Raw genomic sequence first — 42,053 nt, 5'->3', positions numbered from 1 at the left:
ATCCCGATGCAGTTGATGCTGACGCTACCGATGCAGTTGATGCTGACGCTACCGATGCAGTTGATGCTGACGCTACCGATGCAGTTGATGCTGACGCTTCCGATGCTGATGCCGTTGATGCTGACGCTACCGATGCTGATGCCGTTGATGCTGACGCTACCGATGCTGATGCCGTTGATGCTGACGCTACCGATCCGATGCTGATGCCGTTGATGCTGACGCTACCGATGCTGATGCCGTTGATGCTGACGCTACCGATGCTGATGCCGTTGATGCTGACGCTACCGATGCTGATGCCGTTGATGCTGACGCTACCGATGCCGTTGATGCTGACGCTACCGATGCAGTTGATGCTGACGCTACCGATGCTGATGCCGTTGATGCTGACGCTACCGATGCAGTTGATGCTGACGCTACCGATGCAGTTGATGCTGACGCTACCGATGCTGATGCCGTTGATGCTGACGCTACCGATGCAGATGGCACGGATGTGGACGGCGACGAAGACGGTGAATACCTGCCAGTGGACATCGTTACTCCACTCGAAGGCTCGACTGTTGAAGGACCTAACGTGCTCGTGAAGGGCACCTCGGATCCAAATGCTGTGGTAACTGTCAAGGCTACCGAAGTCGCTGATTCCGCTATTGCAAAGGTGTTCGCATTCTTCCAGAACGCCATCGCAGCTCCAGAGCTCGTGGTTACGGCAGATGATGAAGGCAACTGGGAAGTAATCTTCGAAGAAGTTGAAGTTGGCCAATACTCGGTCTTCGCCGATGACGGTCGCACCAACGACACCACCACCTTCCAGGTAGTTGAAGCTGCAGTAGATGCTGACGCTACCGATGCTGACGCTACCGATGCTGACGCTACCGATGCTGACGCTACCGATGCTGACGCTACCGATGCTGACGCTACCGATGCGATGCTGACGCTACCGATGCTGACGCTACCGATGCTGACGCTACCGATGCTGACGCTACCGATGCTGACGCTACCGATGCTGACGCTACCGATGCTGACGCTACCGATGCTGGCGATAACGACAGCAACGATTCGGGCAAGAACGATTCTAAGAACGATTCCAAGAAGGACAAGTTGGCCGACACCGGCGCAAACGCTCCACTGGTAATCGGCGGAATCGCCTTGCTGCTGGTCCTCGCAGGTGGAGCCGTAACCGTGCTCCGTCGTAAGAAGGCCTAAGCTATCGTAAAGTAGCACCATAAATCTTGAGCTGGGCAGCTGATATTAGCTGCCCAGCTCAAGACTTTTTATTTGGCACATGACTTAGATGTGGCTGCGCATCTGAACCTTGTTCTGTTGGAATATAGTTCTCTTAAATAGGCGAGTAATCGATACAGAAGATTTCAGTAGCTGGCTGAATGCCCGGCAAAGTGTTCAGCAGAGACCGATGTCGATAGAAAATTTGGGCAATGACGGCAAGCGGAATGACGCCCTGACATTCGAGAGGTAAGGATGACCAAAAAAGGTCACACGCGAAGGCTGATAGCCGTAATTGTTGCGTTGGTAATGGTCCTTGGTTATAGCGCAGTAGCAGTATCCATGGCAGTGGAAGCATCTAATCCAGTGAAGCGCGAATTATCGCCGTTCTTCAGTCAGAAATGGAATGTTTTTGCTCCCAATATTCAGAAGCGCGACTCCTACTTGGAGGTTCGCTCCCGGGCATATGACGACGACGGGAAAATCACAGAATCGGAATGGATTCCCGTTACCGAAGTAGAGCGACTACTGAATAAAGGCAGCTTGGCCCCCTCCCGGATTCAAAAACTTTCTCAAAACACCACCAGTGTTTACCTCTCACGATTCAACAAGCTGAAGTCCGATCAGCGGGAAACTGCACGGAAGAACTTTGTCTCTGTTGACGGTAAGAAACGCGATGTCATGACCGACAGTGAAGTCGTCAAAGCCATCCAGGGTGAAGAAAAAAACTCATCACGTGTAGTGAGCTTTGTACGTATGGATTACATGCTTGTTCGCTACGCCACGGTTTACTCTGAAGCCTATACCGGGAAGAAAGCACGTGATGTGCAATGGCGCATCGTCGGAGATCGAAATAACGACTTCAACCACCGCTTCATGGACGACGCGCAATTCGAAACGAGCGTGCGAACCTTCGGATGGCGTGCGGCTGATGCCAGCCCGTACGAACATGCCGTGGAGCATTTGGAGAACATGATTGACCGCCAGGAAGGCCGATAGGAAATGACATCTCTTATTGATAAATTCGGTAACTGGCTTCTCGAATCTAAACACTCTCTGATCAGCTTCTCGTTGCTGCGTATTATTTACGGCATCGGTATGCTCACCGTCTTGCTGCCAAGCATGGAAGACCGTTCCATACTTTGGGGGCCAGCCTCCTGGTGGGTTGATCCGGAAGCCAAACGGCGCGGCTACTGGACCTTTGACACGATTCTTACCAAGAGCGACGAATTGCTCTTCAGCCTTGGGTACATGGCTTTCATAGCCATCGTGCTGATCTTCATCGCTGGCTGGAAGACTAAGTACATCACGCCGTTGTTCCTGCTGTTCCTCGTTGCGTTGCAGTCCAACAACCCATATCTCACCAACGGCGGGGATACGCTAACGCGAATTACCTTGCTCTTCCTTGTTTTCGCCAACCTCAACGAGCATTTCTCAGTGGATTCTTGGTTGCGGCGACGTAAGGGAAAGACCGTCAATCGCAAGAACAAGCCAGCATGGAACGCGGTCCACAATATCGTGCTTCTGCTGTGCATGGCGCAGATCGTCATTGTCTACGTTATCTCCAGCTATCTGAAAGTCATCGGGGATAACTGGCTTGATGGAACGGGCTTCTACTATGCCTTGAATTTGGAGTCTTATCAGATCTACCCAGGACTCAACGAGCTGATTTGGCAGTCCAGTTTGTTCATCAAAATATCATCGTGGATGACTCTGATTGCCCAGGGCGGTTTCATCATTTTCATTCTGTGGCGCAAGCTGCGTCCATGGGCTGTGGCGGTCCTATTCACTATGCACATGGGCATCGCGCTTCTACTGGCAGGTCTCTGGCAGTTCTCGTTGGTCATGATCGCTTTGGACTTGCTCTTCATTTCCAATAAGGAATGGGCGGCGATCGCTGGATTCGTGAACAGAAAGATTCTTCGAAGGCGCTCGATCGAAGACGAACTTTTCGAAGAAAAGGAACTGGTTGCAGCTGGACGATAGCTAAACACAAAAATATGGGGTAGCTGAACTTTTGGTTCAGCTACCCCATATCGTTTAAAGAATTATTCGCCTACGTAGAACAGGCGCTTGTTCACGAATTCGTCCATGCCCAGCGGGCCAAGCTCGCGGCCGAAGCCCGAACGCTTCACGCCGCCAAACGGCATTTCTGCACCCTCTGCGCTGGCTGCATTCACGTTGGTCATGCCGGACTGCAGCTTCTGAGCCACCCTGGAGGCACGCTCGACGTCGGTGGAGTGCACCGAACCGCCCAAGCCGTAAATGGTGTCGTTGGCCAGCTCAGTGGCTTCCTCGTCGCTGGATACCTTGTAGACCACTGCTACCGGGCCGAAGAGCTCCTCGTAGTAGGCACGCATCTCCTTGGTGATGCCGGTGAGCACCGCAGGGGAGTAGTAGGCCGAAGGGCCGTCGTGCAGCACGCCGCCGGCGTGCAGGGTAGCGCCCTTGGCCACGGCGTCCTGGACCTGCTCGTGCAGGGACTCTGCCGCCTTGCGGGAGGACAGCGGAGCGAAGGTGCCTTCGGCTTCCGCCATCGGGTCGCCAGGCTGCAGGCCTTCGGCACGCTTGGTCAGTTCGGAAACGAACTCGTCATAGATGTCTTCCATGACGATCATGCGCTTGTTCGAGTTGCAGGCCTGGCCGGTGTTGTCGATGCGGTAGCCCCAAGCGGTATCCACGATGCCCGGTACGTCATCGGAGTCCAGGACAACAAATGGATCCGAGCCGCCCAGCTCCAGTACGGCCTTCTTCAGGTTGCGGCCGGCCTGCTCGCCGATAATGGCGCCAGCGCGCTCCGAGCCGGTCAAGGAAACACCCTGGATCCTGGAATCGGCGATGATGGTGGAGATCTGGTCGTGGGTGGCGAAGAGGTTGTTGTAGACGCCGGCCGGTACTCCAGCCTCATCCATGATTTCCTGGATGGCCAGTGCTGAACGCGGGCAGGACTCGGCATGCTTCAAGATGATGGTGTTGCCCAGCATCAGGTTAGGTGCCGCGAAGCGCGCTACCTGGTACAGCGGGAAGTTCCACGGCATGATGCCCAGCAGCGGGCCAACCGGGCGCTTCTGAACGACGGCCTTGCCGCCGGAGAAGGACTTGATCTCCTGGTCCGCTGCCAAGGCTGGTCCCTCGGTGGCGAAGTACTCGAAGATCTCCTGGCAGAATTCAGCTTCGCCCACGGCCTCGGACAATGGCTTGCCCATTTCGGTGGTCATGATCCTGCCGAGTTCTGCTGCGCGCTCGGCGAAGAGCGTGCCTACCTTGGAAACAATCTTGGCGCGTTCGTTGATGTCAACGTCCTGCCATGATTCGTAGGCGCTCTGCGCGGCAGCCAGCGCCTGTTCGACTTGCTCATCGGTGGCCGCGGCGAATTCCTCGACGACTTCACCGGTTGCCGGGTTCAAGACCTTGTAGGTTGGGGCGCTCATCAATGCTCCTGTCGTATGCACAAAAGTGGTCAGCGTAAGCCGTGTGGATCTAACGCTAGCGGACTCCACGCAATAAATGAATGTAATTCACTTCATATTGCGTCTACTCCGAGCTTATCCGCAGAAACAACATTCAGCCACCAAGGAACAGCAGGTATTTGGCTTGAGTGGAAGTTGCAGACGGAAGCGAATGAAAAAGCCGCGGTTTCCAAGACTTGTCTCGGAAACCGCGGCTCAAGAACACAGGTATTACCTGTGTGATCAGTGGATTACTAGCCGATAGCGGAAGAACGCCACCAGTCGATTCCGGCATCGCCCTGGGCGATCTTGGCAATCTGGGCCAATTCCGCGTCGGAGAACTCAAGGTTGTCCAGCGCGCCCAAGTTCTCGTCGAGCTGCTTGGTGGACGAGGCGCCGATCAATACCGAGGTTGCCGCGCCATCGCGCAGCAACCAGGCCAGGGCCATCTGCGCCAGCGACTGCCCGCGCGTCTGCGCAACCTCGTTCATGCTGCGGACCTTGGCCAGGTTCTGATCGGTCAGCTGGGCTTCGAGCGAACGGCGTCCGCCTTGGCGGACCACATCAGTGGTTTCCAGGTACTTATCGGTGAGCAGGCCCTGGGCCAGCGGGGTGAAAGCAATGGTGCCCATGCGTTCCTTTTCCAGGGTTTGCAGCAGGCCGTGCTCTACCCACGGGTTCAGGATGTTGTAGGAAGGCTGATGGATTACCAGCGGGGTTCCCAGGTCCTTGGCGATAGCGGCAGCCTCGGCGGTGCGTTCTGCCGAGTACGAGGAGATGCCCACGTAGGTGGCCTTGCCCTGGCGAACCAGGGTATCCAAAGCGCCGATGGTTTCTTCCAGAGGAGTCTTCGGATCGAAACGGTGCGAATAGAAGATGTCCACGTAGTCCAGATTCATCTTCTTCAGCGAGGCTTCGCAGGAGGCCAGCAGGTACTTGCGCGAGCCGAAGGTGCCGTGCGGGCCTGGCCACATGTCGTAGCCGGCCTTGGAGGAGATGACCAGCTCGTTGCGGTAGGGCTTGAAGTCCTTTTCCATCATGCGGCCGAAGTTCTCTTCGGCTGAACCTGCCGGAGGACCATAGTTGTTGGCCAGATCGAAGTGGTTGATGCCGTTATCGAAAGCGTGGCGCAGGATCTCGCGCTGGGAATCGAATGGACGGTTATCGCCGAAATTCCACCACAGTCCCAGGGACAGCGGGGGCAGGCGCAGGCCGGAGTCGCCAACGCGGCGGTAGCCGAAGTGCGCATAGCGGTCTGCGGCAGCAGTGTAGGGACGGTGCAGTTCCGGGATGGACGGGAGGCGTTCGTATTCCACGAGGCACCTTTCTGCCAGGTCAAGCGCTGGCGAGCGGAAATCGATTTGACGTCAGTTTCCACAATAGGCCAGAGCCTGAACTAAATAAATAGCGCAAAGGTGGATCCGCTGTGTGCGTAATGGTTTCGTGGATTGGGATTAAATGAAGAACCGACCCGCCAGGCCAAGGAGGTAACGCCTGTGCGGATCGGTTCATCTAGATCACTCGCACCTTGAGAAGGTAATAACCACACTAGGAGCTGAAACTTGAAAGTAGCTGAATGCGAGGTGTGCGGTCTCTTGGGAAAAGGCTTTTGCTAATAATTCGAAGGCGGATCCGAAGCCGGGAATGACTCGTCTTCCCACTCTTCGACGAGAGCTTCATCGTGCTCGTCATGGCGCTTCTTTTCTTCTGCGGCCAGCCGCAGCTTTTCCTCTTCAGCGCCACCGGGCTGCCCAGCAGCTGATTGTTCAGGCATGATCTTCCTCCCAACTTCCGTGGGCCACCCCCTGCGGATGGCTGGACCCTGTGTCTTCAGTGTTCACCTATTAGCCGCGGATGTCGAGGGCGGCGGCAAACACTGATTTCGCCTTCAACGTCAATACAGGATTTAATCGAAGGCATGCCGATGATCAATAATCCCGCAGATGGTTCCGAAATCTTCTTTGACGATGACGGGGCTGCCGGGGAGCCGATTCTCTTCCTCCATGGCTCCGCCCTGTCCCGGTCCATCTGGAGAGGACTCGGCTACACCAAGGCGTTGGGCCAGGGGCACCGCACCATCCGCATGGACCTGCGCGGGCATGGCAAGTCAGCCAAATCCCATGACGTAGCCGACTACACCATGGACAAGGTGGCCGGCGATATCCGCGCGGTGATGGATCACCTGGGCATCGGACGTATTCACATTGTCGGCTACTCTTTTGGCGCACGCACCGGGCTGCACATGGCCATGCACCACCCAGAGCAGGTGATCTCGTTGATCATGCTCGGCGGCACCTACGAAATTACCCCCGGCGAAATCGGGAAGCTCTTCTTCCCCGGCTACCTCGAGGTCCTGCGCAATGGCGACATCGAAGGATTCGTCACCGGGCAAGAAAAGAATGGACGCCTGGATCCAGCAACCCGCATGGCCTTCAAGTCCAACGACCCGCTGGCCCTGGCTGCCTACTACGAGGCCGCCGAGACCCTGCAGAACATCAACCTGTCCGAGCTGGCGAAGATCAGAATCCCGACCTTGCTGCTGATCGGCACCCGGGACCAGCCGCGCTTCGACCAGAACAAGATCATGGTCCGCACTTTGCCCAATGCGCGCATGGTGGCCTTGCCGGGGCGAACCCACGGCAGCACCCTGTTCCCGATTGAACCTGTGGTCGAGGCCATCGAGTCCTTCTGGGATGGACGCCAAGCATGAGTTCGGCCCGCTTCGACCTGAACAGGATTGCTTCAGGGCTGGCTTTCGGTCCCAGCAGGGAGGAACTCCATGAATCCTTGGCGGCTAATCCTGCCCAGCCGTTGGTGATCCAGGCGCCACCGGGATCCGGCAAGACGACGATAGTTCCACCCACGGTAGCCAACGCCCTGGACCAGGCAGGACTGGCTGGCAAGATCATCGTGACCCAGCCACGCCGTGTCGCAGCCCGGGCCGCTGCCCGTCGCCTCGCCCAGCTTGATGGATCGGTTCTGGGCCAGCGCGTTGGCTTCGCCGTGCGCGGGGAACGGCAAGCTTCGGCGCAGACCCGCGTGGAATTCGTGACCGCAGGCCTGATGCTGCGCAGGTTGCTGGCCGATCCGGATCTTGCCGGTGTGAGCGCGGTGATCATTGATGAGGTCCACGAGCGGTCAATCGATACGGATTTGTTGCTGGCGATGGCCAACCAGGTCAGCGAATTGCGTGATGACCTGTCGCTGATCCTGATGAGTGCCACCTTGCACGCCGGGGAACTCTCGGCGCTGCTGGCCCGTGGCCAGGCCGCTCCAGTGCTCAGCGCCCACACCGCGCAGTTTGCCGTGCAAGAAGCTTTCGACAGCTTCGCCGGAATCCGGAACACCGAACGCGGGCTGAACGATGACTACCTGCGCCACGTTGCCGCCGTCGCGGTACGCCACAGCGCGGCAGCCAACGCAGCAAGCGCAACCCCGGTGGACACCTTGGTGTTCGTCCCCGGGGTACGGGAAGTCGACCGCGTCTGCTCGCAGATTTCTGCCTCCGGAGTGCAAGTCCTGGCCTTGCACTCGCAGATCTCTTCCAAGGAACAAGACCGGATCCTCAGTGAGCCGGAGGCTGGCAGCGCCCCGCGGATCATCGTCTCCACCTCCATTGCCGAATCGTCGGTGACCGTGCCGCGCGTTCATCTGGTGGTGGACGCCGGCTACGCCCGCGAGCCGCGCCGAGACAGCTCGCGTGGTTTCTCGGGGTTGATGACCGTGGTGGCCAGCCGTTCCGCGGCCACCCAGCGGGCGGGCCGGGCAGGACGACTCGGGCCGGGCAAGGTGGTGCGGACCCTGGACCCCAAGTCCTTTGCCGCCGCCCCGGCGCACTCCACACCGGAAATCCGCACCGGCGACCTGGTCGCCGCCGGCTTGTCGCTCGCGGCATGGGGGACCCCGCGTGGCGAGGGGCTGGCCATGTGGGAAGCGCCGCCGGCTAGCGCCATGGCCAGCGATGAGCAGATCCTGCGCAGCCTGGACGCGGTTGACGGCACCGGGCAGATCACCGCCCTGGGCGAGCAGATGATGAAGGTTCCAGCAGACCCGCGTGCCGCCCGCGCGTTGCTCGAAGGCAGCCGGATTTTCGGCACCCGGGCTGCCTCGGATGCTGTCGCATTGATGGCCAGCTCGGAACGCATTGCCAGTGCGGACCTGAATGAATTGCTTGCCGCGGTGCGCCGGAGTTCGCATCCGGCGCACCGTGCCTGGAAGCATGAAGCGCAGCGCCTGGAAAAGCTCCTGGGCACTGCGGAAAACCGCACCGGGCGGCAGCCTGCACCGGCAGCTGCGGCCCTGGCAGGCGTGTGCGCTTTGGCGTACCCGCAATGGATTGCGCGCAAGGTCGGCCAGGAGGAATACCTGTTGGCTTCGGGGACCCGGGCAACCTTGCCACGCGGCAGCCAGCTGATGCATGAGGAATTTCTTGCGGTCGCCGAAGTCTCCCGTGCCGGATCCAAGGCGGTGATCCGACGGGCCGTTGGCATCGAACTTGGCACTGCCGTCGACCTGTTGCCGCAGATGCACCAGAAGCGCGAAGTGGCGGAGCTGGTTGACGGCAGGATCACCGCTCGCCAGATCGAGAGCTTCGGCGAGATCGAGCTGGCGGCCCATCCGGTCAAGGCCACCGCAGAGCTGGGCATGCAGGCTGTTGCCAGCGCCATAGCTACGCAGGGGATAGCCTTCTTCGGCACCCATGAAAAGTTTGATGCCTTGCGCCGGCGAATGGCCGTGGCCCATCGCCTGCTGGGCGAACCCTTTGCCGCGGTGGATGACCAGGCCCTGATTGCCTCGGCGGGCAACTGGCTGCAGCCGGTCTTGCGGCAGGTAGCCGCCGGCAAGAACGCGGCCAAGGTTGACCTGTATTCGGCATTGCGGACCTTGCTGCCGTGGGAGCATGCCCATGATTTTGATTCGCTGGTGCCCGAACGGCTCCAGGTGCCTTCGGGATCAAGGATTTCCGTGGCCTATCCCGAGGTCGGTGAAACCGGTCCAGCGGTCGTCGCCGTGAAATTGCAAGAATGCTTCGGGCTCGATGAGTCGCCGCGGCTGGTCAAGGGCAAGCTTGCCGTCCAGTTCCACTTGCTTTCGCCCGGTGGCCGGCCGCTGGCGGTGACCGATGACCTGGTTAGCTTCTTCAATGGGCCCTACGCCCAGGTGCGTTCTGAAATGCGCGGGCGCTACCCGAAGCATCCTTGGCCGGAGAATCCATGGGACCACGTGGCAACGGCAAAGACCAAGAACCGATTGGGCCGGCAGTAGGCAAAAGCACGCCGGGGCCGGGGCCCGGAAGAACGAGCCAGGTCCCGGCGTGCTTTCCGGCGCCCAGGTTCTAGGCGAACGCTGAGAAGCCGGTGATGTCGCGGCCCATGATCAATGCCTGCACGGTTTCGGTGCCTTCATAGGTGTGGATTGCTTCCACATCGGCGAAATGGCGGGCCACGCGGTTGCTGGTCAGGATGCCGTTGCCGCCGAGCAGGTCGCGGGCGTTCGCTGCGATGGCGCGTGCGGTGCGGGTAGCGGTGTACTTGGCCAGCGACGCCTGCGGGCCGGTCAGCTCACCGGAAGTTTCGCGCTTGGTCGCCTGCATGACCAGAACCTGGATAGTAGCCAGTTCGGACTGCATGCGGGCCAGGCGCTCCTGGACGATCTGGCTGGCGGCCAGCGGACGGCCGAACTGCACGCGCTGCTTGGCGTAGCTCACGGCCGACTCGTAGCAAGCGGTCGCGTGGCCCACGGCAGACCAGGCGACACCCAGCCGGGTGGCGAACAGGACCCGTGAGGTGTCCTTGAAGCTCTTGGCTTCGGGCATCACATCGTGGTCCGGAACGAAGACGTTCTCCATGCGGATATGCGCCTGCCAGATAGCGCGCAAGGAGAGCTTGTTTTCGATGGTGGTGGCCTTGTAGCCTTCGGCATCCTGGTGCACGATGAATCCGCGGACCTTGCCCTCGTCGTCGCGGGCCCAAACGATGCTCACGCCACCGACCGAGCCGTTGCCGATCCATTTCTTTTCACCGCTCAGGCGGTATCCGCCCTCGACCTTGGCGGCACGGGTTTCCAGCGAAACCGAGTCGGAACCATGAGTTGGTTCAGTCAGCGCGAAGGCGCCTGGAAGTTCGCCGCGCAGCATGGGGATGGCGTACTTCTTGATCTGCTGGGCATTGCCGCAGTACAGCACGGAGCGCAGAGCCAGACCGCCCTGGACGCCAACAATGGTGGAGACCGAACCGTCGCCACGGGCCATTTCCATGTTGACCAAGCCGGCAGCCAGCGGGCTCATTTCCTCGTAGCCTTCCAGGTTCAGGCCATCGCGCAGCAGATCCGCATCGCCGAGCTTCTTGAGCAGATGCAGCGGGTAGTCGGCCTTGTCCCAGTACTCGTGGATGTCGTCCTTGACCTCGTCGAGGATGAATGCGCGGGCCTTGGCTCGCCACGCGTTGTCCGCTTCGCCTACTTCGGCGAAGATTCCGGTCGGATCGATATTGACGTCTCCGGACCACAGGTCGTATTCGGGTTCGACAACGCCGGCGGGAAATTCAAAACCGGTCTCCAGCTGGGACATTTCAGATGCTCCTAATAGCTACGGTGAAAAAAGCTTCACTCCTAGACTAGTGGAACGCAGTGCCATGTCAAGAAACTTGGTTTCAGAAGTTGGGTGGAATCGATTATTTTCCGTGCTCTTTGAGCGCGCGGGAGACGGCCTGGAGAATCGCCTGCTCATCGGCGCCGGCATCCAAGACGGAAACCACCACGCTGGGGGCCGCCGGCTTGGTGGCAGTCGCTGCCTGTTCGGGGTCGAGCAGATCTGCGAAGCGGTTCAGGAACTGGCGCACATCGTTCGCCAGCTTGGTGCGGTCCGTGCTATGCGCGTCTTTCAGCCAGCTGCGCAAATGATCGTTGTGGATCGCAACCAGGCCAGCGCTAACGCCCAGGCACAGCGATTTCTCCGTGGCGCTCTTTGCCAAATCGCGACGGTTCAGGAACCCGTAAAACGCCCGTTCGTAACGGTGAGTGGAGACCAGCTCGCGCTCTCGCAGCGACGGCACCGAGGAGAGCAGCTTGTGGCGCAGCTGGGCGCCTTCTGGGTTGACCGTGTACTGGTCGAAAACCACATGCGCGGCATCGATGAGCGTAGTGATTGCATCAACCGACGAGGCGGCCAGCGTGGTCTCGACGTGTGTAATGATCATTTTCTGGTCGGCGAAGACCATATTCTCTTTCGACCCGAAACGGCGGAAGAAAGTGGAACGGGAAATGCCAGCGGCAGCTGCCAGCTCGTCGACGCTGGTGGCATCGAAGCCCTGGGTAATGAGTAGATCAAGGGCTGCTGGGGGTACTGCGGAAGAAGCGATCATGATTCACGAATTTAGCACGATTCAAGCTGGGAAATTCTTGGGTTCAGCTATGCGCGCCGCGCAAATGATTGTGAACTACTGCGCCCATGACTACGCTGAACATCAGGGCGTTCCATGCTGGAACGCCATTCTTGGACGAAATGAAAGAGAAGTGAGGGCCCATGGGAATCTCGATTGCAAACGCCGCGCTACGTTTGGTCAGTGGTGCGTTCATTCTCAACAGCGGCATCAACAAGTTGCGCATCGATGAAGCCAGCGCCGCAGGCCTGCAGCAGATGGCAGCCAACGGCGTGCCTCAGCTGGCCGAGCTGGAACCGGCAGTTTTCGGCAAGGCCGTATCCATCGGCGAGATCTCGCTGGGTAGCGCCTTGCTGCTGCCGCTGATCCCATCGCGGCTGGCCGGCTTGGGCCTGGGCGCATTCTCCGGTGTGCTGCTGGCTTCCTACCTGCGCACTCCGGGCATGACAGAATCCGACGGCATCCGCCCAACCGCGGATGGCACCGCCCTGGCCAAGGACGTATGGCTGGCAGGTATCGCTGTGGCATTGATTCTTGGCCGCAAGGGCGCCAAGAAGATCAAGAAAGGAAAATAAGCGGACGGAATCGCTTGAGCAAAACGCTCGGCAAGCCGTAAGTTGATCTTGGAGACTGCGGTTTTCAGCGGCCACATTTGAACTACAAGCTAAGAGGAGAACCAATGGGTTTCTTAGATGATGCAAAGAAGAAGCTGGGCGAGGCAGTCGAAAACGCGAAGGATTTCGCAGGCGACGCTACCGAGAACGTGAAGAACTTCGCAGCGGACGCCCAAGAAAAAATCGGCGAGAAGGTCGATGAATTCAAGAACGGCGATAGCAACGAAGAACCTGAAGACAAGGTCTAGCGACCACGAAGCCAGCGCCTGATCCAGCGACTTTCGAGTCCCGGACCAGGCGCTGGCTCCGTTAAGAGCTGCCTCTGGCTAGTGGCGCTGCGCCTTCTTGCCATCGCTGAGGAACGCTACAACGAGCACAGCAGCCACGCCGATGAAGCCCGGCAGCATCAGTGCCTGTCCCAGGCCAACAGACGTGGCTTCCATGATCACCGCAGGATCCTTGGAATCTGCCTGCGCGATCTGTGCCGAAATGCGGGCATCCATCATCACCGCGATCAGCGCAGAACCAAGCACTGAACCGATTTGCCGGGTGGTGTTGTAAATCCCTGAACCGGCACCCGCATCACGCGCGGTCAAGTCCTTGGTGGCTGCCAGCGACAGCGATGGCCAGATCATGGCTGAACCGATGCCTTGAACCGCTGAAGGAATCAGCAGCATCCACAGCGGGATATCGGCGTGCATCATGAAGGCGTAGACCACCGTGGCACCGCCAAACAGGAAGAACCCGGGCACGGCCAAGATCCGCGGGCTGAGCTGATTGACCTTCTTTCCCAGCTGCGGCGCGAGGAAGATCGCCACGAAAGCCATCGGAGAAATCATCAACGCGGATTCGGTGGGAGTCAGGCCTCGGACATTCTGCAAGAAGAACACCATCGGCAAGGCGATGGTCGCGATGGTCAGGCCCATGAAGGTGATCGCGACATTGGCCAAGGAGAAATTGCGGACCTTGAACAATCGCAGCGGAACCAGCGGTTCAGACGTGGTCTTGGACTGCCACCAGATGAAGGCTCCCATCAGCACCGCGCCGATGATAATCAGATGCCACGAATTCAGCGGGCCAATGAATGGTTCCCAATTGGTGGCATCGCCTTCCTGGATGCCGAAGACCAAGCAGAACATGGCCAACGCCGAAAGGATGACGCCGAACCAGTCGAAGGAATGCGCTTGGGATTCAAGGGCTGGCACGAATTTGAAGACCATGGTCAAGCTGACTACCGCGATGGGCAAGTTGATGAAGAAGATCCATTCCCAGCCGATGGAGTCCACCAGCAGACCGCCGGCAATCGGACCGATCAGCGAAGCGATGCCCGCCACTGCACCCCATAGGCCCATGGCTGCACCGCGGTGCTGATAAGGGAAGAGGCGGGTAATGAGCGTCATCGCCTGAGGGGAAATCATCGAAGCGCCAAGGCCCTGGACGGCGCGCGCCGCCACCAGCGAGCCGAGGGAATCGGACAAGCCGCACCACAGCGAGGCCAGCGAGAAGACCACCATGCCGATGAGGTAGATATTGCGCGGACCGAAGCGGTCACCGAGGCGCCCGGTGACCAGCAGCGGCACCGCGAAGGTGAGCAGGTACGCGCTGTTGACCCACAAGATGCTGGAGATATCGGCGTCCAGCGACGTCATGATGGAGGGCATTGCGGTGGACACGATCGTGGTGTCCAGCAGGATCATGAAGAAGCCGATGACCAGTGCCCAGAGGGCACGCCAGGCGGCTTTCTTGTCGAAGTGTGTTTCGGGATTCGCAGTTTCAGGCACTGGTCAAGGCTAGTCCCTATCAGCCCTGTGCGGAACGGATAGCGAAACTATGCATAGGAAATCAGTCGAAACTCACATCGCCCGAGATGCGGGTGGCGACATCGCCACTGACCCAGACGCCTTTTTCGGTAGCTTCAATATGCAAGATCGCTTCGCGGCCCAAACGCGTGCCCTGGCGCACGGTATAGCGCTGGGGTGCATAACCGGTCTGCGTCAGCCAGATGCCGAACGCAGCATTCAGCGAACCGGTGGCAGGGTCTTCCGGAACAGCCTCGCCGGGAATGAAGGCACGGACCTCATAGTCCGCCGGAGGCTGCAGCACCACATTGCGGAAGCGCTCTTCGGAACGCTCAAAATCAGAGAAGTCCAGCGGACGCAGCTCTTCGCGGGTACCGGAAACGCGCGGCATGACCGATCCGCGCGGTTGCCACACGCTCTGCGAAACGCTGGCTGCGGTGTAGGGGCCGATGACGCCTACTTCCAATCCCTGCAGCGCCTCATAGTCAGGTTCGATGCCCAGCACGATATCGGCGTCACGCAGCACCAGGCCCGCAGGATGCGGACCGTTGACCAGCCACTGGTGGTCCACCACGTCTTCTTCGCGAATGCCCAGCCCGGCAATCGCCCATTGCAGGACATCTGGTTCCAAAGGGCCCGACCTGGTCAGCGGGGGTGCGAGGAAGGCCAAGCGCCGCGAGTGGCGGTCGCTGCTTTCCCGTTCCACACGCACCGGAATCAGTCCGGCACCGCATTGCTGGATCAGATGGCCTGCGGGACCAGCCTCGCCACCGGACTCCAGCCAAGCATGAGCCGCGCCCAGCGTCGGATGGCCAGCAAAGGGCAGCTCGGTGCTCGGGGTGAAAATGCGAATGGCGTAGTCCGCTTCCTCATCAGTGGGCTCGACGAAGAATACAGTTTCCGCAAGATTCATCCACTGCGCAAAGTGCTGCATCTGGTCATCGCTCAGGCTGTCGGCATTGAACACGACTCCCAGGCCATTGCCGTTGAAAGCAGTGGGTGCAAAGACATCAACCTGCTGATAAGAGAATGTGCGCGACATACTTAGCATGGTGGCACATTAATCAGCAGGTTGACCCGGTGTTACGTGGTACGTCACGCAAAAAGTTGCGAACGCATCAAGGAAATGAACCTTCTTTACCAATGGTGCGCAACATCGATGACCAAGCGTGAACCGTCGCCAGGTCCAGGCAGTGCGAACACGCGCATGGGCAGCCGTGCCCTGGTCGAGAGCCCCACTTTGGTTTGGCCTTCAAAGCTGCCCAGCCACACCAATTGGCGGAACGTCGTGTAGCCCAGATTCTTCACTTCGGCGCCCGGGTTGAAATCCTCGGTTGCCGGGGCCTGCACCAGGATTTCCAGGTTGGCACCGCCAGTGGTGTCCACCTGCAGGCCGGAACCGATTCCGGTCAGTTCGCTGACATACCTGGCTGAATGGCTGGCAGCTGGTCCTGCGAGATCGATGACCAGCCGGTCAAAGCACAGGTGCCGTCCGGTCCGAAGATTTTCCACTGCGGAATGCGTGGACAAGGAGCTGGTTTTGGCCAAGGATCCCCAATAAACCGTTGGGCAGGAAGCAGACGCGAGGGCGGCCGGAGCGGGGGCCGCCGCGGAAGCGGGCGTCACCACGAGCAAGGCTGCCGCCACCGTGCCTAGAACGATTCCAATTTTTCCGTTGCGCATATGGATCACCGTCTCTCTTGGTTTGCGCCCGCAGGCAGAGCGGACTGCCAGTGAATCAACTAAAGGCCTGGAATGCGGCAAGCGCAAGGGCAGAAAAGAATTGGAACCACTCTGAGACGCTTCTGCAATGGAGCCGGAGAACTCCCGGGCCGTAGGGCGGAAGGCAGGTTCCACACAGCATTTATTTAGCGCCATATGACATGCTTTAAACATGTCACCTACCCCCGTTGAACCCATCGGCGAAACCGTCGAGGAAGTCATTACAGCCTCAAGCTTCCTCCCCGAATCGTTGCAATTTTGGGTTGTCCTGCTCATCGGTGCGCTCGTAGCCGCAATCCTGGCGTTTGTTTTCAGCGGCGTTGCCCGCCGCGTGCTGCGCCGGATCGGCGTGGACGAAGCCGACGTGAAAGCCACCAGATTCCCGTTCTTCGGCCTGGTTACCTCGATTATTGCCAAGTCGGCCTTCGCAGTCTTCTATCGAGAACGCACTTGGTACAACCCCTGGCAGTTCGCCATCCTGATCATTCTGGTCTTCTTCCTCACCTGGTTCATCATCAAGCTGGTGCGCGTGATTGAGACCGGCATGATGGCACGCTTCGAGGCGAGATTCGGTCCAGGGCGCAGGCTGGCCAAGGTCCAGACGCAGGTCGGCCTGATGCGACGGGTACTGGTTGCGGTGCTCTGCATCATTGCAATCGCCGCGGTGCTGCTGACGATCGAGCAAGTCAGGGCGCTGGGCGCCGGCCTGTTGGCCTCGGCTGGCCTGGCTTCGGTGGTCGTTGGCCTGGCCGTGCAGTCAACGTTGGCGAACGTATTTGCCGGTTTGCAAGTGGCCTTTACCGACTCGATTCGCGTGGACGACACAGTGGTAGTCGAGGGGGAACGCGGCACGGTAGAGGAGATCACCCTCTCCTACGTCGTGGTGCACCTGATCGACGGGCGCCGGATGATCCTGCCATCGACCTACTTCACCACGACGCCATTTGAGAACTGGTCGCGGCGCAGCACGGAGATCTCCGGAAACGTAGCACTGCAGCTGAAGCTCAATGCGCCGATTTCCTACCTGCGCCAGCGTAGCAGCGAACTGCTTGAAGCCTCCGACTGGTGGGATGGCCGGGACAATGAGCTGCTCGTGACCGACGCGCAAAACGGCTTGCAAACAGTGACCATTTATTTATCCGCGCGCAACGCCGGGGACCTGTGGAACCTGCGCAATATGCTTCGGGAGAAGCTGCTGGCCGAGCTGGTGGAAAACTACCCTGATTGCCTGCCGGATCCCCGGATGATTCCAAGCAACCCGGTCTAGCGGCATAACGGAAGCCGCTGATCCCAGTACTGTGAACTGGGATCAGCGGCTTTTGCCGTTTCCGGGGACCTAGAGCCGCAACGCAGCGGGTCCGTAGTCGTTGTAGCGCTCCTGGCGGGCCGTCGCTTCGCGCAATGCCGAGATGAGCGACTCGGCCTTGCCGATGAGATCCTGGATCAAGTCATCGTCACGTTCCACCCAAAGGTATTCGGGAACCGCGCGCACCGGCACGAAATTATCGTGCTCTTCCCAAACGAACAACGTGCGTTCGGCCCCGATCACATGCTGCTGCCAGAGCACCTGGCGCAGGTAGCTCTTGGGGATCTTCTTGAAGGGCTTGTTGGTGGTCTTGATTTCAGCCAAAACCGGAACTCCCGATGCATCGAAACCCAAGCCATCGGGAGTCGCCAGATGGAGTCTCGAATGCTGCGAGTGGAAGAGCTGGGAGGAGGGGAAAATATTGAAATTCTCTTGGACCCAGGCAGCGATGACCGGTTCGCGCTTGCGCCCGTGATCGGTGTAGGGATTGCCGGAGAAGCCATTGCCGTAGAGCTTGTCCCATGCGGCGTTCTTGATGGACTTCTCGGTGGACAACTTGGCCACGTCCGTTGCGGTGATGCCCTGGGCCCGTGCGCGGAGCCACTCAATGCGGTTGGAAGAGTCGGCTAGAACACGTTCGAAGCATTCATGTTGGACGCCGGGCACAGTAATCACTTGACCTATTCTTCCCCATGAATGGGCAAGAACCGTGCACCTTGGGCTTCGAGCTGGCGTGAGACTAGTCGCTGGCTTCAGCGATAGCGGTCAACAGCTGATTGATAGTCGGTGTCTGGCTGGCACGGAATTTCTCCGTGCCTTCCTGCAATAGCCGAATGACCGGGGTGCTGGTGATTCCCATTTCCTCGCCGCGCTCAACCTGCTCCACGACATTGATCTCTTCGACCTCCAACGCGGGCAGCAGTTCCTGCACGCGGGCGACAGCCAGCCGCGTGCGCACGCACGGTGCGCAGAATGGTTGCGTATACAGTTCCAGCTTCATCTGTTGCCTACTGCTCCTGCTGTCGTCGTGAACCAGCTGCCGGCTGCTCCTACCGGGGGATGAGCCTGGCCGGAGGCTACTTGGAACCCTGCGCTGATGTGCGCGGGTGCCATTTGTTGAAAACATTGGGTCATGCTTGAAAATTCCCTTGGCCATCCTCCCGTACTCGCCGCTCACGGACTCTACCGCAGCTTCGGTTCCACCACTGCACTGAACGGCGTCGATCTGCAGATTTCACTGGGCCAGTCCCTTGCCATCATGGGCCCCTCGGGTTCCGGAAAATCCACGCTGCTGCACGCCTTGGCCGGTATTGAACTTCCCGACGCCGGCAGCATCATGCTGAACTTCCCGGGCCGTGCACCGGTGGATATCCAGGGGCTCAAGGATAAGGCGCGCACCAGGCTGCGCCGTGAATCCTTCGGCTTCGTCTTCCAATCCGGACTGCTGATTCCCGAGCTCACTGCCGAAGAGAACGTGGCCATGGCCTTGATGATCAACGGCGTGCCACGCAACACCGCCATTTCCAGTGCCGGGGCGGCCCTGGCGGAACTGGGCCTGGCAGGAATGGAGCAACGCCGCATCGGCCAGCTCTCCGGCGGGCAGCAGCAACGAGTAGCCATTGCCCGCGCGCAGGTCACCGGGGCGATGGTGGTCTTTGCCGATGAACCTACCGGCGCGCTGGATTCAACCACGGGCTTCGAAGTGCTGGAGATCTTGCTGCAATGCACCGTCGGTGCCGGAAAATCCCTGGTGATGGTGACCCATGATCCCAATGTCGCCGCGCGCTGCGACCGTGTAGTGCAGCTGCAGGACGGCCAGCTGATCAGCGACAGTCTGCACCCATCGGCCACCGTGGATGGCGGTGCCCAGAAGTGAATATCCTGCACCTGTCATGGATGCTTGGCCGGCCGGCGAAGTCCCGGCTGGCACCACTGATCCTGACCGCCAGCGCCTACGCCATGGTCAGCGCGATCCTGCTGATCGTGCTGGGAGGCGCCTACTCCTTTACCAGTTTCGAATCCGCGGCCCAGGGGATGTACCTGCCATTGGCAGCCTTCGCCGTGGTGCTTCTGGTAGTCCCATTGCTGGTGCTGGGATCGGCCGCTGCCCGGCTCTCCGCGCGGTCCAATGACCGCGCCCTGTCGTCCTTGCGCTTGCTCGGCGCGACCGGGGCGCAGATCGGCCTCGTGGCCGTGCTGCAAGCCGCCGGCACGGCGTTGGCCGGCGCACTCGCCGGAATCGTGCTCTACCTCCTGGCCGCACCATTGGCTTCGCTGATTCCGTTCCAAGGTGCGCCGATCGGTTCGGCCATCTATTTGCCGCTGTGGGTGCTGGCGATAGCAGTAGTCGCTGTCGTGCTCCTCTCGGCAGGCAGTGCAGCTGCCGGCTTGCGCAAATTGGTGATCACCCCGTTGGCGGTGGCAACCCGCAGCACGGTGCCCACCCCCAGCTGGCTGCGCGCGGTGATCACCCTTGCCGGCATTCTGGTGCTGTACATGGTGTTCTCCAACATGGGCCAGTTCGTGCAGTCCATCGCCGCGATCATCGCAGTGGTGGTTGGCGGTTTCGGCTTCGGCCTGCTGGTGATGAACCTGGTCGGTCCGTATCTGGTGGCGAAGGTGGGCAAGGCCAAGCTGCGCAAGGCCAGAACTCCGCAAGAGCTGCTGGCAGCCCGCATGATCCTGGAAAGCCCTGCCGAATCCTGGCGCCAGGTATCCGGGGTTGCCATGGCTTCGTTCGTCGCGGTGGTGGGCGGCAGCGGGGCCGCCTTGATGGAGCTGACCGGAAGCGAACTCGATCAGGGCACCTGGCTGGAGCATGTGCCGGCCGATGTCACCACCGGCGTGCTGGTGACCTTGGCGATCAGCTTCATCTGCGTGGCCGCTTCGGCGGCGATCTCCCAAAGCGCCAGTACCCTGGATCGCGCTGAGCTGTATCGCGGGCTGAACCGGTTGGGCATGCCCTACGAAACGATGAACGCCGCGCGCACCAAGTCGATCATGATCCCGGCGCTGGCTGCCTCGATCGGTTTCGCCATCGCCTCCACGGTGCTCGTGCTGCCCCTGGCCGGGGCCGCCATCCTGCTCAAGCCGCTGACGGTCATCACGGTAATTGTCTCCGTGTTACTCGGCTTGCTGCTGGTGCGGGGAGCAATTTTGGTGGCTGATCCGCGGAAGCTGCTAGCAACTAGAGAATAAAGTCTCTGGTCAGCCCACCGAAAAAACCGCCCGATTTGGTTAGGGTCACTTCAGGGTCGGTGATTAGGGACGTTTCGTGTTGCGTAATGCGCAGAGAAACGCGTATCGTGGCATACGGCCCGGATAGGCTTGCCTAACCTAGCTAAACAAAACGTTGACAGAACCTCGCATAGTCTGGAATCACCGACCCATGAAAAATTCACGTCGCGCCGGAATTTTCGCCGCTTCAACTGCCATCCTCGCCTTGGGCCTAACCGCCTGCGGCGCGTCGAGCAACTCAGCGGATCCGTCGGCTGACACTTCAGCCAAGGCCGCAGAAGACTTCACTCCGGTCACCATCGAGAACATCTATGGTGAAACCACGATCGAAAAAGTCCCGGAACGCATCGCGACCATCTCGTGGGTCAACGCAGATACCCTGCTGGCTCTGGATACCGTGCCGGTCGGCATGGACACCGACACCTACGGCATGAACGAGAACAACTCCACCGCATGGAAGGACGCCGCTCTGGAAGAGCAGGGCGCTTCCATCGGCTCCGAGAAGGCGCCCGTGCAGTACAAGGTGGGCGATGACATCGACTACACCGGCATCGCCGCCAGCAAGCCCCAGGTCATCTTCGCTCCATACTCGGGGTTGAAGAAGGAGCAGTACGAGAAGCTGCAGGAAATCGCTCCGGTCGTTGGCCCCATCGAGCCTAACTACCTGACCAGCTGGGAACAGGTCACCGAAGTTGCCGGCCAGATGCTGGGCAAGGAAGAAGAAGCCGACGCCCTGATCGAAGAGATCGAAGGCAAGCTGGCCAAGGTCGGCGAAGACAACCCAGCGCTGAAGGACACCACCTTCATCGCCGCTGACCTCTCGGCGCCGGATACCGCCTACATCTACTCCGAAGGCGACACCCGCCCGCGCTTCCTGAGCGCACTGGGCATGACCCAGGCCGAGTACGTGCAGAAGAACGCCGCCAAGGACACCTTCTTCTTCACCGTGTCGCCGGAAAAGGTCAACGAGTGGGATTCGGACATCGTCTTCGCTTCGGCTGTTGCGGGCAACACCATGGAAGATGTCGTCAAGGGCCAGCCGCTCTACGGCCAGATCCCTGCCGCGAAGAACGATGCCGTGGCACTGCCAGGCACCGATGAAGCAACCCTGGCGATCTCCGCGGCTTCGCCGCTGTCCATCGAATGGGCACTGGATAACGTAGTTCCAGGCATCGTCAAGGCTGCTGACAACGCAGCTGCCGCGAAGTAGCTCCGGCTAGGGATTCACTGACAGATAGTGCAATTGGGCTTCCAGGGAATGGGTAGCTGCGCCCACCAAGCGCGCATCGAGGTCGGGGTAGACATGCTCCAGCAATTCAGCTGGCTGCGTGTGGACCCCGGCCTTGCCGAGTTTCTGCAAAGCCGCACGCACCTGGTCCAGCCGCGCATGCCGATGCTTGATGTACATCTGCAGCAGCGGATGCGAGGAATCATGCTGCTCGCCGTGCGCCGGATGCAAAGCCATATCGGGCAGCGCGAGCAACCGATGCAAGGAATCCAGGTAGTCGGCCAGTGTGCCGTCCGGGTGTTCCAAGATGGTGGTGCCCCGGCCCAGCACGGTATCCCCAGTGAACAAGTGGGCACCCCCGCCCTGGCGGATGAAGCACACCGAGTCCGAGGTGTGGCCAGGGGTGAAGACCACCTGGATGATGGCGCCGGCGGCGCTGATCGTTTCGCCATCGGCGAGCACCGGGGCATCCCGGCAGTACTGCTCCAGCATGGCACGCACCGGCGCACTGGTCATCCGGTAGAGCGCATCGATGCCTCCCGTGTGATCGGCATGCCGATGGGTAATGAGCACCAGTTGGATGTCGAAGGCCGCCAGCGCCTGCAGATGGTCCTCGAGCTCAGGGCCCGGATCAATCAGGACGACCGGAGTTCCAGGAAGAAGTTCATCCACTGCAGGGTCGAACAGCAGATAGGAATTAGTCCCGTCCAACGTCATTTCAGAAGGGTTCTGCGCGCGAAGCAGGCCGATGCCTGGAGTGATAATAGTGGGCAAGGGAAGAAGAGCCATAGCAATGAGTGTAGGAACCAATGACCGCGACTGAAAGTATTACGCGCCAAGCACCGGGGGCCAAGTCGCCAAAAGCTGGCCGGAAGCTCGGCGCCTTGCTGCTCCTTGCCCTGTTGCTCGGGCTGGCGCTGTTCGCTTCGCTGCTGCTGGGCGCGCGAAACGTCTCGATGGGCACCGTGTTCGATGCCATCTGGAATTTCGACCCGTCCAATGGCGACCAGGGCGTGGTTGCGTCCCGCTTCGCCCGCACTGTCGGAGCCATCGTGGTTGGCGCTGCCCTGGGTTTGGCTGGCGCCGGATTGCAGGGGCTGACCCGCAACCCGCTGGCCGATACCGGGATCCTGGGCTTGAACGCCGGATCCTCCATGGCCGTGGTGCTGGCGATCGCGTTCCTTGGCGTCAGCTCCCTGGCCGGAATCATGGTGGCCGCCTTCCTCGGCGCTGCTGGGGTGATGGCCTTGGTTTATCTCGTGGCCAACGTGGGCCGTGAAGGCGCCACGCCCATTAAGCTTGCGCTGGGCGGTGCCGCCATGGCTGTGGGCGTGGGCGCGATTACCAATGCGATCCTGATGATTTCCGATGCCACCATGGACCGTTTCCGCATGTGGCAGATCGGCACGTTATCCAGCAGCGGCATCGACACCTTCCTCGGGGCCATTCCCGTGGTGGCCGCCGGGGCACTGATCGTGCTGTCCACCGCCAAGGTATCCAATGCCGTGTCCATGGGCGATGACACCGCGATCGCCTTGGGCTTCAACTTGAACCGCGCCCGGCTGATCGGCTCCATCGGGGTGGTCATTCTCGCTGGCACAGCCACCGCAGTGGCCGGGCCCATCGCCTTCGTCGGCCTGATGATCCCGCATGCCGTGCGCTTGCTGGTCGGTTCCGACTACCGCTGGCTGATGCCAGCGAGCCTGATCGCCGGGCCGATCCTGCTCTTGCTGGCTGATACGGTGGGACGAATCATCGCCCCGCCCAGCGAGATCCAGGTAGGCGTCATGTGCGCCATGCTGGGTGGACCGATCTTCATCATCATGATGCGCAGCGGCATGAAGTCGGTGAGCCTGTGAGCACGAGCGAAATGGCAGCAGCCAACATGACCCAGCCCCGCAGCACCACGGAAACGGCCGGACCGGCGACGGCCCCGGCCTCGAAAGCCGCACCGGCGCTGGCAGCCCGCCGCAGATCCCGGGTGCGCCGCACCGCCTTGTGGATGTGTTTGGCCCTGGCGCTCGCCGTGGCGGCCTACCTGTTCTGGGGGCGGGACCGCCTCCCAGCTGCCGAAGTCTTCCAGGTGCTCAGCGGTGAAAAGGTGCCGGGCACCAGTTTCATCATCATGTCCGACCGCCTGCCGCGCATTGCGGTGGGTGCCCTGGCCGGTGCCGGCTTGGGCATTTCCGGTGCCTTGTTCCAGCGCTGGCTGGGCAACCCGCTGGCCAGTCCCGACGTGATCGGCGTGGGCTACGGCGCATCGGCGGCCGCGGTTTTCGCGATGATCACCCTTGGCTATACCGACTGGAAGCTCAACGCCTTCGCCCTGGCCGGCGGGCTGCTGGTCGCTGCATTGATCTACTGGCTCTCGGCCTCGGGCACGCGGACCGGTCCCCGGCTGATCCTGGCGGGCCTGGCCATCGGCGCGATGCTCCAGGCGCTGATCCAGTACCTGCTGACCCAGGCGCAGGTGAATACGGCCAGCGATGTGATGCACTGGCTGACCGGCTCGCTGGCCTCGAGCAACTGGGAGAATGCAATGCTGCTTTTGGCGTCCCTTGGCGCCATCGGCATCCTGTTGCTGCCCCTGGTGCTTCGCCAACTGAAAATGCTGGAGCTGGGCGAGGACACCGCGGCGGCCCTGGGGCTGCACGTGGGCTGGGCCCGGGCGATCTTGGTCTTTGTTGCTGTGGCCATGGGCGCCTTGCCGATTGCCGTCACCGGGCCGATGGCGTTCGTTGCCTTCCTGGCCGGCCCGATTACTGCCGCGCTGAACCGCGGCCCGATCAACATCCTGCTTTCCGGTTTGACCGGGGCAACGCTGGTGACTGTCGCCAATTTCTTTGCCGCGAACCTGTTCGCGGATCTTTCGCTGCCGGTGGGCGTTATCACCGGCGCATTCGGTGCACCCTTCCTGATTTGGATTCTGGTGCGCGCAAACTCAACTGGAAGCGGGGCATAACCCATGGCCACTTTGCAGGCAAGCGATCTGACCCTGGCCTATGACAAGGTCACCATCGTCGACGAGCTGTCGCTGGATATCCCTGCCGGGCAGGTGAGCATCGTCGTCGGGGCCAACGGTTGCGGCAAGTCCACCCTGCTGCGCGCACTGTCGCGGCTGCTCAAGCCAGCCGGGGGCCAGGTGCTCCTGGACGGGGCGGATATCCACTCCAAGCCGGCCAAGGAAGTCGCCAAGACCCTGGGCTTGCTGCCGCAATCGCCCACCGCTCCGGACGGCATCACCGCCCGCGAGCTGATCAGCCGCGGCCGCTACCCGCACCAGGGCCTGTTCAAGCGCTTCTCTGCCGAGGACGAGGCAGCGGTTAATCGCGCCATGGAGCTGACCGGCACCACCGAGCTGGCCGACCGCTCGGTGGACGAGCTCTCCGGCGGTCAGCGCCAGCGCGTCTGGATCGCCATGGCCCTGGCGCAGGAGACCGACCTGCTGCTGCTCGACGAGCCGACCACCTTCCTGGACGTGGCGCACCAGCTCGAAGTCCTGGATGTGGTCAGCGAGCTGAATCGCAGCCGCGGGATCACCGTCGTGATCGTGCTGCACGATTTGAACCTGGCCGCCCGCTACGCCGACTACCTGGTGGCGCTGCGCCACGGCAAGATCTACGCTGCCGGCCATCCCAACGATGTGGTCACCGAAAAGACCGTCAAGGATGTTTTCGGCATGCCCAGCCGCGTGATCCCCGACCCGGTGGGCGGCACTCCGCTGGTGCTGCCCATTGGCCGCCACCGGGTGCTGCGCACCGAGCAGGTGCTGGCTTCCCAGGGCATTTTCCGTACCGAAGCTTCTGCGAAGAAAACTGCGGTGAAGCAGGCGGCAAATGTGAAGCAAGCTGCCCAAGCGGCCGCCGCCCTTGATCCGCAATCGGAGCGCCCGGCCCATGAGCATGTGCCGACGTTGGCCTTTGACACCACTGTGGTCAATAGCCAGCAGCTCGCGCCATCCTTCCGCCGGGTGACCGTCAGCGGCGAGGACCTGGAGTACTTCGGCACCAACAGCCACCCGCTGGATATGCGCATCAAGCTCTTGCTGCCACCGGCCGGCGGTACTGCGTTGACCGACGAGATCGCCTCGATGCGACCCGGGGCGATGACCAGTCCTGCCGAGCAGCAGGGCTGGTACAAGCGCTGGTTGTCGATTGATCCCGATACCCGCGGCCACATGCGCACCTACACCGTGCGGGCCTTCCGCGAAGCCGGGCACCGGGACAATATCGGGGCCACGGCCGAGCTGGATATCGACTTCGTGATGCACGGGCACATGGTTGACGGCCAGCTCCAGGGCGGGCCGGCTACGGAGTTCGGCGACCGGGCCAAGGTGGGCGACCAGCTGTTGCTGCTGGGCCCGAACAAGACCCTGAACGACTCCAGCTACGGCGGCATCGAGTTCCGCCGCGGCGAGGCAACCCGCGTGGTGCTGGCCGGTGACGAAACCGCCGCCCCGGCGATTTGCGCCATCCTCGAAGCCTTGCCCTCCAACGTCACCGGCCATGCGCTGATCGAGGTCCCGGAGACCACGGATATCCTCGGTGCCTCCACCCGCTCCGGCGTCTCGGTGCAGTGGCTGACCCGTGGCAGCCATGAGCATGGTGAATTGCTGCAGTCGGCATTGCGCCAGGTAGTCGCGATTCCAGCAGCCGGCGTGGTCCATACCAACGCCGAGCCGGAAGATATCGATGTTGATGCGGACATCCTGTGGGAGACGGGCCAGGAAAATTCCGCACCGTTCTACGCCTGGATTGCCGGTGAAGCCGGCACGGTCAAGGAAATGCGCCGTTATCTGGTGCGCGATGCCGGCGTGGACCGCAAGCAGGTAGCCTTCATGGGCTACTGGCGCCGCGGGAAGACCGAGAACTAGCGGGCAGCGGCAACCAGCGCCCGAGGCCCCGGCACGCATATGCCGGGGCCTCGGGTTCTATCCGCTAGCTGGCAGCTAGTTTTCTTTCGCCGGGTTCTTGCAAGCGCCGCGCACCGGCCGCGGGTTCTCGCGGTCCAGGATTGCCAGCAGCCGGGTGAGCTCGGCGCGGTCCTCGTCGCCGAGCTTGTCGAAATAGCCGTCCATGCTCGAACGGCGCAATTCGGCGAGCTCGCCGAGCTGGGCGCGGCCCGTGGCACTAAGCGCAATCAACGTGGCGCGGCGATCGGCCGGATCGGGGGTGCGCACGACAAGCTCCTTGGCTTCCAGCTGGTCGACTACCTCGGTGGTCGAGCGCGCGGCGATGTGCAGCTGTTCTGCGAGCTGCGAGTTGCGCAGCCCGATCCTATCGACCCGGGACAGCAAGGTCAGCACCCTCGATTGGTGCGGAGTGATGCCCAGGGGAGTCAAGCTGTCCCTCCATCTGCCGCGAAGCATGCGTGAAGCGTGGAGGAAAAGATCTGCCAAGTCAGGCTTGGGCTCTTCGTTCTGCATATGTTCAAGGATAGTGTGTTTCTGGGAACAATTTCAAGATGCAACCACATAGTGAGGTTCCCTCTGTTATTCTGGACTTGAGAAATCCAGAGGTAGGGGGAGTCCATGAGTGCAATGGGAATGCCGGGGCCGCATCCGGGCGGTGGCGGGCAAGGACGGTCCGGCAACGCCGCCCGGGACAAGCAGCGGCTCACCGAGCATCCGGTGTCCCTGGCGCGCATCGCCGCGCTCTTCCGGCCCCATCTGGGATCGGTGATTGCGGTCATGGCGCTGATCGTGGCAGCGTCGGTCATCGGCCTGGCCCAGCCGTTCATCATCCGCGAACTCATTGATGACGCGATTCCCAACAGCAATATCCGATTGCTGCTCTTGGGTGCCGGGGGACTGGTGCTGATCTCCCTGGCTACCGCGATTCTGGAAGTCGTCCAGACCTGGCGGGCAACCCTGATGGGCCAACGCGTCATGCATGGCCTGCGGACCGGACTGTTCACGCACCTGCAGAAGCAATCCCTGGGATTCTTCACCAACTCGCGCTCAGGGGACGTGCAGTCGCGCCTGGTCAACGACGTGGGGCAGATGCAATCGGTGATTACCAATTCGGCCACGAGCATTGCCTCGAACCTGACCACCGTTGTGGCCACCGCCTGCGCGATGGTGGCGATCTCGTGGAAACTGAGCTTGATCTCATTGGTCGTGCTGCCGCCAGCGGTGCTGCTTGCCAAGCAAACCGCGAAACTGCGCCGCGCCGTGACAGGAAAGCGCCAGCGCGAGATGTCGAACCTGGCTTCGCTGATCGACGAGCGCCTGAGCATCTCCGGGGTCCGCCTGGCCAAGATCATGGGCACCGGAGCCGCTGATGCGGCGGCCTTCGGAGAGTCCAGCCACAAGCTCATCGACCTGGAAATGAAAAGCGCTTTGGCCGGGCGTTGGCGCATGGCCACGATGAGCATCATTTTCGCGGCCATCCCCGCGGTGCTGTACATCGTGGCGGGGCTGCCCGCCACCGGGCAGGGAATGAGCATCGGCACCTTGGTGGCCTTTACCGGGCTGCAGGCCGGAATCTTCCGTCCGGTCATGGGCATGATGCAGATTTCGGTCCAGTGGGTCTCGGCCTTGGCCTTGTTCAGCCGCGTCTTCGAATACCTGGATACGGACCAGGCGCTGCCGGTACCCCAGCGGCCGCGGGCGGTCGAACCCGGGAAGCTGCGTGGCGAAGTGCAATTGCGCAATGTCAGCTTCCGCTACCCCGAGGCGGACCGCGCCACCCTGGAACAGCTGGATTTGACCCTGGAGGCGGGAACAATGACCGCGGTTGTCGGTTCCACCGGTTCGGGAAAGTCCACCCTGGGGTCCTTGCTGCCCCGGCTGCTTGACCCTACCGAGGGCCAGGTATTGCTCGACGGCATTGACCTGAAGGAATTCGATCCTGAAGGCATCGCCCAGGCGGTCTCCGTCGTTGCCCAGGAAAGCTACCTGCTGCATGCTTCGATTCGGGAGAACCTCCTGTGGGCAGCGCCCCAGGCCACCGAGGAAGAGCTCTGGCAGGCGCTGGAAGCCGCGCAGATTGCGCAGCTGGTCCGCAGCCTGCCGCAGGGCCTGGAAACTCAGGTGGGGCAGCGCGGCCACCGTTTCTCCGGCGGCGAGCAGCAGCGGCTGGCCATTGCCCGCACCATGCTGCGCAAACCCAAGGTCCTGGTGCTCGATGAGGCGACCAGTGCCCTGGATACGGTCACCGAAGCTTTGGTGCAGCGGGCGCTGGACGAGCTCGCACTGGGGCGAACCACCTTGCTGATCGCGCACCGGTTGAGCACCGTGATGCGAGCGGACCGCATCGTCGTGCTAGAAGCTGGCCGGATTGCCGAAGCGGGAACTTTTGACGAGCTGGTCCAGCTTGGCGGGCAATTCGCCCAGCTGGTAGCCAAGAGCGAACTGGCCGAAAGGGCCAGCTAGCACTGGCCATCTTTCAGTCCCTGCTTTTCCAGCGAGGCCAGGATCTTCGGCAGTGCCGATTCCAATGCCGTGCGTTCGGAAGGGCTCAGGGAATCGAAAATGGTTTCACGCACGAAGCTCACGTGGGTTGGCGCGGCTTCCTCAATGGTCTTGCGCCCCTGGGCGGTGAGCGTAATCTGGTGCCCGCGGCGGTCGGTCTCATCTGAGCAGCGGCTGACCAGGCCCTTGGCTTCCATGCGGCGCAGCAGGTGGGAGAGGCGCGAGCGGTCCCAGCGCAATGCGGTCGCCACGTCGGCCGGGCGTAGACTTGGTTCGGTTGTTTCCGAAAGCACAGCCAGCACCGAGTATTCACCGGAGAGCATATTCGAATCGCGCAGCAGCTGGCGATCCATGCCGCTGGGGAACTGCCAGAGGAACTCGCGTATGGTGCGCCAGAGGTCCTGCTCGCTGTCGGTGAGCCAGCGGGTCTCTTCGCTCTTCATTCTCTTTCCTAACCATGTTGTCCCCAGGGAGGGGCATTCAAAATATTGTTGACGTATCAATCATCTCCTGTATAGTGGGATTTAGCAAGAGAAGATGACGTGTCAACTACATTGTTGGCCGGAGAAATCCAAGGAGAGCAACTTGTCGAAGATCGCTATCGTTACCGGTTCCACCCGTCCAGGACGTGTCAACCAGGGCGTCGCCCAATGGGTGCTGGCCAGGGCCCAGGAATTCGGTGGTGCCGACTACGAGCTGGTGGACATCGTTGATTTCAACCTGCCGATGCTCGACGAGCCGTTCCCGGCCGCCTACCAGAACTACCAGAACGGGCACACCAAGGCCTTCGCCGCCAAGATGAGCGAATTCGATGGATACATTTTCATTGTTGGCGAGTACAACCACTCCGTCCAGCCTGCATTGGCCAACGCACTGAGCTACCTGAATGCAGAGCTGAATAACAAGGCCGCTGGCATGGTCGGATACGGCTCCGCCATGGGCTCGCGTGCCGTGGAGCACCTGCGCGGGATCCTCTCGGAACTGCAGATCGCCCACGTGCAGAAGACCGGCATGTTCTCGCTATTCTCCGACTTCGAGAACTTCTCGGCTTTTGCTCCGACCGAACGGTCGGCCAACAGCGTGCAGCCCATGCTTGAACAGGTGCTCGCCTGGAGCAAGGCGATGCGCACCGTGCGCGAAGGCGCCACGGTCAACGCCTAGACCGGGTTGAAATCGGCGGGGAGTGGAAAAGTGCATTGTGCCATTTCCATACCTGCCCAACTGCCATAGTCTCGAGGTGAATGGTTTATGCACGGGACTTCAAAATTCTTTGGAAGGAATGCGATGAGCGAGGAATATTCGACCAAGGGCGCCTACGTCACCGGCGGAGAATTCACCCGGGACACCAATTACATCCAGGACCGCATCGTCGCTGATGCCAGCGCCGAGCACTATGGCGAGGGAAACAGCCACAGCAAGATCGGGCATCCCAACGCGGGGCTTTCGGACGGGGCCCGGCTTTGGCCGGTGGAAGCTGGCCGCTACCATCTGGTCGCAGCCCGCGCGTGCCCCTGGGCCAACCGCACCCTGATCGTTCGCCGCCTGCTGGGCTTGGAGGACGCGCTGTCCGTCGGACTGCCCGGCCCAACCCACGACGCACGCAGCTGGACCTTTGACCTGGACCCCGGGGGCAAGGACCCTGTCCTGGGTACCGAGCGGGTCCAGGAGAACTACTTCAAGCGCTTTGCCGACTATCCACGCGGCATCACCGTGCCGGCAATCGTCGATATCCCCACCGGTGCGGTTGTCACCAATGACTACCCGCAGATCACCTGGGACATGTCCACGCAGTGGAAGGAGTTCCACCGGGAAGGCGCCCCGGACCTCATTGCGCAGGACCAGCTCGATGAGATGCTTCCGCTGATCAAGCGGATTTTCACCGAGGTCAACAACGGCGTCTACCGTGCCGGGTTCGCCGGGGACCAGCAGGCCTACAACGATGCCTACGACCGGTTATTCGCCACCTTGGACTACCTCGAAGACCGGCTGGGCACCCGCCGCTTCCTGATGGGTGATCACATCACCGAGGCCGATGTTCGGCTGTTCACCACGCTGGTGCGATTCGACCCGGTCTACCATGGCCACTTCAAGGCCAACCGCAACAAGCTCATCGACATGCCGAACCTCTGGGGCTATGCGCGGGACTTGTTCCAGACCCCGGGTTTCGGCGACACCATCGACTTCGAGCAGATCAAGGCGCACTACTACGTGGTTCATGAGGACATCAACCCGACCCGGATCATCCCGAAGGGGCCGGAGTTGGCGAACTGGCTCGAAGCGCCGGGCCGAGATGAGCTGGCCGAGAACGGTCCGTTCCTGAACGGTACGGCACCGGGCGAAGTCCGGGCTGACGAGCGAGTCCAAGCCGGGCACAACCCGTTGTACCCCGCCTAGGCGCGCTGGCGATCCACGGCGGATCGGCTCAGGAGCCCGCTATTTCGAGGGGTCCTGGGCCGATCTGTCCTATTCGAATTCGAAGCCTTGCCCCTCGCAAGCTTCCTGGAAAGCGGCCAAGTCAATAATCCGGGGATCCCCCGATTCATCGGCGGCCACCGCAGCGCTGATCTGTTCGGTGGAAGCCTTCGCCCCATGATCAGCGGCTTTCTGCATATTCGTTGCGCCGATGCCCTCGGGGTCAACCAGGCCCCCGCCAAAATGCACGCAGGCGGTATGGCCCTCGGGATCGAGCTGGCGCAGCTCGTCGACCGAGGGGCCAGCGCATGCGGACAGGACCAGAACCAGGGTAGCCAATACAGGCAGGATTTTCTTCACATCCCAATCCTAGGCCTGGACCTGGCTGGATGCTGTGATCCATTGTGCAAGTATTCGCTGGCGACATGGCCCAATGCATGGAACCGAGTGCGGGCGTCAACGTGGCAGGATTAAAGCATGACGATCATTGCAGCTGCGGATGGATCAGCCCTAGGAAACCCCGGACCGGCAGGTTGGGCCTGGTATGTGGACCAGGACAACTGGGCCGCTGGCGGTTGGGACCACGGAACCAACAACATGGGGGAGCTCCAAGCGGTGCTCGAACTCTTCCGGGCCACCGAGCACCTGCCAGAAGAAGAACTCAGAATCCTGTGCGATTCGCAGTATGCGATCAACTGCATCAGCAAGTGGATGCCGGGTTGGAAGAAGAAGGGCTGGAAAAAGGCCGACGGCAAACCGGTCTTGAACCAGGACATCCTCAAGGAACTTGACCGGGCCATTGCCGGGCGCAAGTTTACCTTCGAGTGGGTCAAGGGCCATGCCGGACATGAGCTGAATGAAGCTGCTGACGGCCATGCGCGTGCGGCTGCCACCGCGCACCAGCAGGGCTCTGCAGTAGAGGCCGGACCGGGCTACACCGCCGGCGGCGGCCCCGTGGCTTCCCATGCTCCAGCGGCTGAAGATGCCGTGCTGGCACCCGGCGGGCAAACCGCCGCCGCACCGGAACCCGGCGTGGACATCGCGGCCACCGTCTTCGAACTGGAACAAGGTTTCCTCGACCCGCAGATCCGCACCAGTTTCGCGGAACTCAACGACTTCCTGCATCCGGGCTACCAGGAAGTGACTCGCCATGGCGGCCTGCTGGATGTGGCCACGGTCCGGACCATGCTGGAATCCGGGGCGAGCCTGCCCAGCACCGGTGCGGTGCAGGTCCTTGCGGCCCGGGAAGTGGATGCGCAAATGGTGCTGCTCGCTTACCGCATGAAGCCTGCAGAGGGCCCGGTGCTCGTCGTATCTTCCTGGTGGCAGAGCACCGAAGGCGGCCTGAAGCTTCGTTTCCGCCAGGAAACGGTCGAGCAGACCGCGTAGAAAACACGCTTAAAGCAGTGATGCCCGCCAAATGGCGGGCATCACTGCGTTAACGGGCTGGGATCAGTACTGTCCCGGGCGGGTTTCGATGACGCCCTTCTTGTAGTTGATCCGGTTGACCAACCAGGTCACGGCCCACAGCAGCACGCCGATGACCAGCAGCAGGCCGGCAATCTCGTACTGGACCCAGTCCTCACGCGAACGAGCCCACGGGCCGGCAAGGAACAAGCAGAAGAACACGCCGAGGATCGGGATGATCGTTGGAGCGCGGAACGAATCGGGTTCCGGCTTGTCGCGGCGCAGTACCAGCAGGGCTACGTTGACTACGGCGAACACGCACAACAGCAGCAGCGCGGTCGTGCCGCCCAGCGAGCCGACAATGCTGCTTCCGTTGCTCAGGTTCACGTAGACCACCAAGGCGATGGCCAGTCCGGTGCTGAACAGGATCGCAGCCCATGGCGAGCGTCGGGTCGAATGCACCTTGCCCAGGAACTGCGGCAGCACGCCTTGGCGGGCCATGCCGTAGAGCAGGCGGCTAGCCATCAGCATGTTCATCAGCGCGGTGTTAACCACCGCGAAGACGGTCAAGAAGGGGAAGATTGCGTCAACCGGCAGGTTCGGCAGGCCGATGCGCACAACATCCAGCAGGATGCCGGCATCCGGGTTCTTCGGGTTCAGCAGATCGCCGGTCGGAATCACCATGATGACGGTGACGGCCACCAGCATGTAGATCAAGGCGCAGATGCCCAAGCCGATGAGCATGATCTTCGGGAAGGTCTTGTTGGGATTCTTGGTTTCCTCAACCAGGTTCACCGAATCCTCGAAGCCCACCATCGCGAAGAACGCAATGGCAGTACCCATGGTCACGGCGGCGAAGACGCTGCGGTCGGTCGGGGTCTCGAAGACCACCAGGCGGGAAATGTCACCCTGGCCCGAGGCGATCACCGCGAAGCCGATGCCGATGATCGCGGCCATGATGGCCAGCGAAACTATGGTCAGCACGAGGTTGAACTTCACGCTCTCGCCTACGCCGCGGAAGTTGATCACGGCGAGGATCACGATGATTGCAATAGCTGCCCACATGCCCGCTTCCGGGGTGTTGGGAACACCCTCGACAAACTGGCCAATGCCAATGAGCAGGTTGCGCCCCACCAAGGTGGCCGAGGTGGCGGCACTGGTGATGCCCGAGCAAGCCACGGTGAACGCCACCAGGAAGGTGACGAAGTGGATGCCGAATGCCTTGTGGATGTACAAGGCGGCACCGGCCGCGTGCGGGTATTTGGTCACCAGTTCGAGGTAGCTGAAGGCGGTGAGGGTCGCGATCGTGAAAGCGATCAGGAACGGCAGCCAGGCGGCTCCGCCCACCTGGCCGGCAACTTTGCCGGTGATGGCGAAAATTCCGGCGCCGATGATATCGCCCATGATGAGGAATAGCAGCAGCTTCGGGCCAATCACCCTGCGGAGTTCTGTTTCTTTGCCGTCGGTAACGGCCGTGTCACTGTTCACAGTCATGCGATCGAGATCATCTCCTTCAATTTTGTAGGCAAACATTACAACTTTAGGGTCAGCGCATGAAGTGGGCAAACCGGCTTCAAGGCTGGCTCACAGAACTTGGGGTCCAGCGGTAGTGAAATGTCGATTAGTGGCTTAAACAAGCCAATGCTGTGAGCTGACGTACCTATATGCTAGGTGTCGGGTCAGCGTGTGGAACTACCGGGACATGGGATCGAAGCGGTTAGGGTTAGTTGACGAGAGACAAGCACTTTGAAGGATTTAGATGCAATCGGTGATCACTGAAGAGTTCGCGCCCCTGGCGGAAGCACTAGAGGCGCGAGCCGCTGAGGAAGAAGGCTATTCGGCGCAGCTGGCCGTGTACCACCGCGGCGAATTGGTGCTCAGCCACAGCGTCGGCGAGCACCTCTCTGGTGACGCGCTGACCTGTGTCTTCTCCTGCACCAAGGGCCTGGGCGCGCTGGTCGTGGCACTGCTCGTGCAAGATGGGCTGATCGATCCGAACGCGCCAATGGCCACCTACTGGCCGGAATTCGGGGACAACGGGAAATCCCAGCTCACCGTCGGCGAGGTGCTCAGCCACCAAGCGGGAGTGCTCGGCGTGCCCGGGGGCGTGCCCAGCGAGATCCTCCTGAAATCCGCCGAATACGCCAAGGTGCTCGCTTCCATGCCAAGCGTCTGGCCGCTGGGCCAGCACATTGTCGGCTACCATGCGATCACCCTGGGCGTGCTCATGGAAGAACTGGTACGCCGGGTCACCGGCAAGGAACTGAAAGACGTCTTCGAGGAGCGCATCCGCAAGCCGCTGGGAGCCGAAGCCTACATCGGCCAGGACCCCGCGCTGGAATCGCGCTACCGCGATGTACTGCCGGGCGCTGACGCCGCACCGGAATTCTTCGATCCGTTCTCCCCGGCCGGGCTTTCGGTGAACTCGGCCTCCGGTTTCGCGCTGGAAAACGGCCCGGTCTACAACTGGCACGAACTGGCCAACGCGCCTCAGGTGCGCGAACTGGGCCCCGCATCCATGGGCGCGGTCGCCAATGCCCAAGGACTGGCCGCAATCTATGCCGCCTCATTCGGTGCCGTGCCGGCACTGGGCGCCACCCGCGGATTCCTCACCGCCGACACCTGGTCCCAGGTTTCCACCGAACTGGTCTACGGCCATGACCGGACCAATGGACTGCTGCAGGCCTTCGCCCTGGGGTTCATGAAGGCCACCGCGCGCAACAACTACGGATCGATTTTCGCCTACGGCCATGACGGTGCGAACTCCTCGCTGGCCTTTGCCGATCCAGCCCACCAGCTGGGCTTCGGATTCATCCCCTCGCGCAATGAAGGCGCCAAGGAGATCTCCACCGGAGTCAAGCTCAGCCAGCTGGCCCGCCAGCTGATCATGCAGAAGAACATGTCGGCCCAGGCTGCCGGCAGCAACGCGTAGTAAACCCATCGGGAATGGAACGAAGCAGGAGCGAAGTGAAGAAGTTTGTGGCACTAGGTGACTCGTTCACCGAAGGCGTTGGCGATGTGGATCCGACCCGGCCCAACCAGGTCCGCGGCTGGGCGGACCGGGTTTCGGAAGTGCTCTGCGCCGAAGGCGAATGGGAATACGCCAACCTGGCGGTGCGCGGCAAGAAGATCGGGCAGGTGATCAACCAGCAGCTGGACCAGGCGCTCGCACTGGCCCCGGACCTGGTCACCATCTATGCCGGCGGCAATGACATCCTGCGCCCGAAGGCGGACCTGGATGCGCTGATGCGCGGCTATGAAGGCATGGTGAGCCGCTTTGCCGAAGCCGGAAGCGCGGTCGTGCTGTTCACCGGTTTCGACACCGTGGAATCACCGTTGTTCTCCAAGACCCGTCCGCGCACGGCCATTTACAACGAGAAGGTTCGCGAAATCGCGGACGAGTACGGTGCGGTGATCGCCGATTACTGGCGGTGGCGAGAATTCTCCGATCTGCGCTACTGGGCGGTGGATCGGCTGCACATGAACGAGCTGGGCCACACGCTGATGGCTTCGAAGGTCCTTGACGTGCTCGGCACCCATCGGATCACCGAGGGAAACTGGTCCTCCAGGATCCAGCAGCCGTCCCTGCCGGAACTGGCCGTGAACTCGCGCGGCGAAAAGCTGAAGCAGGAATTGGGCTGGGCCAGAGAGCATTTGGCTCCGTGGGTCAAGCGCCGGATCACCGGCACCTCGTCGGGTGATTCCTTGTCAGCGAAATATCCTGATTACATCCGTTTAACTGCCGACGCCAACTGAACGCATTTATGACTTTTCCGGACCCCGCTCCTGTTTGACCTTGGGGGCGGGGCAGGTAACATGGTGGTGTGCTGCAGGTCTCCGGCCGGCAGCGCGCGCCATAGACGGATGGCGGGAGAGTCCCGTTCACACCATGGACGGGCGCCGTAGGAGCAATTCCTCCCCAGGAAACTCTCAGGCACCCGTACCGCCATCATGAGGCAACTCTGGAAAGAAACCGGCCCGTTCCGGTTCACCGAAGGTGCAAGTGCCCGGCTTGGTTTGCTGGATGCGTAAAACTCTCAGGTTATGCAACAGGGATGGGGAGGTAAAAAGACCTTCCTTTGGCATGCGCCAAGACAGATCCCATGGAGATACCAGCACCATGACCATCACGCAGACTTCGGCACGAGCGAATACTGAATTCGTTTCACGCCATATCGGCCCACGTCCTTCCGACGTCACCACCATGCTTCAGACCCTGGGCTACGACAGCCTGGAAGAACTGATCGACACCGCCGTTCCGGCAGACATCCGCCAGGACTCCGCACTGGATATCCCAGACGCCCTGAGCGAAACCGAAGCCCTAGCCCACCTGCGTGCGCTTGCCTCGAAGAACGTCATGAAGACCCAGATGATCGGCCAGGGCTTCTACGACACCATCACCCCAGCCGTGATCCGCCGCAACATCGTGGAAAACCCAGCCTGGTACACCGCTTACACCCCGTACCAGCCGGAAATCTCCCAGGGCCGCCTCGAAGCCCTGCTGAACTTCCAGACCATGGTCATGGACCTGACCGGCCTGCCCATCGCCAACGCGTCGCTGCTGGATGAATCCTCCGCCGCCGCCGAAGCCGTGCTGATGATGCGCCGCGCCAACAAGAAGAAGTCCAAGGGCAAGACCGTGCTGGACTCCAACATCTTCCCGCAGACCCTCAAGGTCGTGCAGGGCCGCGCTGACGCGCTGGGCTTCGAAGTCGAGATTGCCGACCTTTCCGCAGGCTTGCCAGAGGGCGAGATCTCCGGCATTGTCCTGCAGCAGCCTGGCAACGACGGCTCGATCGCGGACCACGCTTCGATCATCGCCGCCGCCAAGGAAGCCGGCGCCATGGTTACCGTGATTGCCGACCTGCTGGCCCTGACCATGATCACCCCTCCGGGCGAGCAGGGTGCCGATATCGCCGTGGGCAACACCCAGCGATTCGGCGTGCCGCTGTTCTTCGGCGGACCGCACGCTGCCTACATGGCCGTGGCCGATGGCCTGACCCGTTCCATGCCAGGACGCCTGGTGGGCGTTTCGGCCGATGACGCCGGAGTCCCTGCCTACCGCTTGGCCCTGCAGACTCGCGAGCAGCACATCCGCCGCGAAAAGGCCACCTCCAACATCTGCACCGCACAGGCCCTGCTGGCCATCTGCGCTTCGATGTACGCGGTCTACCACGGCCCAGCCGGACTGAAGCAGATCGCCTCGCGCGCCAACAACCACGCCCGGGTGATCGCCAGCTCGCTGGTTTCCGGCGGCTACACCCTGGCTTCGGACTCCTTCTTCGACACCGTTGTGGTGAACGTCGAGAACGCCGATGCCATCATTGCCAAGGCCATCGAAGCAGGCATCAACCTGCGCAAGGTGGGCGAGACCCAGGTGGGCATCTCCACCGACGAGGCCACCACCTCGGGCGTAGTCAAGACCCTGCTTGAGGTCTTCGGCGCAGAGCTCTCGGCTCCGGAAGGCTTCGAGATCCCGGCAGGGCAGGTGCGCACCAGCGACTTCATGACCCACCCGATCTTCAACACCATCTCCTCCGAAACCCAGATGATGCGCTACCTGCGCCGGCTCTCGGACCGCGACCTGGCCCTGGACCGCACCATGATCCCGCTGGGTTCGTGCACCATGAAGCTGAACTCGGCCGCCGAAATGGAATCCATCACCTGGCCGGAATTCGCCTCGATCCACCCCTACGCGCCTGCAGCGCAGACCGAGGGCTGGCGCGAGCTGATCACCGACCTGGAAGGGCGCCTGACCGCAATCACCGGCTACGCTGGCGTTTCGATCCAGCCCAACGCCGGCTCGCAGGGCGAATACGCGGGCCTGCTGGCCATCTCGGACTACCACCGTTCGCGCGGCGAAGGCCAGCGCGATCTGTGCCTGATTCCGGCTTCGGCCCACGGCACCAATGCCGCGTCGGCAGTGCTGGCCGGGATGCGCGTGGTGGTCGTGAAGACCGCAGCCGATGGCACCATCGACGCGAACGACCTGGATGCCAAGATCGAGGCCAACAAGGACGTCCTTGCAGCCATCATGATCACCTACCCATCCACCCACGGCGTCTACGACTCCGACGTGCGCGAGGTCTGCGACAAGGTCCACGCCGCCGGCGGCCAGGTGTACATCGATGGCGCGAACATGAACGCCATGGTTGGCCTGGCCCAGCCAGGCAAGTTCGGCGGCGACGTGTCGCACCTGAACCTGCACAAGACCTTCTGCATCCCGCACGGCGGTGGCGGTCCAGGCGTAGGCCCAATCGGCGTTGGCGAGCACCTGCTGCCATTCCTGCCAGGCGATGCTTCGGGCACCTACTCCGAGCGTGATGGCGTGCCGGTGGTGGCGACCGCTTTCGGCTCGGCCGGCGTCCTGCCGATCTCCTGGGCCTACATCGCGATGATGGGCGGGGACGGCTTGACCGAAGCCACCAAGCACGCGATCCTGAACGCGAACTACATTGCCAAGCGCCTGAACGAGCACTTCCCGGTACTGTTCACCGGCAACAAGGACCTGGTTGCCCACGAGTGCATTCTGGACCTGCGTGAACTGACCGCCAAGACCGGGGTCACGGCCGAGGACGTGGCCAAGCGCCTGATCGACTTCGGTTTCCACGCGCCGACCCTGTCCTTCCCTGTGGCAGGCACCCTGATGGTGGAGCCCACCGAATCCGAGGACCTGGCCGAGATCGAGCGCTTCATTGAAGCGATGATCACCATCCGCCAGGAAATGGACGAGGTCCTCTCCGGTGCCTACAGCATCGAGGAATCCCCATTGCGCAACGCTCCGCACACGGTCTCCGCCGTGGTCAACAGCAAGTGGGACCGCAAGTACTCGGTCGAGCAGGCGGCCTTCCCGGTCCCGGCGCTGAAGTTCGACAAGTACTTCCCAACCGTGGGCCGCATCGACGGCGCCGGTGGCGACCGCAACCTGATCTGCTCCTGCCCGGCTCCCGAAGCCTTCGAAGACTAAGGAAGAGTTAGAGATGACTGAGACTATTCAAGCACTCAAGCACACCGCGCTGCACGCGCAGCACGAAGCTCTCGGCGCCAACTTCACCGACTTCGGCGGCTGGGACATGCCGTTGAAGTACGGTTCGGAACTGGCAGAGCACAAGGCCGTGCGCTCCACCGCTGGCCTGTTCGACCTGTCCCACATGGGCGAGGTCTACCTCTCCGGCCCGGAAGCCGGCAAGGCGCTGAACACCGCCCTGGCAGGGAACCTGGGCATCATGAAGGTCGGCAAGGCGAAGTACTCGCTGATCCTTGACGCCGAGGGCAAGATCATCGATGACCTGATCGTCTACCGCCTGGAAGAGGAGAAGTTCCTCGTCGTGCCCAACGCCGGCAACGCCCCGGTGGTTGCCGCCGAACTGGCTGCCCGCGCCGCCGGCTTCGACGTCGTCGTGGACGACGCTTCGGACCGCCAGTCGCTGATCGCCGTCCAGGGACCGAACGCCGAGGCGATTGTGCGCAAGCTGGCCGCCGACGAGGCAACCGCCCAGGCGGTCACCGAACTGAAGTACTACGCTGCGGTGAAGGTGGTGCTCGGTGGCATCGACGTGCTGCTGGCCCGCACCGGCTACACCGGCGAAGACGGCTTCGAGCTGATCATCGAAAACGAGGATGCGGCAGCCCTCTGGGAAAAGAGCGTTGAAGCCGGCAAGGACCACGAGCTGGTTCCTTGCGGCCTGGCCGCCCGCGACTCGCTGCGCCTTGAAGCCGGCATGCCGCTGTACGGCAACGAGCTGTCCCTGGAACGCACCCCGTTCGATGCCGGATTCGGCCCGGTGGTCTCCTTCAAGAAGGAAGAGGACTTCGTGGGCCGCGAAGCCCTGGAAGCGTTGCGCGGTGCGACCCCGCCACGCAAGCTCGTCGGCCTCAAGGGCCTGGGCAAGCGCGCCGGCCGCGGCGGCTACGCCATCGTCAAGGACGGCGCAACCATCGGTGAAATCACCTCCGGCCAGCCTTCGCCAACCCTGGGCTACCCGGTTGCACTGGGTTATGTCGACGCCGAATTCGGTGCAGTGGGAACCGAGCTGGAGGTAGACCTGCGTGGTAAGACTTTGCCTTTTGTCGTAGTCGAACTGCCGTTCTACACCCGAGCCAAGTAACGTTAAACATCAGTAGGGCTAAGCAAATCGCCCGCTAATTCCCTTGGGAGAGGAAATACCGTGAGTAAAGTTCTTTCGTCATTGCGCTACTCGGCCGAACACGAGTGGATCGATGCATCGTCCCCAGCAAAGATCGGCATCACCCAGGTTGCCGCCGACGCCCTGGGCGACGTGGTCTACGTCGACCTGCCAGAGGTCGGCGACTCCGTTACCGCAGGCGAGACCTGTGGCGAAGTCGAGTCCACCAAGTCGGTTTCCGACCTGTACTCGCCAGTGACCGGCACCATCGTTGCCATCAACGACGAGGCAGTGGACAACCCAGGCATCCTGAACGAAGACCCATACGGTGCCGGCTGGCTGTTCACCGTTGAGGTCGCCGAAGAGGGTCCGCTGCTTTCGGCAGCTGACTACGCAAGCGCGAACGGTGGAAACGTCGAGTAATGAGCAACCAGACTTTTGAATCCGTTGCCGCTGCAACGTTGACCCAGTCGCTGGCTTCGCTGGACCCGGAGATCGCGCAGCGTATTGACGCTGAGCTGGCGCGCCAGCAGCGCGGCCTGGAAATGATCGCTTCGGAGAACCACACTGCGCAGGCAATCATGCAGGCGCAGGGTTCGGTACTGACCAACAAGTATGCCGAGGGCTACCCGGGCCGCCGCTACTATGGCGGTTGCGAGGAAGTTGATGTCATCGAGACGCTGGCGATCGAGCGCCTCAAGGACCTGTTCGGGGCGAAGTTCGCCAACGTGCAGCCGCACTC

Annotated in this window: 40 protein-coding genes, 1 pseudogene and 1 riboswitch; of the genes and pseudogenes, 26 read left to right on the top strand and 15 right to left on the bottom strand. The window is 61.4% G+C overall.

The annotated features are described in order from the left end of the window. From EDF61_RS18885 to EDF61_RS16705, 5 genes are all read left to right on the top strand, one after another. On the top strand, positions 1-581 hold a 581-nt coding region (locus EDF61_RS18885; protein WP_208294299.1), incomplete at its 5' end, for a hypothetical protein. Next, positions 578-1,129 (top strand): hypothetical protein, encoded by a 552-nt coding sequence (locus EDF61_RS18970; RefSeq protein ID WP_208294298.1) that lies wholly within the window; start codon positions 578-580, stop codon positions 1,127-1,129. The genes EDF61_RS18885 and EDF61_RS18970, both read left to right, overlap by 4 nt. Next, the gene (locus EDF61_RS19300; protein ID WP_502699083.1) at positions 1,096-1,200 is read left to right on the top strand and encodes an LAVTG motif-containing sortase-dependent surface protein; all 105 of its coding nucleotides are present in this window, start codon (positions 1,096-1,098) and stop codon (positions 1,198-1,200) included. Before EDF61_RS18970 ends, EDF61_RS19300 begins: the two co-directional genes overlap by 34 nt. Before the next feature lie 273 nt (positions 1,201-1,473). Next, positions 1,474-2,217 carry a DUF5819 family protein gene (locus EDF61_RS16710; RefSeq protein WP_208294297.1) on the top strand — a complete coding sequence of 248 codons (744 nt, stop codon included), beginning with the start codon at positions 1,474-1,476 and terminating at the stop codon, positions 2,215-2,217. 3 nt (positions 2,218-2,220) lie between these two features. Continuing rightward, on the top strand, positions 2,221-3,204 hold the full coding sequence (locus EDF61_RS16705; protein ID WP_133834863.1) for an HTTM domain-containing protein: 984 nt from the start codon (positions 2,221-2,223) through the stop codon (positions 3,202-3,204). 62 nt (positions 3,205-3,266) lie between these two features. Here EDF61_RS16705 and EDF61_RS16700 read toward each other — a convergent pair whose 3' ends face one another. The 3 genes from EDF61_RS16700 to EDF61_RS18875 form a co-directional block, all read right to left on the bottom strand. Further along, positions 3,267-4,649 (bottom strand): NAD-dependent succinate-semialdehyde dehydrogenase, encoded by a 1,383-nt coding sequence (locus EDF61_RS16700; RefSeq protein ID WP_105659101.1) that lies wholly within the window; start codon positions 4,647-4,649, stop codon positions 3,267-3,269. Between the two features lie 272 nt (positions 4,650-4,921). Further along, positions 4,922-5,983 (bottom strand): L-glyceraldehyde 3-phosphate reductase, encoded by a 1,062-nt coding sequence (gene mgrA / locus EDF61_RS16695; RefSeq protein ID WP_286172317.1) that lies wholly within the window; start codon positions 5,981-5,983, stop codon positions 4,922-4,924. Between the two features lie 296 nt (positions 5,984-6,279). Continuing rightward, positions 6,280-6,441 (bottom strand): hypothetical protein, encoded by a 162-nt coding sequence (locus EDF61_RS18875; RefSeq protein ID WP_166650864.1) that lies wholly within the window; start codon positions 6,439-6,441, stop codon positions 6,280-6,282. 144 nt (positions 6,442-6,585) lie between these two features. Here EDF61_RS18875 and EDF61_RS16690 point away from each other — a divergent pair, with 144 nt between their 5' ends. Both EDF61_RS16690 and hrpB read left to right on the top strand, forming a co-directional pair. Then, on the top strand, positions 6,586-7,377 hold the full coding sequence (locus EDF61_RS16690; protein WP_286172316.1) for an alpha/beta fold hydrolase: 792 nt from the start codon (positions 6,586-6,588) through the stop codon (positions 7,375-7,377). Next, positions 7,374-9,932: an ATP-dependent helicase HrpB gene (gene hrpB, locus EDF61_RS16685; protein WP_105662726.1), complete on the top strand. Its 2,559-nt coding sequence runs from the start codon at positions 7,374-7,376 to the stop codon at positions 9,930-9,932. The genes EDF61_RS16690 and hrpB overlap by 4 nt, the downstream gene beginning before the upstream one ends. 70 nt (positions 9,933-10,002) lie before the next feature. On the opposite strand, the gene EDF61_RS16680 is transcribed toward hrpB, so the two are convergent. Both EDF61_RS16680 and EDF61_RS16675 read right to left on the bottom strand, forming a co-directional pair. Further along, complete coding sequence (locus EDF61_RS16680) at positions 10,003-11,235, bottom strand: acyl-CoA dehydrogenase family protein (protein WP_133834862.1); 1,233 nt, start codon at positions 11,233-11,235, stop codon at positions 10,003-10,005. Positions 11,236-11,338: 103 nt separating this feature from the next. Then, on the bottom strand, positions 11,339-12,028 hold the full coding sequence (locus tag EDF61_RS16675; RefSeq protein WP_133834861.1) for a TetR/AcrR family transcriptional regulator: 690 nt from the start codon (positions 12,026-12,028) through the stop codon (positions 11,339-11,341). A 161-nt stretch (positions 12,029-12,189) separates the two neighbouring features. On the opposite strand from EDF61_RS16675, the gene EDF61_RS16670 reads away from it, so the two are divergent. Both EDF61_RS16670 and EDF61_RS16665 read left to right on the top strand, forming a co-directional pair. Further along, positions 12,190-12,621: a DoxX family membrane protein gene (locus EDF61_RS16670; protein ID WP_133834860.1), complete on the top strand. Its 432-nt coding sequence runs from the start codon at positions 12,190-12,192 to the stop codon at positions 12,619-12,621. A 104-nt stretch (positions 12,622-12,725) separates the two neighbouring features. Continuing rightward, positions 12,726-12,908 (top strand): hypothetical protein, encoded by a 183-nt coding sequence (locus tag EDF61_RS16665; RefSeq protein WP_105662724.1) that lies wholly within the window; start codon positions 12,726-12,728, stop codon positions 12,906-12,908. A 78-nt stretch (positions 12,909-12,986) separates the two neighbouring features. Here EDF61_RS16665 and EDF61_RS16660 read toward each other — a convergent pair whose 3' ends face one another. The 3 genes from EDF61_RS16660 to EDF61_RS16650 form a co-directional block, all read right to left on the bottom strand. Beyond that, on the bottom strand, positions 12,987-14,441 hold the full coding sequence (locus tag EDF61_RS16660; RefSeq protein WP_105659094.1) for a DHA2 family efflux MFS transporter permease subunit: 1,455 nt from the start codon (positions 14,439-14,441) through the stop codon (positions 12,987-12,989). Between the two features lie 61 nt (positions 14,442-14,502). Further along, positions 14,503-15,501 carry a PhzF family phenazine biosynthesis protein gene (locus tag EDF61_RS16655; protein ID WP_286134418.1) on the bottom strand — a complete coding sequence of 333 codons (999 nt, stop codon included), beginning with the start codon at positions 15,499-15,501 and terminating at the stop codon, positions 14,503-14,505. Between the two features lie 95 nt (positions 15,502-15,596). Continuing rightward, positions 15,597-16,142 (bottom strand): AMIN-like domain-containing (lipo)protein, encoded by a 546-nt coding sequence (locus tag EDF61_RS16650; RefSeq protein ID WP_286172315.1) that lies wholly within the window; start codon positions 16,140-16,142, stop codon positions 15,597-15,599. Positions 16,143-16,353: 211 nt separating this feature from the next. On the opposite strand from EDF61_RS16650, the gene EDF61_RS16645 reads away from it, so the two are divergent. After that, a complete protein-coding gene (locus EDF61_RS16645) occupies positions 16,354-17,448 on the top strand; it encodes a mechanosensitive ion channel family protein (RefSeq protein WP_133834859.1) in 1,095 nt (364 codons plus the stop codon). Between the two features lie 69 nt (positions 17,449-17,517). Here EDF61_RS16645 and EDF61_RS16640 read toward each other — a convergent pair whose 3' ends face one another. Both EDF61_RS16640 and EDF61_RS16635 read right to left on the bottom strand, forming a co-directional pair. Then, on the bottom strand, positions 17,518-18,162 hold the full coding sequence (locus EDF61_RS16640; RefSeq protein ID WP_286134416.1) for a YqaJ viral recombinase family protein: 645 nt from the start codon (positions 18,160-18,162) through the stop codon (positions 17,518-17,520). 64 nt (positions 18,163-18,226) lie between these two features. Next, positions 18,227-18,487: a glutaredoxin family protein gene (locus tag EDF61_RS16635; RefSeq protein WP_133834858.1), complete on the bottom strand. Its 261-nt coding sequence runs from the start codon at positions 18,485-18,487 to the stop codon at positions 18,227-18,229. A 132-nt stretch (positions 18,488-18,619) separates the two neighbouring features. On the opposite strand from EDF61_RS16635, the gene EDF61_RS16630 reads away from it, so the two are divergent. From EDF61_RS16630 to EDF61_RS16620, 3 genes are all read left to right on the top strand, one after another. Continuing rightward, on the top strand, positions 18,620-19,363 hold the full coding sequence (locus EDF61_RS16630) for an ABC transporter ATP-binding protein (protein ID WP_133834857.1): 744 nt from the start codon (positions 18,620-18,622) through the stop codon (positions 19,361-19,363). Further along, entirely contained in the window at positions 19,360-20,685 is a 1,326-nt protein-coding gene (locus EDF61_RS16625) for an FtsX-like permease family protein (protein ID WP_133834856.1), read from the top strand. Before EDF61_RS16630 ends, EDF61_RS16625 begins: the two co-directional genes overlap by 4 nt. A gap of 190 nt (positions 20,686-20,875) precedes the next feature. Further along, positions 20,876-21,934 carry an ABC transporter substrate-binding protein gene (locus EDF61_RS16620; protein ID WP_133834855.1) on the top strand — a complete coding sequence of 353 codons (1,059 nt, stop codon included), beginning with the start codon at positions 20,876-20,878 and terminating at the stop codon, positions 21,932-21,934. Between the two features lie 6 nt (positions 21,935-21,940). On the opposite strand, the gene EDF61_RS16615 is transcribed toward EDF61_RS16620, so the two are convergent. Then, positions 21,941-22,741 (bottom strand): MBL fold metallo-hydrolase, encoded by an 801-nt coding sequence (locus tag EDF61_RS16615; protein ID WP_133834854.1) that lies wholly within the window; start codon positions 22,739-22,741, stop codon positions 21,941-21,943. Positions 22,742-22,761: 20 nt separating this feature from the next. Here EDF61_RS16615 and EDF61_RS16610 point away from each other — a divergent pair, with 20 nt between their 5' ends. The 3 genes from EDF61_RS16610 to EDF61_RS16600 are packed head-to-tail and all read left to right on the top strand — an operon-like array spanning position 22,762 to position 26,825. Then, complete coding sequence (locus tag EDF61_RS16610; protein WP_133834853.1) at positions 22,762-23,811, top strand: FecCD family ABC transporter permease; 1,050 nt, start codon at positions 22,762-22,764, stop codon at positions 23,809-23,811. After that, positions 23,808-24,914, top strand: a complete 1,107-nt coding sequence (locus EDF61_RS16605) for a FecCD family ABC transporter permease (protein ID WP_286172314.1) — start codon at positions 23,808-23,810, stop codon at positions 24,912-24,914. Before EDF61_RS16610 ends, EDF61_RS16605 begins: the two co-directional genes overlap by 4 nt. Positions 24,915-24,917: 3 nt before the next feature. Then, a complete protein-coding gene (locus tag EDF61_RS16600; protein WP_105659085.1) occupies positions 24,918-26,825 on the top strand; it encodes an SIP domain-containing protein in 1,908 nt (635 codons plus the stop codon). A 75-nt stretch (positions 26,826-26,900) separates the two neighbouring features. On the opposite strand, the gene EDF61_RS16595 is transcribed toward EDF61_RS16600, so the two are convergent. After that, positions 26,901-27,293: a MarR family winged helix-turn-helix transcriptional regulator gene (locus EDF61_RS16595; RefSeq protein WP_286172313.1), complete on the bottom strand. Its 393-nt coding sequence runs from the start codon at positions 27,291-27,293 to the stop codon at positions 26,901-26,903. Between the two features lie 189 nt (positions 27,294-27,482). Here EDF61_RS16595 and EDF61_RS16590 point away from each other — a divergent pair, with 189 nt between their 5' ends. Continuing rightward, a complete protein-coding gene (locus EDF61_RS16590; protein WP_105659083.1) occupies positions 27,483-29,327 on the top strand; it encodes an ABC transporter ATP-binding protein in 1,845 nt (614 codons plus the stop codon). Here the strand turns inward: EDF61_RS16590 and EDF61_RS16585 are convergent. Continuing rightward, on the bottom strand, positions 29,324-29,809 hold the full coding sequence (locus tag EDF61_RS16585) for a MarR family winged helix-turn-helix transcriptional regulator (protein ID WP_105659082.1): 486 nt from the start codon (positions 29,807-29,809) through the stop codon (positions 29,324-29,326). The two genes, EDF61_RS16590 and EDF61_RS16585, sit on opposite strands and share 4 nt — an antisense overlap. Before the next feature lie 142 nt (positions 29,810-29,951). On the opposite strand from EDF61_RS16585, the gene EDF61_RS16580 reads away from it, so the two are divergent. Both EDF61_RS16580 and EDF61_RS16575 read left to right on the top strand, forming a co-directional pair. Then, positions 29,952-30,527, top strand: coding sequence for an NADPH-dependent FMN reductase (locus EDF61_RS16580; protein WP_133834851.1), 576 nt, complete (start codon positions 29,952-29,954; stop codon positions 30,525-30,527). Between the two features lie 123 nt (positions 30,528-30,650). Then, complete coding sequence (locus tag EDF61_RS16575) at positions 30,651-31,760, top strand: glutathione S-transferase family protein (RefSeq protein ID WP_133834850.1); 1,110 nt, start codon at positions 30,651-30,653, stop codon at positions 31,758-31,760. A gap of 69 nt (positions 31,761-31,829) precedes the next feature. On the opposite strand, the gene EDF61_RS16570 is transcribed toward EDF61_RS16575, so the two are convergent. Beyond that, on the bottom strand, positions 31,830-32,138 hold the full coding sequence (locus tag EDF61_RS16570; RefSeq protein ID WP_133834849.1) for a hypothetical protein: 309 nt from the start codon (positions 32,136-32,138) through the stop codon (positions 31,830-31,832). A gap of 117 nt (positions 32,139-32,255) precedes the next feature. On the opposite strand from EDF61_RS16570, the gene EDF61_RS16565 reads away from it, so the two are divergent. Continuing rightward, positions 32,256-33,167 carry an RNase H family protein gene (locus EDF61_RS16565; RefSeq protein ID WP_133834848.1) on the top strand — a complete coding sequence of 304 codons (912 nt, stop codon included), beginning with the start codon at positions 32,256-32,258 and terminating at the stop codon, positions 33,165-33,167. Positions 33,168-33,230: 63 nt separating this feature from the next. Here the strand turns inward: EDF61_RS16565 and EDF61_RS16560 are convergent, their stop codons facing one another. Next, positions 33,231-34,679 (bottom strand): APC family permease, encoded by a 1,449-nt coding sequence (locus EDF61_RS16560; RefSeq protein WP_133834847.1) that lies wholly within the window; start codon positions 34,677-34,679, stop codon positions 33,231-33,233. Between the two features lie 265 nt (positions 34,680-34,944). On the opposite strand from EDF61_RS16560, the gene EDF61_RS16555 reads away from it, so the two are divergent. The 6 genes and pseudogenes from EDF61_RS16555 to EDF61_RS16530 all read left to right on the top strand — a co-directional run. Beyond that, entirely contained in the window at positions 34,945-36,117 is a 1,173-nt protein-coding gene (locus EDF61_RS16555; RefSeq protein WP_133834846.1) for a serine hydrolase domain-containing protein, read from the top strand. Between the two features lie 47 nt (positions 36,118-36,164). Next, a complete protein-coding gene (locus tag EDF61_RS16550; protein WP_133834914.1) occupies positions 36,165-36,941 on the top strand; it encodes an SGNH/GDSL hydrolase family protein in 777 nt (258 codons plus the stop codon). 102 nt (positions 36,942-37,043) lie between these two features. Further along, positions 37,044-37,141: riboswitch (glycine riboswitch) on the top strand. Positions 37,142-37,305: 164 nt separating this feature from the next. Continuing rightward, positions 37,306-40,152, top strand: coding sequence for an aminomethyl-transferring glycine dehydrogenase (gcvP, locus tag EDF61_RS16545; RefSeq protein ID WP_133834845.1), 2,847 nt, complete (start codon positions 37,306-37,308; stop codon positions 40,150-40,152). Between the two features lie 13 nt (positions 40,153-40,165). Beyond that, positions 40,166-41,293, top strand: a complete 1,128-nt coding sequence (gene gcvT / locus EDF61_RS16540; RefSeq protein WP_133834844.1) for a glycine cleavage system aminomethyltransferase GcvT — start codon at positions 40,166-40,168, stop codon at positions 41,291-41,293. A gap of 60 nt (positions 41,294-41,353) precedes the next feature. Continuing rightward, positions 41,354-41,734 (top strand): glycine cleavage system protein GcvH, encoded by a 381-nt coding sequence (gene gcvH, locus EDF61_RS16535; RefSeq protein WP_105659073.1) that lies wholly within the window; start codon positions 41,354-41,356, stop codon positions 41,732-41,734. Beyond that, positions 41,734-42,053 (top strand): annotated as a pseudogene (locus EDF61_RS16530) (serine hydroxymethyltransferase); the annotation flags it as partial. The gene gcvH and the pseudogene EDF61_RS16530, both read left to right, overlap by 1 nt.

It is taken from the genome of Arthrobacter sp. JUb115, from assembly GCF_004365035.1.
GTDB lineage: Bacteria > Actinomycetota > Actinomycetes > Actinomycetales > Micrococcaceae > Glutamicibacter.
Note: the sequence above shows the minus strand (reverse complement) of the source record. Positions and strands in the feature narration are given on the sequence as shown.

Excerpts from the sequence above, each read along its gene's own strand:
- EDF61_RS16710 (WP_208294297.1), top strand. The coding sequence starts at position 1,474 with ATGACCAAAAAAGGTCACACGCGAAGGCTGATAGCCGTAATTGTTGCG.
- EDF61_RS16705 (WP_133834863.1), top strand. The coding sequence starts at position 2,221 with ATGACATCTCTTATTGATAAATTCGGTAACTGGCTTCTCGAATCTAAA.
- EDF61_RS16700 (WP_105659101.1), bottom strand. The coding sequence starts at position 4,649 with ATGAGCGCCCCAACCTACAAGGTCTTGAACCCGGCAACCGGTGAAGTC.
- EDF61_RS18875 (WP_166650864.1), bottom strand. The coding sequence starts at position 6,441 with ATGCCTGAACAATCAGCTGCTGGGCAGCCCGGTGGCGCTGAAGAGGAA.
- EDF61_RS16690 (WP_286172316.1), top strand. The coding sequence starts at position 6,586 with ATGCCGATGATCAATAATCCCGCAGATGGTTCCGAAATCTTCTTTGAC.
- hrpB (WP_105662726.1), top strand. The coding sequence starts at position 7,374 with ATGAGTTCGGCCCGCTTCGACCTGAACAGGATTGCTTCAGGGCTGGCT.
- EDF61_RS16680 (WP_133834862.1), bottom strand. The coding sequence starts at position 11,235 with ATGTCCCAGCTGGAGACCGGTTTTGAATTTCCCGCCGGCGTTGTCGAA.
- EDF61_RS16675 (WP_133834861.1), bottom strand. The coding sequence starts at position 12,028 with ATGATCGCTTCTTCCGCAGTACCCCCAGCAGCCCTTGATCTACTCATT.
- EDF61_RS16670 (WP_133834860.1), top strand. The coding sequence starts at position 12,190 with ATGGGAATCTCGATTGCAAACGCCGCGCTACGTTTGGTCAGTGGTGCG.
- EDF61_RS16665 (WP_105662724.1), top strand. The coding sequence starts at position 12,726 with ATGGGTTTCTTAGATGATGCAAAGAAGAAGCTGGGCGAGGCAGTCGAA.
- EDF61_RS16655 (WP_286134418.1), bottom strand. The coding sequence starts at position 15,501 with ATGTCGCGCACATTCTCTTATCAGCAGGTTGATGTCTTTGCACCCACT.
- EDF61_RS16650 (WP_286172315.1), bottom strand. The coding sequence starts at position 16,142 with ATGCGCAACGGAAAAATTGGAATCGTTCTAGGCACGGTGGCGGCAGCC.
- EDF61_RS16645 (WP_133834859.1), top strand. The coding sequence starts at position 16,354 with ATGTCACCTACCCCCGTTGAACCCATCGGCGAAACCGTCGAGGAAGTC.
- EDF61_RS16635 (WP_133834858.1), bottom strand. The coding sequence starts at position 18,487 with ATGAAGCTGGAACTGTATACGCAACCATTCTGCGCACCGTGCGTGCGC.
- EDF61_RS16630 (WP_133834857.1), top strand. The coding sequence starts at position 18,620 with ATGCTTGAAAATTCCCTTGGCCATCCTCCCGTACTCGCCGCTCACGGA.
- EDF61_RS16620 (WP_133834855.1), top strand. The coding sequence starts at position 20,876 with ATGAAAAATTCACGTCGCGCCGGAATTTTCGCCGCTTCAACTGCCATC.
- EDF61_RS16615 (WP_133834854.1), bottom strand. The coding sequence starts at position 22,741 with ATGGCTCTTCTTCCCTTGCCCACTATTATCACTCCAGGCATCGGCCTG.
- EDF61_RS16610 (WP_133834853.1), top strand. The coding sequence starts at position 22,762 with ATGACCGCGACTGAAAGTATTACGCGCCAAGCACCGGGGGCCAAGTCG.
- EDF61_RS16600 (WP_105659085.1), top strand. The coding sequence starts at position 24,918 with ATGGCCACTTTGCAGGCAAGCGATCTGACCCTGGCCTATGACAAGGTC.
- EDF61_RS16590 (WP_105659083.1), top strand. The coding sequence starts at position 27,483 with ATGAGTGCAATGGGAATGCCGGGGCCGCATCCGGGCGGTGGCGGGCAA.
- EDF61_RS16585 (WP_105659082.1), bottom strand. The coding sequence starts at position 29,809 with ATGAAGAGCGAAGAGACCCGCTGGCTCACCGACAGCGAGCAGGACCTC.
- EDF61_RS16575 (WP_133834850.1), top strand. The coding sequence starts at position 30,651 with ATGAGCGAGGAATATTCGACCAAGGGCGCCTACGTCACCGGCGGAGAA.
- EDF61_RS16565 (WP_133834848.1), top strand. The coding sequence starts at position 32,256 with ATGACGATCATTGCAGCTGCGGATGGATCAGCCCTAGGAAACCCCGGA.
- EDF61_RS16560 (WP_133834847.1), bottom strand. The coding sequence starts at position 34,679 with ATGACTGTGAACAGTGACACGGCCGTTACCGACGGCAAAGAAACAGAA.
- EDF61_RS16555 (WP_133834846.1), top strand. The coding sequence starts at position 34,945 with ATGCAATCGGTGATCACTGAAGAGTTCGCGCCCCTGGCGGAAGCACTA.
- gcvP (WP_133834845.1), top strand. The coding sequence starts at position 37,306 with ATGACCATCACGCAGACTTCGGCACGAGCGAATACTGAATTCGTTTCA.
- gcvT (WP_133834844.1), top strand. The coding sequence starts at position 40,166 with ATGACTGAGACTATTCAAGCACTCAAGCACACCGCGCTGCACGCGCAG.